We start from the raw sequence: 50,751 nt of genomic DNA, 5'->3' as shown, positions 1-50,751 counted from the left end.
AGAAAAAAATCTGCACAATTGGTCATTCTACCGCCTATCAAAATACATTGAATACAAAGCGAATTTAGAGGGAATTAAAGTTGAATATGTGAATCCTGCATATACAAGTCAAACATGTCCTAAATGCTCTGAAAAAAATAAGGCACAAGACCGCAAATATAAGTGTAAATGTGGATTCGAAAAACATCGTGATTTAGTTGGTGCTATGAATATTCGATACGCACCTGTGATTGATGGTAATAGTCAATCAGCTTAAGATGCTATATGCACTGTCTTAGGAGGGGTAATGAGATACCCTCATCTTGAAGGCTGTTCAAAACAGAAATGGACTGCGAACGTTTAGTCATTCAAGAATCCCACCCGGAAAACTGTAAGGTTTAGGGCTTGCGACTTTAGTCGTGGGAGTCTCAACGGTACCATGCTTGCTTCCAAGTGGGGGAAAAGTGAAGTTCCAAATAAACAACGCACGAGTTGAAGAACAATCAAACGATGCTGCTGTAGAAAAAAAGAAATTAGGGCTTCTCAAAGGTTCGTCAGACTTTTGAGAAGCCTTATTCCATCAAATTGATTTTTCCAATAGGTGAGGTTATCTTATCAACGTAAAATAAAAAGCGCTTATAAATATAGGCGCTAACGATTATTCGTGGCGAGAGAACTATGTGTTCACATCACATGTTTAACCTGTTCCTCGACTTACACGAATCAGCTCATCGCTATATAAGTATAACATGGTTCGGCTAAGATAACTAGATGACCATTACTTGTCTAACGATGTGTGATACATCATACGGATTAATTGCCAATTCGCCTATTGTTCCTTTTACTGATATTAAAATATCTCCATTCCTTGAAAAAACACTTGGTTTTTGCGTTGTTCTTACCGTGTTCACGGTGCCTTCTTTAAAATTGCTAGCACCTGTAATATAAGGAGTGCCTTCTTTTGAACTGTCCGAATAACTGTCTGATTTTAAGTCTCTCCAGAAATCAATTCCATTACATTTCGTAATCTGCTCCATTCCAAGCTTCCTAGAATATCTAAAAACCAGACATGGGCATGAGATATGGGAAAAATATAGCGTTCAAGTTCCCAACTTATTTGATAAATTTAACCGTTACTATCACAGAAAAGATGATCATAATGGCAAGGTAATACCTTCGAGACCCGAAATACTGGAAAGATTTTGGGATAGGTTGAAACAAGAAATGAAAACAGCAAGAAAATATTCAACTATTGCCAGGCATTATTTTAGAGGCAGAACGTAACGGGAAACCCATAGAAAAGGTTGTTGGAAATTCCCCAAAAGAATATATGAAGATGCTCTCTAGAGAAATGGACACTGATAATAAAAACTGGTTCAAATACATCTGTATAATTATATTTGGTTCATTTTCATTTAGGCTTTTCCCAGACTTAATGGACTTAAATCTTTCTTGTTCTGTTCTTGAAATTGTTGGGCATATTATATTTGGAATCGTTTTTATTCTTTTTGCCTTTGCAGGTTTTAGATATATAACAAATCAATCCGCAAGGAAACAGGCGGTTGTACTAGCTGGAATGGTATTATTGTTATCGGCTTTATCTTTCGATTTAATTTATCTAAATAAAGTTATTGCAAGTCCCATTATCCACTTTGGTACTATTGGAAGTCTGATTGTTGCTGTATTTATAATACTGTTTTTTATCGTTCTGGTCTTTTGGGCAACAAAATAAAGTTTTACAATTGGGTGCAATCTTTGTAGAAGGAATATGTTTCTACGCAGGTTTAACCATGGTATAATAAGTATATGAGCAATTGGAGGTGTAAGGATTGAAGTTGGATGTCAATAAACCTCAATTAACCATTATGGGTGTTAAGTTTAACAATCAGGAAGAATTTAGAGGTGCATTATACGCAATTAGTTCGAATATGATTGAAGGCTGGCAGCCCACGAAACAAGATGTTGAGCAAGTGAAGGATTATCTTATTTTAAAACAAAAGGAAAAATCCGATGACTAGGAAAAGATACGCATCATATAAATATGAAGACCCGGATGATTTGTATGTATATCCAGACAGCGGGGTTCTGCGAAATAAATTTAACATAAAATCTGCACAAGAATTACAGGCCAAGGAGTATCGTATTGTTACGAACAAATTACTTGATCTATTCGAAAATCCAATTCATGTTTATTCGTTGGGAGATATCCAGAAGATCCATCAATTCCTCTTTGAAGAAATTTATCATTGGGCTGGAGAATTTCGACAAGTTAATATATCAAAAGATGGGAATCCGTTTATGGCGATGCAAGCCTTTGATACCGGTACAGAATATATGAATAAACTGATAACAGATTATCATCAACAAGCAAATGATAAGTCCTCAATCATAAAATCTTTAGCAGAAATATTGGATAATTTAAATTATATGCATCCGTTTAGAGAAGGAAACGGCAGAACACAAAGGGAAGTCATTAGAGTACTTGCTTTAGCAAAAGGATATATACTAGAAGTAAATTTAAATTTAGATGATGACATATATCATTTATATATGGATGGAATAGTTAACGGGGATACCAGTTTGTTGGAGGAATTATTCACAAAAATAATGGAAACAAATGAGTAGACTATCCTCAAAAACGAGGCTAGTCTTTTTTGTGTAGAGAGTTGGCTACCGTGTTCCTTAATTGTGAATTGTTGCACTTAAAGTAACGGGTGCGATAATAAAATAAGACGATCATCAATTGGTCGTCTTTTTCTTATGTAAATACTAACTAATATTTTTGGAATATTATGTTAGTATTAAAGTGTGAAGTAATGGAGCTAAAGGGGCAGGTTAGTTTAATAATATAGAAAATCACATATTTGATAGGTTAATATGTGATTCCTATAACAGTCAGGTTTGTTTAATATTAAAGTCTCTGTCTATGATACATTCTTGCTGAGTAATCGCTTATTTTCTCCCTTTTTATTCGTTGATGAAATAATGACACCTGCAATTACTAATAAAGCCCCGATATAATCAGTGGAACCCATTACCTCATTGATAAATATATAACCAAATAGTGCAGCAAAGACGGGTTTTAAAGAGAAAATCAATTCAGTTCTAGCAGGTGTTGTGTATTTTTGATGTGGTAGTAGTATCTAAGCCAAAAGTGATTAATGTAAACACTAAAAATAATTTAAAGCCAAGTATGATGGCATAATTCATAGTGTTCATGTCTATTTTCCTTATCATATGAGGAAAAAAGCTGCAGCACATAGAAATGCTAATCCAAAACGAAGGGCAATTAAATTAAACTCTTCTATTGAATCAAGTCCCATTTTCATAAATAAGTAAGATGCACCCCAACAAATAGTAACTACTAACATTAACAAATCGGCACCGAATGTTAGTTGAACAGAATCAGGTATTTACGGACTTTTTGCCCCCATCCTTCATATATAGGCTTCTCCTCATGTTTAGAGGAGGGAGGGTTAAAGACCGTTAATACGTGATAAATGCAAGAAAATAAATAAGTAACTTTACAAATAACACACTCCATAATATACTATAAAAATCTAGTTCTTTCGTAGGATATGGATTTTTTGTTTGAATTGGAGTGAGGTGGAATACATATAAAGAAAACATTTGGTTTGCTCATTGGCGGACTGCTGGTAGGTCTATTTATTTAGTTATTTATCACTAACAGTTCCGTAAATGAGTTGAAAGATGATGTGGAAAGAAAGCAAGCCCTTGTAAACGAAATTGAAGAGGGGCTTGAAGAAGTTGCTGCAGAGCAACATGTGCAAGAGGTCAAGGATGGCGTCATATCGGCAAAATAAATTGGGGAAGAAATGATTGAAGTGGACAATATATTAACTGCTTTTTACAAATCTTGGGCTCCCCTGCCTGAAGATGAGAAAGTATTCCAAGAGTTAAAAGCAGCGAAAAAAGTACCGAACTGACAGGCGCTGATGATAACATCTTACAACATGGCAACTGAACCCAGAATGAAGATTAACATTAGAAACAGTCGTCAATTATAGCAATGTGAACGAGATACCCATCTTATTAAATGTTCAATGCTTAACATGGAAGGGAAGCGAATATTAAAAGTGAAATTTAAAAGTATACGTGCAAGAACTTTAGCAGGATTTTTTATTATAATCGCCTTTGTTATTGGAATTTCAATCATGGGCTTTATCTCCACTACGCAAAGCAATAATGTATTAAGGAACATTGCAGATGAAGATCTGCCAATGCTGATAGCGGATGAGGGGTTGACTACGAATTTTGCCAATCGTGTGGGCAGTGTCCGTGGCTATTTACTAACGGGAGATAATGAATTTAAGGAAAAGTTTGATCTTCTTACAGACGAAGCTCGTGAATTTGAGGATGATATTCTTGAAAAAAATTATTCTGAAGAAATGGAGCAACTTATTAACGATACAGTCGAATGGCGTGAAATAGTCATAAATGATGTATTTGCTATGTACGACGAAGGAAACGTAGAGGAGGCGCTGCAGTTATTCGAAGAGAATGTTGTCCCGATAGGTGAAGGGTTGCTGGACAGTTACCAGCAATTGGCAGAGGGTCGAGAGGCAATGATTCTTAACGGAGCAGATAATGCGATTACAGAGGGATTATGGACATTAGTAATATCACTTGTTATCTCGGTTCTGGCAATAATCTTAAGTATTGGAATTGCTATTCTTTTCGCCCGCATGATTTCAAGTCCAATTAAAATAGTCATGGAACGAATGGACAAAATAGCGGCTGGTGATTTAAGTCAAGAACCGCTTGAAGTAAAAGCGGAGGATGAAACAGGACAATTGACTGTATCGACGAATATGATGAATAAAAATATGCGCGATCTGTTGCAACGGATTAACACCGTGTCCGAAACGGTCACAAGTCAGAGTGAAGAGCTAACCCAATCGTCCAATGAAGTAACGGAAAGCTCGGAGCAGGTGGCAGCTACGATGGAAGAAATCGCAGCTGGTTCTGAATCTCAAGCGAATAATGCATCGGACCTTTCGAATAATATGGGGATATTCACGACGAAATTGCAAAAGACAGCTGAAGAAGGTGAAGAGATTCAACAAACGGCATCTGAAGTACTCCATTTGACGAATGAAGGTTCCGGGTTGATGGAGGCTTCGATGGAGCAAATGTCGGAAATAGACCGAGTAGTTCATGAAGCTGTATCGAAAGTGGAAGGGTTGGATACCCATGCTCAGCAAATATCAGAATTAGTAGTAGTCATTCATAATATCGCGGAACAGACAAACTTACTTGCATTAAACGCGGCGATTGAGGCGGCGAGGGCAGGCGAGCATGGTCAAGGATTTGCGGTTGTGGCAGATGAGGTAAGAAAGCTTGCCGAACAATCTTCCCAATCCGTAACGAATATAACAGATATTGCCGAGCGGATCCAAAGTGAGTCCAGCATGGTTGTTGCGTCACTTAAGGCTGGATATGCAGATGTCATCCGAGGTACCGAGCAGATTACAAAAACAGGAGAGACTTTTAGAAGGATTACAACATCCGTAACCGGTGTCGCAGGTAGTATTAAAGAAGTCTCTCTCAATCTGCGCGAGATAACGGAAAGTAATGAGCAGATGAACCGAGCAATTCAAGAAATTGCAGCCATATCAGAAGAATCTGCAGCAGGGGTAGAGGAAACCTCAGCATCGATTGAACAAACGAGCTCTGCGATGGTTGAAGTTGCCGCAAGCTCTGATGAACTGGCGAAGTTGGCAGAAGAATTGAATATGCTTGTGAATGAATTCAAGTTGTAAGCTTATCTTAATTCCTAAGTGATTTTCTCTATAACACAAAATTAATAAACCCCTATACTAAATGGTTAATTGTATTTAGACTGACTGTTTAGCGTGGGGGTCTTTTGTTGCAGGTAGAATTGAATTTTTCACTATAATATTCTTGAAAGATATATAGGATAGTAGTGAAATAAGTTTAGAAAACGCTTTTATTTATACTTGTTATTAGGCGATAGGTATTAAGTAGAAAGTCTTTTCATGAAATAAACATCAAAGGGGGACTTCAAATGAAGTTAAACAAAAAGTTTTTATTATTTATGCTTGTTCTACTTATTACAAGCGTATTGTTGGGGGCATGTAGCAATAATTCTGATTCGGAAAACGGTGAATCGGATACCAAGGAGGCAGATGTAACACAAGAAGCTTCAACTGAGGATAGGGTTGTTGCAATCCAAGCAGATACAATTAATTCACATTTAGTAGAAGATGCTGTCTGTGTAGTGAATAGTCGTTTTGAACAAGGATGGCGCATGGTATTTAGAGCAGCGGTAAATGACGCCACTACTGATGAGTTAATTGAGGATGCGGATGTTAAGGTAGTACTAGAAGATGGACAAGAATTTGAAATGGAACTAGGAAATCACGGGGAAGACACACAGCTTTATACAGTTGGATGGACAATTCCTGAAGACTATAATACTGGTACACTTGAATATGAAATAATTGCAACGGTTGATGGAGAAGAATATGCGTATGAACCTTTTGATGTGGAGCCTTCCAAAATGACGATCATTGAAGGAACAACGGAAGAATAGTATATGTCAAAAACTAAAAATCTATTATTTGTATTGCTATTATTCGTTCTCCTAATATTGACCGGTTGCGCATCAGACGACTCACAAGAAAATACAGATAATCAATCAGATGAAGCGACAAATGGTGAAAAGGCAGATAGTGAATCAGCTGAAGAAAGTGACGAACCTGAGGAAAAAGAAATACTTACCGGAAAGTTAACGCTGGATAAATCTGAAGGTAGAATTGGTGATGAGGTTCATCTGTCAGCGCAGGAACTTGAGCCAAAAGAGCCCTTAAAAGTCATGTATGTTGATATGGAAGGAAGCTTTGACATAGATAATAATTACTCTTTCAATGGGGCGCTCTATGAAGAAGTGGAGAGGGAACTAGCTGACGGTATAGCGGATGAAGATGGAAACTGGAGCGGTGTCATTACAATTCCAGAAGGTTTTGGTGATGACCATGATATTATTATTTATCAAAATGACAAGAAAGTTGCTAAAGCAAACTTTTTCGTTGAAACTATATTTAGTATTTCTCCTGAATCTGGCCCAATTGGAACAGAAATTGAAATTATTGGAGAAGGCTTAAGCTGGCAAATGTATGGTAGTGTTTGGCATCTCAATTATGATAATGCCTATACAGGAATGTTTACCGGTGTCTCCACAAACGGCAAGGCAAGAGGTGTTGTACGTGCAGCAGGGGGCATTGGTGACCATATGATCACAATTGAGAGTGGAGCTTCTGGTGCTCCTTATATAAGTCGGGATTCATCCGCGATTAATTACATTCATACACAGAATTTTACTTTTGAAGTGACAGATGATGAGCCAGAAACAGAACTAGTATACGTTGAAGAGCCACCAGAACCAGCACCTGGTGGAATAGAAATGCCCGATGCTGAAAATAAAGAGGGTGTTCAAATTTCCATAGATAAAGAGATGGGAGTAGTTGGCGAACCGGTTGAAATGACTGGTAGTGGATTACCGGAAAATGTTGAAGTTACGTTGGACTGGCATACAATGGTAGGTAACCGGGTAACAGCAGAAGGCTTCAGTTCCGAAGTATCAGAGTTAGGTACCGTGATGACAGATGAAAATGGCGAATTTACATTTCCATTCGAGATTCCGGATGACCTTGGTGGGATTCCTCATTTAATTGACGTAAAAGTCGAGGAGGAAATTCATGGTCAAACGTATCTGCGAATCCTGCCATCTGTAGAATCAATCACACCTTCCGAGGGACCACCAGGAACTGAAATTACTGTTACCATTAAAGGTGCCGGCTGGACGGAGTTTGATAACGCATTAGGCGTAACTTATGATAATGCTTATATCGGATATATTTGTGGATTTAATAGCCAAGGTACAATCACACTTCCTCTTGTGGCATCTGGAGATCCAGGTTATCATGTACTTGATATTTATCCTTCTATTTACCAAGGAAAAGTGCAAATCCCAGATATTTATCGGAAGCCGCAATTGACGTATCGTGATGACCATCCTGGAACAGGGATTCCAGCAATTCGCACATTCTTTAAGGTAACAGAAGAATAGAAAAACTGCTCGCATTGAGCTAAGCGAAGTCAACTTACTGTGATTAGAAAATGACCGTGTGAAGTCCGTGATAGTGCAACAGACTTCACACGGTTTTCAAATATTAAATTACAACTTTTAGAAATAAATATTTGTCATTTTCACATACATGTTGTATAGTTAATATATAAATTAATACGTATTATTTTGGTTCATATATATTATATATATGATTAAAAAGGAATCAGGTGAAAATCCTGAACGGTCCGGCCACTGTAAATGGTATCTTTACTCTATGAAGCCACTGGATTTACTGGGAAGGCAGAGTGAGGTTCAGCCATAAGTCAGGAGACTTGCCAAAATAAAATGCACATGAACCTTCCAGGAAAAGGAGATGCATGACATAACATCCAATAGAGTTAGTATTGGGTGTAGTCTGTGAACTCTTATTCCCACAGAAGATAAGAGTTTTTTTGTGTTTAGAAACTATAAAGTTGACTTGCTGCTATTATAACACCAACTCTCTTATTTGTGCATTGTATTAAAGTTACAATGGTGTAACTTTGGATGGTTAATAGAGCGGCGATGAGGGCGCTCTATTCATCGTATGACTGCTCAATTTGGCAGTTCATTCATCTCGTGAATCAATCGAAATGTTTCGAACCATTTGTATTTGTTGAAGGTTCGATTGTATATGAAAATATTCAATCAACTGAAATGAAAGCTTGGTTAAGGAAGTGTTATAATAACGATTGACACAATTACAAATGAAGTAGTACAATAAATTTACACAACGACGTGTAGGTTTAAAAGGCAAAGAAGCTCTATAGAAGAAATTTCTTCTATAGAGCTTCTTTGCGTCTTTTTTGAAATTTATAGTATTGTCACCTAATGTACACAACCTCATCACAATAACAATGAAAGGTGTGGAATGAAAATGGAGAAAATTCAACTGCATACAGTGATTTATTCTGGAAAAAATGCACTTGACCGGTTGAAAAGTTTTAACGATAAGCGTGTATTTATTGTTGCTGATCCATTCATCATTGAATCAAATATAATTGAGGAAATTAAGAGTCGTTTAAAGGTCGGGCAAAATGAATGGAAAGTCTTTAGTGATATTGTTCCCGATCCTCCGGTTGAAAATGTTGTTGCAGGTGTACAAGAAATTGCTGCCTTTAAACCAGATTTAGTTGTTACGATAGGCGGGGGCTCCGCGATTGATGCGGCAAAAGCGATGAAAGAGTTTGCAAGTAAGATATACAATTATGAAAAATTACCTTTAATAGCAGTTCCGACAACGAGTGGCACAGGGTCAGAGGTCACTTCCTTTTCAATTATTACGGACAGCAGTAAAGGTGTAAAATATCCACTTGTTGCAGATTCTTTATTGCCGGAAGAAGCCATTTTAGATACCGAGCTAGTTCAGTCTGTTCCTAAAACTATCACGGCAGACACGGGAATGGATGCATTAACACATGCTATCGAGGCGTATGTCGCGACCAACGCAAATGAATTTTCGGATGCCCTTGCCGAAAAGGCGATCCGTCTTATTTTCGATTATTTGCCAGAGGCCTATCATGATGGAAATAATGCCATTGCTCGGGAGAAAATGCATCAAGCCTCCACGATGGCTGGAATTGCCTTTAATGCGGCAGGCTTAGGGATCAATCATAGTATTGCACATGCGTGCGGGGCGAAATTCCATATCCCGCACGGACGGTTAAACGCAATTTTGCTGCCGGAGGTTATCCTATATAATGCTGGTCTGGAAGGATATTTAAACACCGATTTAAACCCTGCAGCAGATAAGTATGCCTACCTAGCTCAAATGCTTAGATTACCTGCTACAAACAGTGCTATTGGAACAAGAAGTCTTATCAAATCTATTGAAAAGCTAAGATCTGGTCTAGGTATGCCTGCTGATTTTAAAGGGTACGATATTGAATACACTGAAGCTGTTAAAGTGGACATTGCGCAATCAGCTTTGCAAGATAGTTGTACTAATACGAACCCAATTCAACCAAAAAATGAAGATATAGTTGCTATTTTAGCTAATTTACGATAAGTTCAGTCGTTGTACCTGAACTTTTGGATAAAGTGAAACTTCATTCAGTTGGGGTTTCCTTACCTCCTCCACTGAATGTTACAGAATCAGGGATTTACGGACTGTATATCCTCCCACCTTCACACGCTGGGCTCCCCTCCTGTATAGAGATGGGGGTATTACAGGTTAATGCGTGACAAAGTCATTCAAAACCGTGGCGTTAATTACGTAACGTTTCGCTTGCAAGTAAACGCTTTTACTTATATAATCATTAGTAAGCACAAAGACGTGCATAAATTGATAAAAAATGCGTTTATTAAAGCAAAGGAGCTTTGAAAGGGTTATGACTTTTTCAAGGCTCCTTTATGTCTTTTTTCAGAGGTTGTTCAAAAAGTTTGGTGAAAAGGACAATTCGTGATTAAGGTGGTTCTACTAAAACGGTCCACGTCTTGTGGACAACGTAGAACTCACCACATCCGATGGAAGCTCGTTGGCTCGTCTTTGCTCTCCTTATGTACCTACTAACGTACATTCTAGTGCGGGGAGCTTTCGCCGCCTCGAAATTCGACGTACAGGACGTTGCGCGCTTAGCCGACCTCGGTCTTTTTCATCCTCTTTTTTGAATACGCTCTTAAAGAAAAGAGAATTTCTGTGTAAATAGAGACGTCTTAGAAATTTATCGTTTTAGAAATGGACGATAAATAGAAAAGAAATTCTAAGGAGAATCTAAGTTATGGCTAAAAAAATTGTGATAGTCGATGATGAGCCTGTTACAAAAATGGATATAAAAGAATTATTGGAAGAGGCCGGCTACGATGTAGTAGGCCAGGCATCAAACGGATTCGAAGCAATTAATGAATGCAAGACACATAAACCAGACTTGGTGATCATGGATATAAAAATGCCGATGCTTGATGGATTAAAAGCTAGCAAAAAAATAATGCATGATCATATTGCCGGCGGGATATTATTACTAACTGCTTTTTATGACAAGGAATTTGTCGAACAAGCAAAAGAAGTTGGTGCCCTTGGTTATTTGGTGAAACCGCTTGATGAGAAATCATTTATTCCAACAGTCGAAATGTGTATATCCAGAGCGAAGGACATTCAGTCTCTGAATCAACAAGTGGAAGAAGTTTCTAAAAAACTTGAAGATCGTAAATTTATCGATAAGGCCAAGGGTCTCTTAATGAAAGAGAAAAATCTTGACGAGCAAGATGCGTATAAGCTATTACGTAAAATGAGTATGGATGGGCGGACCACAATTGGTGAAATTGCTAGGACCATCGTGATTGTCTATGAGTGATAAATCAAAAATGATTGATCTGTGCAAGATGTATACAGATCTCAATGAAGAAGAGATAGATATTATTTACAATAAGGCCCATGCATTAGATGAGCTAGCTGAGTTGTTTGATTGTGACATTTTTATTGATGTTCCTTTTAAAGGGAGCATGGCGTCTCTTGTCGTATATCACGTTTTACCTGTTTCGAATCAATCGTTATATAAAAAGTCACCTGTCGGTCAACTCGCTCTGAAAATGAATGAGCCTGGTGTATGGAGAGTCTCCAGGCATGGCGGGAGTCTCAAAGGGTATAAAGCATTTACTCAAGGAAATGAACTAGTTCGCCAAAGTATTTATGCGATTAATCATGGTGACCGTGTGCTTGGTACCTATATATTAGAAAAATCATTTAACGAGGACGAGCATCCAAAACAAGAAGATTTAAAAGACTATATGACAATGACAGCACGAGTGAATAATTATATCGAAGACGCAATCTATTTTTTCGATTCATCTGGTAAGCTGATCTTTCAAAATAGTATAGCGGACGCTTTTTCAAATAATAAATCAGAAGATCTTTATTATAATGATTTATTTGGAAAACAACTCCCCTATCGTGATTTGATCTTAAGAGAAGAGAAAAAAATTTTAAAAGAAATTCAACTTGATGGCAAATATTATCGGTTGAAACGAATATTACTAGACGATGATAAACTTGATTTCGCAATCATACTTAGGGATATTACACAACTGAAGGACAAAGAAGCAGAAATCATTTCAAAAACAGAGGCTGTACGTGAAACCCATCACCGAATTAAAAACAATTTGCAAACGATGGCTTCGCTCTTGAGAATGGAAAAGAGAAGGACCCATAATAAAGAGGTCAAACGTGTGCTGACGAATAACATTAATCAGGTTATGTCCATCGCAGCAACACATGATATTCTAGCAAGGCATCTTGGAGATGAGGTCGATTTAAGTCTTGTTTTGAAATTTATCATCAATAATTTACGTCGAAGTTATTCCGTACTGGATCACATCGAATTATCCATTGATGCGGAAAGTTCTCCTGTTGTGTTAAGTGATGTCGCAACCTCAGTATCTCTCATAGTCAATGAACTTGTGCAAAATTGTTATGATCATGCGTTTCCCAATCATAAAAAGGGCCTGATTCATGTATCATTGAAAGAAGATCGTGATGACATCGTTGTCTCCGTTATTGATAATGGAATAGGCTTCAAAATCGATAAAATTAACAATAATTGCTTGGGATTGATGATTGTTAAAAATTATGTAAAAGATAAATTAATGGGAACGATAAAATTTAATAAGAGAAATAAAGGAATGGAGATAACATTCCGATTCAAATCGAGCTAATACAATGGTGTATGAGCTTATCCGAAAGCAAAGAAGCTTAAGGTATAAAGTAGACTGCGATTTTTGTAGTCCTTTTTGTACTTTAAGCTTTTTTGCTTTCTATAAGTCAATTATGAAGGAAGTGGAGGTGAAAATTTGGTGGAAAAAATATTAAGTGTAGGAATTGATATAGGAACATCGACAACACAATTAATATTTTCCAATTTAACCATTGAAAATGTTGCATCGGCTTTTAATGTTCCGAGAATCATGATTGTTGATAAAAAAGTAATTTATAAAAGTGAAATTATCAATACACCACTTATTGAAAGTGAAAAAGTTGATCAAGATGCTATTCAAAAGTTTGTTGAAACAGAATATCAAAAAGCTGCAGTTAATAAAGAAAGTATTAATACAGGTGCAGTGATTATTACTGGTGAAACGGCAAGAAAAGATAATGCCGAAGAGGTTCTCCGAGCTTTAAGTGGATTTGCTGGAGATTTTGTTGTTGCTACAGCCGGACCTGATTTAGAAAGTATTATCGCTGCTAAAGGTGCCGGAATACACACGTATTCAAAAGAACACTCCATTAAAATAGTCAACCTGGATATCGGTGGCGGAACAAGTAATCTGGCAGTAATGCATCGAGGTGAAGTCATTGATACAGGTTGTTTGGATATTGGTGGCCGATTAATAAAAATTAATCAACGTACAAAAAAAATCGAATATATCTCTAAAAAAATCCAAGATTTAATTAACACAAGTGGCCTGGACATTAAAGTTGGGCAAATGGCAACAAAGGAACTATTACAACCCATCGTTGACAAAATGGTGCAGCTATTGGAAGAAAGTGTAGGGATTAAGCCTCCATCCAATCAACTTGAAAAAATAATTACGAATAAAAACATTAAAGCGATCGACCAGTTAACCCATATTTCATTTACGGGAGGTGTTGCCGAAGCAATCTATAACCAAACGGATGGCGATGTATTTAAATATGGTGATATTGGACAAATGCTTGGTGCAGCGATTGCTGAGTCAGAACTAGTAAAATCATTCAACCTTGTCGAACCATCTGAGCTCATTCGTGCCACTGTAGTTGGTGCTGGTTCACATACAACAGAAATAAGCGGAAGTACGATTACGTATTCAGGCGATGTTTTTCCTGTTAAAAATGTACCAGTCCTTAAGCTGCAAGACGAATTGCTACATAATCCGGATGAGTATGCAGCATCGATTCAGGAAAAGCTGGAATGGTTCGAAGTGCGGAAAAATAATCAAGAAGTAGCCCTTTCATTTTCTGGAGATGGTATCGTTAGTTTCCCTAAAATCGTCAAGGCTGCAGAAGGCATTACGGAAGGGATGAAACCATACACCCAACTGGGATTACCTTTAATCGTCATTGTTGAAAATGATATAGCCAAAGCACTTGGACAAACATTATTATCAATACTTGGCAAGGACCAATCGCTCATTTGTATTGATAGCGTATCGGTAAGTGATGGGGATTATATCGATATTGGTCATCCTATCGCTGATGGAAATGTGCTGCCAGTCGTAATCAAAACGCTTGTTTTTAATTAACGATGAAATAAAAAAATTTCCTGAAATTTGGAGGGAGGATCACTATGATTTTAAAAACAGTATTATTTGGACGAACTTACCAATTTAAAACAATCAATGATGTTATGGCAAAAGCAAATGAAGAAAAATCTGGAGATGTTATGGCTGGCATAGCAGCGGAATCAGCTGAAGAACGAGTGGCTGCTAAGGTTGTTCTAGCCAACTTAACGTTGGAGGATCTCAGAAATCATCCTGCCGTTCCATATGAAGATGACGAAGTGACACGTATTATTCAAGATGATGTAAATGAAAAAATCTACGACTCCATTAAAAATTGGACGGTACAAGAGTTGAGGGAAAAGATTTTAGCTACTGAGACAACAGGGAACGACATTAAGCGGCTATCCCGTGGCCTAACGTCTGAAATGGTTGCTGCGGTTGCAAAACTTATGTCTAATCTTGATTTGATTAAAGGTGCAAAGAAAATAAATGTCACCGCTCATTGTAATACTACCATCGGTCTTCCTGGAACACTATCATCTCGATTACAGCCAAACCATCCAACTGACGATGAAGATGGTATTGTCGCTTCCTTATTAGAGGGGCTTTCCTATGGTTCCGGTGACGCTGTATTAGGTTTAAACCCGGTTGACGATACAGTAGAAAGCGTTGTACGGATGTTCCATAAGCTTGACGAAGTGAAAAATAAATATAATATTCCAACCCAAATAAGCGTACTAGCGCACGTAACAACACAAATGGAAGCTATCCGTCGCGGTGCCCCCGCAGATTTAATTTTCCAATCTATTGCAGGTTCGGAAAAAGGAAATATAGCTTTCGGAATTACGGCTGACCTTATTAGTGAAGCTCAAGATCTTGTATTACGTGAGGGAACATCGGCAGGACCGAATGTAATGTACTTTGAAACAGGACAAGGTGCAGAATTATCTTCCAATGCGCACCATGGAGTTGACCAGCTTACTCTAGAAGCACGTTGTTATGGATTTGCAAAAAGGTATAATCCGTTTCTTGTTAATACGGTTGTAGGATTTATCGGACCTGAGTATTTATATGATTCGAAACAAGTCATTCGTGCAGGGCTGGAAGATCACTTTATGGGTAAACTCTCAGGTATATCGATGGGTGTTGACGTCTGTTATACGAACCATATGAAAGCCGATCAGGATGATATGGAAATACTTTCAACACTTCTAGCGCAAGCCGGGGTTAATTTCTTAATTACAGTTCCACACGGTGATGACGTGATGTTGAATTACCAATCACTTGGTTATCATGATATACAAACTTTACGTGAGTTACTAAATTTAAATCCGATAAAAGAGTATAATGAATGGCTGATTCAAATGGGAATACGTGATGACGCGGGTAGGCTTACGAAAAAAGCCGGCGATGCTTCGCTATTTTTAGCATAAGGAGGAAAACAAATGGTTAATGATCAAGAGCTGAAATCACTCATTAAAACTATTTTAAATGAGATGGTTGAAGGAAATAGTTCGAATGAGAACGGCCAACAGAATGCAGAAAAAAGTACCCATTCGTCAAATTCTGGAAATAACGCCGACGCAGTTTTGCCGGATATTTCCGAAGTGGAAATTAAAAAGGAATTGCTCGTTCCAGAGCCTAATAATGAAGAAGGATATTACGAGTTGAAAGCTAAATCGCCAGCAAGATTAGGAGTATGGCATACTGGCGCTCGTTATTTAACAACGACTTCATTAAGATTTAAAGCAGACCATGCTGCCGCGCAAGATGCAGTGTTTTCCTATGTCGATGAGGAATTTGTTGATAAGAATCAACTTTTTCCAACGCAAACAGTTGTTGTAGATAAAGATGAATATGTAACTCGACCAGATTTGGGTAGACAATTTTCTGATGAAGAAAAAGAAAAAATCAAACAACATTGCGGCCATCCCGAAGTGCAGATCGTTGTTGGTGACGGTCTAAGCTCTGCAGCCGTTGAAGCTAATCTGGAAGATATACTGCCAGCGATTAAACAAGGCTTGAACATGCATGGTGTTGAAGTAGGGAATGATTTATTTGTGAAACATTGCCGAGTTCCAGCTATGGATGTGATTGGTGAATTAACGGACGCAGAAGTTGTATGTCTGCTTGTAGGAGAAAGACCTGGTCTTGTTACAGCTGAATCAATGAGCGCTTATATCGCTTATAAGCCGACTGTGAATATGCCTGAAGCTAAACGGACGGTGATTTCAAACATCCATCAGGGGGGAACTCCACCAGTTGAAGCTGGAGCACATATTGCTGATTTAATCAAAAGGATGATCGATCATAAAGCTTCCGGTCTTGATTTAAATAAAGTGTGAAGTGAGTATGTTTAATAAACCAATGGGAAACGGAGGAATTGGAATGAAACATAGTCCGATCTATGCTCAAGTGTTGGGCGTAAAGTTAATTTCAAATGTCAGTCAAGATCTGGCTAAGGAATTTAAGCTTCAGTCAAACCAAAGAAGTTTAGGGATTATCACTGGTGATATTGATGATGTTGTATATACCGCCTTAGATGAAGCGACTAAAAAAGCTGCAGTTGACGTTGTTTATGCAGAGTCTATGTATGCTGGCGCAGACAACGCAACATCGAAACTCACCGGAGAAGTTATCGGTGTTTTAGCAGGTAATAATCCAGAGGAAGTAAAAAGCGGGTTGGATGCAGCGATACGTTATATTGAAAATGATGCTTTCTTTATGAGTGCAAATGATGATGACTCTATCACTTATTTTGCTCATCTCGTCTCACGGAGCGGGACATTTCTATCGAATGAAGCGAATATTCGTACTGGGGAGGCCCTTGCATATCTTATTGCACCGCCGTTAGAGGCAGTATATGCGCTGGATTTAGCACTCAAGGCAGCAGATGTAAGAGTAGCCACCTTCTATGGCCCACCTTCCGAAACCAACTTTGGGGGAGCGTTGCTGACAGGAAGTCAATCAGCTTGTCAGGCCGCCTGTGACGCTTTTGCGGATGCTGTGCAACAAGTTGCCAACGATCCCTTAGGATATTAGGTGAATCATATGGATGCATTAGGATTAATTGAAACGAAAGGGTTCGTAGGTGCCATTGTTGCAGCTGACACTGCATTGAAAGCGGCGAATGTATCACTTCTCGATGCAGAAGTCATTAAAGGCGGTTATGTTACGGTGCAACTTTCTGGAGATGTAGCGGCAGTCAAGGCGGCTGTTGATGCAGGCAGTGAAGTAGTGGAATCCGTTGGTACATTAATTTCAGCTCACGTCATACCTAGAATGCATACGGAGACAAATCGGTTAGTTAAGAGAACCGATAATGAATCCGCTGATCAAGCGACTGAAGACAAGGAAATTAACGAAAAACAGTCGGAACAGTCAAAAGACCAACCCGCCCAGGTGGCAGTTGATCCTGAAAAAAAGGAAGCGGAAATTATTAAGGTGAAGAGCCCCAAAAGCTCCGAAAAACCTGTTGTCCACGAGAAAGAAAAGTTGGAAAAGATGACTGTGAATCAGCTTCGTACGCTGGCCCGAAAGACAAATGTCATGAAGGATCAACCTGAAAAAATTAAAACATCCAAAAAGGCTGAGCTTATCCATCATTTATTAACGGCGAATGATAAACATTGAAGGCATTAGTTTTTATAAAAATAATCAGGATATAAAATATAAACGAATTCAAGGAGGAAATTAAAATGGCAAACACAAACGCATTAGGAATGGTAGAGACAAAAGGATTAGTAGGTTCAATTGAGGCGGCAGATGCTATGGTTAAAGCGGCAAACGTTACATTAATTGGTAAAGAATCAATTGGTGCAGGATTAGTCACCGTTCTTGTTACTGGTGACGTAGGTGCAGTTAAGGCGGCGACCGACGCAGGAGCAGCTGCAGCAGATCGTGTGGGTGAACTTATTTCCGTTCACGTCATCCCACGTCCACATGGTGAGATGAGTGCTATCCTACCACAGGCAGAAAAGTGAAATTAAACAGATGATGAGGGAATATGTCAGGTTTTAGATAAGATGAGGAATGGGCTTCATCCTTATCTTATTTCAGACATTGGATCTGCCCGTGATATAGTGAAACTTCATTCAGTGGGGAATTCCTTCCCCCCCCACTGAATGTTAGTTGAACAGAATCAGGTATTTACGGACTGTATATCCCCCACCTTAACATTTTGGTTTTCCCTCTTGTTTAGATATGGGGGTATTACAGACCGTTAATGCGTGATAAAAAGGAAGTGAAGCGATGGCTGTGTTAACGGAGAGTTCATTACGAAGTCAACAATACAGAGATAAGTTACAAGAATCGGTACTGAAACTTCCCAAAGGAACTATATTAACACCCTCAGCGAAAAGTTTTTTACAGGAGAAAAAAGTAACTGTCGAATTTGTTGAACTTTCGTCTGAAGAACCGAACGAAGAGGAAACATCGGTGAATGATGAAAGCAGTGTATCTGATTTGTACAATCATGATTCTTTTAAATATCGATTAATGCATGGTGGTTTTATCGATGAAAAGCCCGAATATATGACTTCTCTTCATTCAGATTTACTTGTGTTTAAAGATCATCTACGTATTGTTTTGCGTGGTAAGCTGGACTCTTTGGAGGCAAAAATGATTGAAGGGCAAATGAAACTCGTTAAATATCCGGCACTGATTGATGATTTATCAGAACTGATTGGCTTTGTACGTCAAATACTCCGCTCTGAGGTCATGGAAGAGGAACTTGGAAAGATTCACCTGCTTAATATGAATGAACATGATATCAGGGAAATGTCCCATCAGCCGGAAAAGTATTTTGGAGAGGGATATTTTACTCCCGATTATCGTATGGGTGAGGGAATAGTTGTTTTAAATAGTATACGTACCTTCGTAAGGGAAACGGAGCTTTCAGCTTATCAAGCTTTTAAAAAAGAAGATGGCAGCACAGAACGAGACGATATCATTTTAGCCCTAAATCGACTGTCTTCTGTTTGCTTGATCATGATGTTTAAATATAAAACTGGTGATTACAATAAAGTGAAAGAGGGGTGATACACTTGGATCAAATTATTGTAGACATGGTAAAAAATGCAGTTAAAAATGCGATGACGGAAGAGGCTTTTGTTGAAGTTGAGGCATCGGGTAGGCATATCCACCTGAGCCGGGAAGCCATTGATGCTTTATTTGGAAAGGACTATCAGCTTACAAAGGCGAAAGAACTGTCCCAACCAGGTCAGTTTGCATGTAAAGAAAGAATAACCATCGAAGGTCCAAAAGGCAGGATGGAAAATGTTGTTATTCTAGGTCCTGAACGAAAGGCAACACAAGTCGAAGTATCATCAACGGATGCCGTATCTCTAGGTATCAAGGCACCTGTAAGAGAAAGCGGTGATATTGATGGGACGCCAGGTATCAAGTTAATCAATAATGACCGTGAATTAACGATAGATAAAGGATTAATTGTTGCTAAAAGACATATTCATGTATCTCCTGACGATGCGGAAAGACTACATGTAGAAAATAAAGAAATCGTTCAAGTGAAAATATTTGGTGATCGATCACTCATTTTTGATGAAGTAGTGATTCGAGTTAGTCCAAAATATCGAACTTATATGCATATTGACTTTGACGAGGCGAATGCTTGTGGCTTTAAAAAAGGAACACTAGCAAAAATTATAAAAAAGTCACCAGCTGTACAGGCACCCGAAAATAAGAGCCAGATACGGTCATTTAATCCAACGAATGAAGTGAAACATGAGACTGCGGAATTTACCGAAATTAATAATAAAGTAATTACGGAAAATGAACTGCAAAGAGTATTTTTACAAAATGTTAAAAATATCCGGATTCCAGCTTCAAGCATTATAACTCCACTTGCTACCGACTATATTCGCAGACATAATCTGAATATCCAAAGACATAGGGAGAATGGATGATGATTATTGGTCATGTGATTGGTTCCGTATGGGCGACCCGGAAAGATGAGAGGTTGAATGGACTAAAATTATTAGTCGTTAAACCCAAGTATTCTGAAGGGGTGGATTCATCATTTGTAGCTGCAGATTTGGCGAGTGCTGGAGTTGGAGATGACGTGCTTGTTACGAAAGGTAGTAGTGCTCGAACCGCTTTTGGTAAAGAAAGAATTCCGATTGATTCAGTCATTGTCGGTGTTATTGACTCGATTGATATAACAGATGAATAATGTTTACTATTCCCTTAATGAGGAGGACGAGCTGTGGGAATAAATGAAATAGTTATCTATATTATGGTCATATTTATGATCATTGGTGCTCTAGATAAAATATTTAATAATAAATTCGGGTTAGGAGATAAATTTGAGGAAGGAATCATGGCTATGGGTTCCTTGGCTCTTGCGATGGTCGGGATTATTGTTATAGCTCCCATTATTTCCAAAGTACTAAACCCGATTGTTGTTCCAATCTATACAGCACTTGGCGCGGACCCAGCGATGTTTGCTGGTAGCTTGCTTGCAATTGATATGGGTGGATTACAACTTGCGCAAGAGATGGCGATTGATCAAGATGTTGCCATGTTTTCAGGCATTATATTGGCGTCCATGATGGGGGCAACGGTTGTATTCTCTATTCCAGTAGCACTAGGTATTATAAAAAAAGAAGATCATAGCTATCTTGCAACAGGAATGCTTGCTGGGTTTATTGCGATTCCAATCGGAGCTATTGTCGGTGGGCTTGTGTCCGGCTATTCTATCGTAATGATTATGAAAAACCTTATTCCAATTTTCCTATTAGCCGCTTTGATTATTATTGGATTGTGGAAAATACCTGATAAAATCATTAAAGCTTTTACAATCTTCGGCTATGGGGTCGTTGTCGTCGCAACGTTAGGTCTAGCCATAGGTATTGTCGATGTACTTACCGGATTAACGATTCTTCCTGGGATTACTCCTTTAGAAGAAGGGATTCAAATAGTTGGTAGCATCGCGATTGTTTTAGCAGGAGCCTTCGTAATGGTTGAAGTGATTACCCGGGTTTTCAAAAAACCTTTAATGAAAGTAGGAAAACTGTTAGGAATGAACGATGTATCTGCAGCTGGTTTGGTAGCGACACTAGCTAATAACATTGCTATGTTTAACTTGATGAAAGATATGGATAATCGGGGAAAAATCATTAATGTCGCCTTTTCTGTACCTGCAGCGTTTGTACTTGGTGATCATTTAGGATTCGCAGCTGGTGTTGCTCGTGAAATGATATTTCCAATGGTTGTCGGAAAACTTGTTGGTGGAATCGCCGCCGTTATTATCGCTATCATCATTGCAAACATGATTTTAGGTAAAGGCGATAAAAAAGAAGCGAAATAACCCGGCTCCAGTTGCATACATCATACTATTTCAAGTAATGGAAAAAGAAAAGATAAGAGAGTAATCAGAAAGTAAGGTGTAGAGCATGGAGGAAGAAAAAAAGCGGTTTATACAAGAATTTGTTCCAGGAAAACAGATTACACTGAGTCACTTAATTGCTAATCCTGATGAAGATATGTTTGATAAACTTGGTATCCAGCAAGCAGGGGCCTTAGGTATACTGACGCTGACTCCAAGTGAATCGGTAATTATTGCCGGAGACCGTGCGACAAAAGCCGCGAATGTTGAAATTGGCTTTTTAGATCGATTTACCGGCAGTTTGGTCCTTGTTGGCAGCGTATCTGAAGTTGAAACTGCTTTAAATGAGATCAACCAGTTTTTAAAAGAAATTTTGTCATTCACCCCAACGAAAATAACGAAATCATGATTTGGATGGAATGGGGGAATTAATTTGCGAACGAATAACCGTGTAATGATCCTTGGAGGTATCGATGCTGGAAAAACGACATTAGCAGATGCTTTGTTGAAAAGGGAACGAAAAGACAAAAAGGTTAAAACCCAATCGCTCATTTATGATGATTGGATTGTCGATACACCGGGAGAGTATATTGAGAACCCATTACATTATCGAAACATCATGGCAACATCGATGGAGATGACCCATGTTATCTTTTTACAAGATGCTACGAATGACAAAACCATATTTGCACCGGGTTTTAGTTCTGGAATCAATAAATTACCGATAGGCGTCGTGTCGAAAGCTGACCATGCTGAAGCTGACATTGAGCGATCCATTCAGATATTGAAAAAAGCGATGGTGCGGGGACCGATCGTTATCACTTCCGCTTATACAGGGGAAGGGCTTCAATTGATCTATGATTTAGTCCAGTTGAATACAATGAAGGCTATGGAAGATTACGCCAGACAGAGCAATTCCCGGAACATCATTTTTCATGGTGAAGGATAATCCATATTTTTAACAAATTAAATTTAAGAAGCTGGAGGTGGTGGTATGGACAGGGATTTTGTAGAAAAGGTAACAAAAATAGTGATCGAGGTAGTAAAAGACCTAAACGATAATAAGACATCATTGAACCACTCGGCAGTTAAAATATGGAAACATGAAAGTCCTTTGCCTGATCCAATTGTGCAATCTAGTGTGGATACTGCTCAGCCAGAAGATACGCAAAAAATGATCCAAATAACACCATATGTTAAAGAGTAACACAGACAACTGTAAGATTTAATGGAAAGGGGTAAGACACTTATGGATAAAGATTTAACATCAATTCAGGAAATGAGAAATGCAGTAAAAAAAGCAAAAGATGCCCAAAAGGAATTTATGACTTTTTCCAAAGAGCGAATAGATTCCATTGTTAAAGCAGTTGCTGACGCTGCTTATACCCATTCAAAAGAACTCGCGGAGATGGCTGTTTTTGAAACTGGAATGGGTGTAGTCGAACACAAAATAATGAAAAATGAAGTCGGATCAAGAGATGTTTATGAATCCATAAAAGATGAAAAAACAGTTGGTGTCATCAGGGAGGACACAGTTAATCGTGTGACGGAAATTGCCTATCCCTTCGGTGTGGTAGCTGCCATTATTCCGACGACTAATCCAACTTCAACCGCTATGTTTAAAACAATAATTTCCCTTAAAACGGGAAATGCTATCGTTGTAAGTCCCCATCCTCGTGCAAAAAAATGTACGGTGGAGACATTAAAAATTTGTAATGAAGCTGCGATGAAAGCTGGTGCTCCTGATGGTTTAATCGGCTGGATAACAGAGCCTACGATGGAAGCAACAGATGGGTTAATGCATCACCGGGATGTAGATTTGATTTTATCCACTGGTGGAGGTAGCTTGGTGAAAGCAGCTTATAGTTCAGGGAAACCGGCTTATGGTGTAGGTCCTGGTAACGTCCCGGTTTATATCGAACGGACAGCGAATGTAGAAAAGTCGGTAAAACAAATTGTTGACAGTAAAACGTTTGATTACGGAACGATTTGTGCAACAGAACAAGCCATTGTCGTCGATGAATCAATTAAAGAAAAGGCAATTGAAGAATTTAAGAGAAACGGTTCTTATTTCCTTAATGCTGGAGAAAAAGAAAAATTAGAGCAAATTGTTTGGCTTGGTAATCGGGTGAATCCAGCTGTTGTAGGTGTATCTGCTCTAAAAATTGCTGATATGGCAGGCATCCGTGTGCCAGCGGATACAAGATTACTTATTGCTGAAGAAACCGTAGTTGGAAAAGAGGCACCCCTTTCCGTTGAAATACTAGGTCCAATCTTCCCGTTGTATACAGCAGAAAGCCAAGAAAAGGCAAAAGAAATATCCCTCGCATTGCTCAACTTAGGTGGAAGAGGTCATAGTTTTGCGCTTCATACGAATGATGATCAAGTTGTTCAATCGTTTGGAGAAGAAATGCCTGTTTCCCGCTTTATGGTTAATACGCTATCCTCCATTGGAGCAGTTGGAGCAACGACTGGTTTAACCCCTTCCCTAACGTTAGGATGTGGAGGTTATGGTGGTAATATCAGTTCTGATAATATCACTGCCCGCCACTTAATTAATATTAAACGGGTGGCCCACGGCATTAAAGAGGTTGAAGTACCTCGCCCAGGAAAAGGAAAACATTCATCTGAGGCGAACTTTAGTAATGTGGAAAGTCGGGTAAAAGAATCAATTGGTGATGAACCAATTAACCCTGAGAAAATTGAAGAGTTAGTAAGACAAATCTTAAGGGAATATCAAAATTAATAAATAAGGAGGAATTTTAAATGGCTAGAGTTGATGGTGCATTAGGAATGGTTGAAACGAAAGGTTTGGTAGGTGCAATTGAAGCAGCGGATGCGATGGTAAAAGCTGCTAATGTTAATATTATTGGAAAAGAACAGATTGGTGCTGGATTAGTCACTGTTTTAGTATCAGGTGATGTTGGTGCAGTTAAGGCTGCAACGGATGCAGGAAGTGAAGCTGCTAACCGTGTTGGTGAATTAGTGTCTGTACATGTTATCCCGCGTCCACACAATGAATTAGATGCAATCCTTCCGAAAACGGAGTAAGCTTGAATTAGTAGGAAATAGGGACAGCGCGTGAAGTCAGTAGCTGTCCCTATTGTAATTAAAGATGGAACAAGTGAGTGGAGTCATAATATTTTACTCATATGTACAAAAATGAAGGAGGAAGAAAATGTCTATGTTTAAAAGAAGAAAGTTTGCTGTTATTGGAGCTGGTTTTACCGGAACGACGACTGCTTTTTTATTAGCACAAAATGAAATGGGAGATGTCGTTTTAGTTGATATTCCGGAACAGCAGAATCCGACAAAAGGAAAAGCGCTCGATATGCTGGAAGCGGGACCAGTGGAACCGTTTAACGGAAAGGTTACCGGTACATCCAATTATGAAGATATAAAAGATGCTGATATGGTCATTATAACAGCTGGAATTGCGAGAAAACCCGGGATGAGTCGCGACGATCTCGTTAACATCAATGCGAAGATTATGGTTGATGTATCAAAAGAAATTGTCCGTTATGCACCTGACAGTTATATTCTTGTCTTGAGTAATCCGGTCGATGCAATGACTTATACTTGCTTTAAAACAACAGGATTTCCGAAGAATCGCGTTATCGGTCAATCTGGTGTTCTTGACACAGCACGTTTTTCCACCTTCGTAGCGGAAGCACTTAATATAGCGGTTGAAGATGTTACCGGGTTTGTCCTAGGCGGCCATGGAGACAGCATGGTTCCATTAATTCGCTATTCTAATGTAGGAGGCATTCCACTCGATCATTTACTACCCCAAGAAAAAATCGATGCGATTGTGGAACGTACTCGAAAAGGTGGGGGAGAAATTGTCAACTTGCTCGGAAATGGAAGTGCTTATTATGCACCCGCTGCTTCATTAGTACAAATGGCCGAAACTATTGTGAAGGATAAAAAGCGAATATTGCCATCCATTGCTTATTTAGAAGGAGAATATGGTTATAAAGACATTTACCTCGGTGTTCCGACAATTCTTGGAGGAAACGGAATTGAGAGCGTTATTGAATTACCGTTAACAGCTGATGAACAGAAGCAGCTGAACCAGTCAGCTGAAGACGTGAAGAAAGTGATTGAAATATTACCAGTTGATTAAGTTTATTAATTAATAGCCCAATATATCTCTTGAGGTAGGAATGGAAGGTTGGTACGTTTGTCAGTATCTATTAGGGAAATTAATCACTATGTTAACACCTTTGCTAAAGTTATCAACAAAGAGAAGGTCCCGGTCTATTCTGGCAATGTTAAAGTTGGCGTAGATTTGGGGACCGCCAATATTGCAATTTCCGTTATTACCGAAGAAAATAAGCCTTTAGCCGGAGCATTATATCCAGCCTCTGTTGTTAAAGATGGAATTGTTGTTGATTTTTTGCAAGCTGTGGATATTGTAGAGAAAATGAAACGGGATATGGAAGAATTATTAGGGTTTCCTCTAACGAAAGCTTCGACGGCAATCCCGCCACGGGTAGACAAAGGGAGTCGAAAAGTGATAACGAACGTACTTGAATCAGCACTATTTGAAGTGACGGACGTCCTAGAAGAAACGAATGCGGCAGCCGCTGTTTTAAGGATAACTGATGGTGCTGTCGTTGATGTAGGTGGCGGAACAACAGGGATTAGTATATTAAAAAATAATAAAGTGATTTACTCAGCGGATGAACCGACAGGCGGAACACATATGAGTCTAGTCTTAGCTGGTGCTAAAAAAATACCATTTGAGGAAGCGGAAAAGATGAAAAAAGATAAGACTAAGGAAAAGGAGGTTTTCCCTATTATCAAGCCAGTCGTTGAAAAGATGGCTGCCATTATTAAAAGGCATTTACAAGGGTTTGATGATGTGGAAACGATTTATGTCGTTGGCGGAGCAAGTTGCTTTAGTGAATTTACAAAAGTTTTCCAGAAGTATATTGGAATTGAGATCGTAAAGCCGGAGCATCCGTTACTTATCACACCACTAGGAATCGCGCTTAAAGGTGGTTTAAATAAGGGGGATGAACGTGGAAGCTAACCATACAGTCAGCCATGTTGATAAAGAGAAGAAGACAGCTCTTATAGTATTTACGGGCGGAGCTGTAGGCTTTAAAGAATCAATCGTTCAATTAAAAAAAATGCATCAGGCTAATTGGAAGCTAAAGGTAGCATTGTCTATAAGTGCAGAATATATTTATTCAATCGATGATTTAAAAAAAGAATTAGATATAGAAGAGATCTATCTCGAAAGTGAAAATATGGGATTGAGTCCGTTATATGAAGGCGTTCCAATTATTATTATGCCCACGTTGACCGCTAATACAGTGGCAAAGATAGCGAATGGAATCACGGATAATATGACGACTAATCTCATCTCCCATGCCCTAATGTACAATATTCCTGTAGTTGCCGCGAGGGAAGCTAGTGATTTATCCTTGCAGGATCAAGCAGGAATAGCATCCACTGCCTATAAAGAGCTATCTGCAGCGCATTTAGCGACCATTGAAAGATTCGGAATTCAGCTTGTTAAAGCAACCGAATTATATCAAGCTGTCGAGGAAAATGTGGTACGAGCCCATTCAAAAGATTCAATTGCGCAAAATGTTTTTTCAAAAAACTTATTGAGCCGTGCAGATATACTGAAATATAAAGGAATGGTTGGGGAGTTGAAAGTTGCGAGAAATACTATCGTTACCCCATTAGCACAAGAAGCAGCAAAAGATTTAGGCATAAATATTGTAAGAATTGATCAGCAAACACGAAATCAATCGACTGACGAAACAAAAGACTTTGAAATGAAGATTTATACGCGGACAGGTGATAAAGGAAAGACATCATTAATTGGTGGACGTGTATTTAAGGATGATATCCGTGTCGAAGCCTATGGAACGATTGATGAATTAAATGGATTTGTAGGCAAGGCGATAACCGAACTTAGCAAAGATCAGTTCTCGGATATTATAGATGACTTAGAGAAAATTCAGCACGAACTTTTTGATTGTGGCGGTGACATCGCTAGTGTCGTTAAAGAAAGAAAGAATAAATTAACAGAGGAAACGGTTAATTATTTGGAAGAAAAGATTGACAAGTATTCAGAAGAAACCCCGGAAATAGAACGGTTTATATTACCGGGCGGCTCGAAGGCTTCCGCAACAATTCATATTGCAAGAACTGTAGCGAGACGAGCGGAACGACTGATTGTAGCATTAATGAAAGAGGAAAATGCTCCCCCACCTACAGTGTTACAATATTTAAATCGATTATCGGATTACTTTTTTGTGGCAGCAAGGCTTGTTAACTTTAGGTTGAATATTCCCGATGTGGAATATATTCGGAGTGCAAAGGTATTTCATTTGACCCCAGACTCGAATAAATAAACCAGTTGCCGGAAGTATCGCTTAAGGCAATGAAAAATCTTGCGCTATTCTTGATTGCATGAAAATGCACCTTGCAAATTGGTATTTTTGGTTGTTCAGGCACTTCCACTTTACCATATTTCGCTAAAGGTGCATCTTTATTATTTGGCAGATAAGAAAGTATAAATCCATTCTTACTGCCAAGTTTTTTAATAAAGGACTTAATGGTAGAATGAGATTACAAGTCTATATTCATATCTTTCGCTAGAGCAGCCTGCAATTTTACTCCGCAAGCACTGCTACAAACCGCAAACATACCATCTGTACCTGCCTTCTTCGCCTCCGAATCAGCTGTCGTTACAACCATTGAAACATTTCTATCAAGTGATTGTAGATAGACTGGAATGATTTCTCCTTCATGCTCTGAAAAATCCATCCCTTTTGTAAACTTAATATTAACGGCAGATAATGGTTGATCAGCAGAAATTTTCTTCATGCACCAACCGCAAGTAAACATGTTATCCCTCCAAACTGAATGAAGTATTTAATTTATTACATCACAACTTCAATTTTGCCCGTACTTAGAAATTTCTTTGTAAGTTGGGGCTGTGTTAGAAAACTCTTTATCATATATTAAAGGGGATTACAGCATGCAGCAACAATAAGGATAGGGTGAATACAAATGTCTCTATTGGAAGCTTATAAAAAATATAGAAATAATAGAAGTGCAGTTTCTGAATATATGGAACAATTTGAAGCAGAAAATAATATTGAGAAAGAGCTATTATCTGCAATGGTAAAATCCGATACAGCACTTTATCATGTGATGGAGCGCAATCCGGAAAAGGGGACCGTTCTTTTAAAGGACGTTACAAGGAATCCTATGATATTATTACATTAGTGGATATAGAGTTCAGTAAGTCTATACCGCTAAATGTTCTTATATTCACGCGGCTCATAGAGTTAAATGGATTTTGTATGTCTTCGGGTCTCGTCTTTGTTTTTAAAGAAGAGCATCTACAATTTTTACTGAAAAGAAGTAAAAAATGATGAAGAAGGTAAATAGCGGGGATGAATCGATCGACCGGTTTATTGCTTATTTTTACCTTAATCGTTCAGATGGCCAAGACATTTATTTTAAACATATCGATTAATATTTTACGTTTAGTATTAGTTAACTACTTTCTGGAAACGAACTCCACTTTTAAATTTCTTAAAGAAAGGTTTCTTAATCGATAGGATATTATATCATTTAGTTATGCCCTGTTCTAGTTAATTTCAAACCGTCAAATACCAATTAATGGAGTATGATCGGTTTTTTTGACTTAAACTATGAGCTTTCTTCTCGGAAATAAGTCGTGGGATAGCAGGGAAAAATCAATTATAATCATTCTTACCCTTGTAACCGAACCTGGAAAATGAGTAAATAAAGGTGTCGGACCGACAGACTCTTTCGGGAAGGAGGCTGATAATATTGATTACAGTTAGTGAGGTGGTTTCCGCTTAGCGGGAATCACCAGCATGGGACCGCCTGAGCGCGGTCCTTAATTATTTAAAGTGAATTTTGGGAAAATTAACACCTTTCCATCGTCTAGAAAATCAATTATAATCAAAGGTAAGTAATTAAAAGAAACAGGTCATAAATTTAAAAAGAAAGGAGTAGGATGAAAATGGACTATTTAACAAAGAGCGGTTATTTAGATTTCTACGTTTTCAAGGAGGAAGTTAAACATGCAGTACAAAAATGCAAAAGAGGTGCTTCCCCCTAGTCTGCTTAAAGAAATGCAGAAGTATATCCAGGGGGATTTAATTTATATCCCGAAAGCAAAAAAAGAGCGGGCAGCTTGGGGAGAAGTAAGCGGATCAAGAGAATTGATCGCGAAACGAAATGAAGAGATATTCCAGTTATACAATGAGGGAAAATCATTTGAAGAATTAGAGAAGAAATTTCATTTATCCTTTGATACGATTCGAAAAATCATTTATAAAATGCGAAACAATTATAAATAAATAATGACGGCGCGAAGTTCTATTCAGGAACTTCGCGCTTTCTTTTATTGGAAGAGCCCTGGGGAAGTTTGATTATAACCATTCTGTCGCTTGTTCCCCCGAACGTTTTCGTGCATTAATAAGAGTATAGCAATTGATAATTCTGAAAGGAGGTAGTGAGAATGTTTATAAAAATAATTGAGGTGGCTCTATTCTAGTCATTACCAAATTTCAGGTACATGCCGAAAAACAAGCAGCCTTCCTCATATTCAGGTAAATGATAAAGTGAAACTCATTCAGTGGGGTTTCCGTACCTCCCCACTGAATGTTAGTTGAACAGAATCAGGTATTTACGGACTGTATAACCCCCACCTTAACATATGGTTTTCCCTCTTGTTTAGGCGGGGTATTACAGACCGTTAATGCGTGATTAAGGGAGGAACAATCGTGCATATTGATATTGCTGTATATAAATGTATGGTCGATGAACGACTGGAAAAAGTAAAAGACGAAACGTATGGAAAGAAATGTTATGATGAGCAAACAAGAAATACGCAATTTAAATTGAAATTAATCATGATGTTGAACGTATTATTATAGAGAGAAAAAAAGAGCCACTATCTGCTACGGATAGTGGCTTTAAAAATATAGAAAGGGTTGTGGAAAAAGAATTATAAACATGGACACTGTTTGGGCAGCGTTCAGGAAGGATCGCCCCTTCCTTACTATATAACATGCATTTGCAATATTTTTGCTAGAGACAATGGTGCAGTTCTGCTTAAATGTATGATTGTACATGAGCAAGTTACCCTTCCTGTAAACATATAGACAACAGCATAGTCAGCTAACCGATTGATCTCATAGTCTAATATAGACATGTGAACAGGAGGGTGAGTTATATGAGTGAATCATCAAAACAGCCGCCATTAAATGAAAAGCTGGTGGAAGTGATGGTCCAGACCATATTGAGGAAAAATGGTGTGAAGCCTGACGAAGTGAAGAATAATATACCAGAAGAGCAGAAAAAGATGATTAGAGAAATGGTGGAAGACCTAAAGAAACAGGTTGCAGATTTCCAACAAAATCAAGCAAAAGATAAAAGTGATTAAATAGTGAAAGCACCTGCTGTGGGTGCTTTCGCTATTTTTATGAGACGTAGTGAATCTGTACAATCTTCTAGAGGAAAAAACCATAACAATATTATATAGCCAATAAGAAAGGAGTGTCAAAATGACGATTTATAGACATTCGGAATATGATTACGATGTAAGCAGGGGAAAAGGAGATAGATATTCCTACTTTATGGAAGAACCTTTAAAAAGCTGTAGCTGTGGCCATAGCTGTAGTGGCAAATGTTCTAACGAATCTAGCAAAAGCCCATCCCATAAATCAACAGAATCCGATTTCACAAGTGATAACAATGCGTTTGTACTGCAAGAGGGTACCGAATTATCTTTTATGGATCAGGAATCAGCAGAGCTAATTTGGGTGAAAGAATCGTGTAATATCACCGTAAGTTCAACAGATACGCAAATTGGGGTATCCCTGCAAGCTGCTTTACAGCTCGCCATTGCACTTGTTTTAAATATCTCGATTGCTGATGGCACACAACGTGATGCAGTGTCTCAAGAGTTGACTCAACATTTTAATATGGCGCAGAGAAATAAGCAAAAAATCTTTATCTATAATACGAAAGATGCGGTTGTAACGACTAGAGATACAGACCTAGCGCTTAATCTCCAGTTAATGCTTCAAGTACTTGTTGCCTTAGTGCTATTAGTTGAAATTCTATAAAATGAAAAGAGGTGGATTTGATGTCGAAAGTGAAAGAATGGAGAGCATTAGACCATTGCGATGATAAAAGAAATAGGTCACAGGCTATCGTAGAGCAAGATGCGAATCAAAAAAATATTACGAAGCAACAATCAGAAGAATGGATTATTATTAAAGACTCAGAATATGTCGAGGTAGAGACAACGGACACACAAGCCGCAGCATCTTTACAAATTGGGATTGAGGCGGCACTTGCGGTTGTACTCCGTTTAGCCATTGCGGATGGTGGCAAAGTGGAAGATATTTTGCAAGACTTTAACCAAATTACCAGAACGAGACAAAGCAACCGTCAGAAGACAATCGTGGAAAAATCGAAAGATGTCAATATCACGACAATTGATACGGATATTGCAATTAACCTGCAATTACTCATTCAACTGCTTATTGCTGTTATCGTTTCGCTGGAAATCCTTTAATGCTAAATCTTGAAAGAAAGGAGTGAATCATCTTGCCGTCACTAACGAATAGACAAAGAAATTTGTTGAACTTAATTAATCAACTATCACAAAACACAAGCACCGTCATTGAGAGTAAAACCGGTCTTGGAATAGATTTTCCGTCGGTGGACTTCAATATTGATTTTGGAGGAGTGTCTACGTCACCTTCTACTGGAAAACCACCGGCAGGAAATGTTCCAACAACAATGAGAGAATTATTAATGACTCTAGTGAACGAACAAGTGGAGGTTACAACTCCATTTGGAACGGTTTCGGGATTATTGCTTGCTGTTAAAGACGACTATATTGTGCTTGTTGAAAGTGGGTCACAAGTTTTGGTCCGAATAGAAGCAATTGAACTGGTCAGTGAATGATAAAGGAGGGTTTGACATGTTTGAAGCAACTTTTGCTGCTGAAATGGCTAAACGAATCGGATCAACTGTTGAGGTTGTGACTGACAATAATTTAATTGAAGGAATTTTATCCACTGTTACTGTCGATTTGGTACTAGTTATCGAAGTTGATAATGGTTACGATAATCTCAAGCAGTATGTATCCGTTGATGCAATCAATTACACACGCTTTCCCGCTGCAGCTTAATTAACTAGTCTAGTCTGTTCTGTTCCAATTCAAAACAGCCCTGCCTTAATTAGACAGGGCTGTTTCATTTAGATTCAAAACTCAACTTGCGCACATTTGAATAAAAACGATATGTTCCAGAATGCGAAAGCTGAGTACAAAATAAATAAAAGGTAAGAATTGAACATATAGATAATTGGTGTTGTAGAATTTAAGCTGGATGAATCGATTCGCTGATTTTAATTGTAAGCTCCATGATTCGTTTCCCTTGTTTTCCTGAAACAGCAGGTGGTTTATCAAATTTTATGCAATGAAGGAATTCTATTAATTGGATGTCTAATGGCTGAACACTATTATCGATTGTAATCGTTTTTGTTAAAGGAACTGCAATTTTCTTTGAGAAAGGTGTGGATGTTCTTGTTACGCGTATCGTTCTGTTCAGCAAATCAGCTTCAATCAAGGCCTCTTTTGTAAACACTTGAATTGTCCGAACTTTTCTTTTTGATTTAAAACTGGCAATCAGCTCTACAGTTACTCCTTGCGTCGATTTAAGAATTACAGCCGCGTGTTTCGTTGAATGATCGATAATATTTCCTAAAGCATGGAATTCCACTATTTTTTGCTTCAGAAGTTCATCTAGAATATAAAGATCATGAATCATCAGGTCTTTTACGACGTCAATATCTTTTAGTCTTGCATTGTACGGATTCAATCTGAAAAATGAGATACCGATAATCTCTTCATTTTCCAGTTCCTGTTTCAGGATTGGAATGAGTGGATTGAATAGTTCAATATGTCCCACTTGCAGCTTCACTCCAGCCTTTTTCGCTTTTTGTATTAAATCATCAGCTTCTGCTACAGTGCTTGTAATCGGCTTTTCAATCAACAGATGCGTCTTATTTCTGATGCATGCTAGACCGATTTCATAATGATAATCCGTTGGGACAGCAATACTTACCGCGTCTACACTTTGGAGAAGTTCATCCACGGATAGAAATTGTTTCACTTTATATTTTTCAGCAATTTCTCTGCTTCTATCTTCATCGTTATCAAATATACCGACTAGCTGACAATGATCTTGTAATGCTAGATATGTTTTCACATGATATTCTCCCATTTTACCAGTTCCAATCACACCGACTTTCATAGATAAATCTCCTCACTATTTAATTTCAATGATTACTGTCATTCTATGCAAGAGACTCGAAACGAGATAGACTGCCATAATGAAAATCTAAATTTGGCTCTTGTCTACGAGATAATAGAAAGGGGTTTATAGATCGATGCGGCATGTCTTATTTATTGGGGAAGATACTTCCCGGTTTATCAATAGAAACTTTTATTATTTGGAACAAGAACTGGCAAGGATTGTCCGCCTTACCGTTTGGAGGAAGTCCGGCAATATTGATTATATTTTAAATAGGCTGGAGACAAAGCCGGATTTTATTTTAATACTGAATGATATGGGACACCAATTGTTCCCAATGATTAAAGGACTAAGGAATTGCAGTATACCGACAGGATTATTTGTGACAGATGTCCATCGCCTTGTTAAAATACGAGAAAATTATATCAATAAAAATAAAATTGACTACCTCTTTACAATCGGATGGGAGAAATCCGTCCAAACATATCCACAGTTTAAACATAAACTAGAATGGTTCCCTCACTTTGTTCATCCTGGAATATATAAAGACTATTTTTTAGAAAAAGACATAGATTTCCTAATGATAGGTGCCGTTAATAAGACTTATCCACTACGTGAGAAAATAGTAAATGCTTATTCCAAAGATCCACGGTTCATCTGCTATCATCATCCAGGATATCGTGACTTCACTAGGGAAGAGGAGAAAGATAAACGGGTTGGTGTACATTATGCCAAGGAATTGAACCGCACGAAGATCTTCTTCACATGTCCTTCGATCTATAATTACCCTGTGATGAAATATTATGAAGCCTTAGCATGTAAAACGCTCCTACTAGCACCAACGTTCAATGAACTGGAAAGCTTAGGATTTATCCCAGGTAAACATTTCGTCGCAATTGATGAAAGTAATTTTAAAGAAAAAGCAGACTATTATTTGGCGAATGAGAAGGAAAGACAGCGGATTACCGAACAGGGTCATCAATTCATTCAGGAGAACCATACGGTGAGGATTCGGGCCAAGCAACTTATGGAGAAAATTGAATGTATTCTAGAAAGCGAGTAGCTGAAAGGAGGATTCTAGTTGTCAAGTATACCTAAAAGTACCCATTTAGGTCATCACGTCGTAATCGAAGACGGAGTTTCTATCGGTGAGAATGTTGTGATTGGCCATCATACCGTTATTTTGCAAGGAACACAAATTGGGGATCATGTCACGATTGGTAGTAATTGTGTCGTTGGAATTCAACCGGCGGCAAATGAGAAAATGCGAAAAGAATCACCTATAGAGCGTAATTTGATTATTGGAGCAGGTACGAAAATCGGGCATCTTGTTTCAATTTATGCCGGCAGTACAATCGGGAGAAATGTCTTTATTGGGGATCACGCAAGCATTAGAGAAAATGTCCACATTGAAGAAGGCTCGGTCATAGGTAGAGCCGCGATTATTGAATTGAACACGACGATTGGGAAGAACTGCACGATTCAAACCCAAGCCTATGTGACAGGTGATACAACTCTTGAGGATAATGTTTTCATCGGTCCTTGTGTTTCCATGTCCAATGATAAATACATGGGAGCACAAGCATACACTTTGAAGGGACCGTGTATTAAACAAGGAGCAAAGATTGGCAATAATGCCTCTTTGTTGCCAGGTATAACGATTGGCTCGAATACAATTGTTGGAGCAGGTGCTGTCGTTACGAAAGACGTTGATACAAATATAATTGTTGCAGGGGTACCAGCTAAAGAAATCGATGCCTGAATCTACTAGCCTCTTCTTAAAGGAAAGGATGAATCGAGATGTCCAAAAAGGTTTGTATGGTTGTTGCCTATCATCCGTTTTTAGATGCAAGGATATTTAAAAAGGAAGCCAAAAGTCTACAAAAGATGGGGTACGACGTCTCGATGATTGTACCTAGGAAAAATGGTAATTTATTTGATATTGATGGCACACCTTTTAAAAAAAGCTTTAGAAGTAACGTGTTCATCCATGAAGGGATAAAAATAGTCACTTATCACGCTGAAAAAACGAGAAAATCATTGAATAAAGTGTTAAGTAGTGAAGATGTTTGGGAAACGGAAGGCTTCAATAATCCGCTAACAAATTTGGCGATGGCAGAAGATGCGGATATTTATCATACCCATGAATATTTATCGCTCTTTGCCGGAATTGGTATTAAACGGCGGATGCAGAAGGAGAAGGGAAAGAAGGTAAAATTAATTTACGACAGTCATGAGCTGACACCTGATCCGCTTCATCCGAGAACGTCTGAAGAAAAAAGGAAAAACTTAGAAGATAAGCTGTTCATCATGTTGAAAGAAGTCGATTACTTGATTACCGTTTCCGATTCAATCAAGGATTGGTATATAGCACGAATGCCGGATTTACCGATTGAGGTGATTTATAATTCACCTCCACTTATCAAAGACGTTGAGCTAAAAGCTTATGAAGGAAGTCAGTTAACAGTTGGTTATGAAGGAAATATCACACATCATAAAGGCAATCAGGAAAAGATTTTCGGAATTTCAGAAATATGTTCTCAGAAACTAGACTTTCAATTTAAGATTATTGGTGGCAGCCAGTTTGGAACTCCACTTAAAATCCCGAAGCATCTTACAACGATCATCAAGCAAACGGGCTGGGTGGATTACCATTCGATTCCGAAGCATATGCAAGCTATTGATATCGGTTGGATTGATTTGGAAGAGGTGCATTATTCGCTTAATAGTGATTATGCGCTACCGAATAAATTTTTCAGTTATCTGAATAACGGGGTTCCGGTAGTCGTAAATAAATGTCAGGAGATGGAAAATTTCATCCGAAAGCATAAATGCGGTTATGTGATCCAAAAGCAGCAAGCGGACGCAAAAGATTTTGCGAACGCATTTCTTTATCTCAAGCGAAATCCGGAAAAATTAGAGAAGATGAGTAAGAATGGAAGGAAAGTAATGGAGGAAATTTATTCATGGGAGGAAATGGAGAAACGGTTGGCCGGTGTTTATGCAAAACTTTTACCAACTCCGTAACGGTAGAATCGAGGTGAGATAGATGCGCGTGTTGCATATTCCGGAGGGCGGCTTACCAATGATCAATCTATGTCGCTCATTGCGTCTGCAAGGCATTGACGCGACGGCATGCCATTTTTATGCGAATCGTTACCAGTTTGAATCGGATGTTTGCTTAAATCTACAGGATATTCCAAAACACAAACGGTTGGAAAAGATTCAAAAGTTTTTTAAGAAAGCTATCGAGGATTATGATGTTTTTCATTTTCATTTTGGCGGCACATTCTTTCCTGATAAGCGTGATTTAGAGACGCTTCATAAAGCGGGAAAGAAGATGGTCGTCCACCACAGGGGATCGGATGCCCGTATCCTTTCTGTTGCAAAGGAGAAAAATCCGTATGTGCGTGTGAAAAATGAATGGACAGAAGAAAGAATTAGAGAGAATCTGACGAAGCTTTCATCGTATGTTGATCATGCGATCGCGCTTGATTATGAAATAGAAACCTATGTAAAAGATTATTATAAGCATACACATGTTATTCCCCACATTATTGATATCTATAAGCTAAAGCCGAATTACCCTACTATTAAACAAAACCCTCTTGTCGTCCATGCCCCGACCAAACGGAATTTAAAGGGAACAGAGTTTGTACTGGATGCTGTTCAGAAGTTGAAGAATGAAGGTATGTCTTTTGAATTTAAGCTAATTGAAGGCCTGAATCATGCGGAAACGATGAAGCTTTTATCTGAAGCGGATCTTGTGATAGATCAATTACGAATTGGAGCAGCGGGATACCTTTCCACAGAAGCGATGGCATTAGGAAAACCGGTTATTTGCTATATAAGGGAAGATCTTGTAAGTAAATATCCGGAAGAATTTCCAGTTGTGAATGCTAATCCAGCTAATATTGCTGATGTACTGAAAGATTTGCTTCATACTCCGGCACAATGGAAAGCATTAGGTGTCCAAGGCAGGGCTTACGTGAAAAAATATCACAGTGCGACCAATGTCATTCATCAATATATCGATGTTTACAAGAAATTATAACTCAAAAGAGGTGAACTTGCTGGTCACCTCTTCCATTATTCTTTAAAATTCTTTGAGAAGTATATTAGCGATTTTGTGGGCAGCTCCGGTACGATAAAGAGATTGATTTGCTGTTGGTCGCTGTATATTTTGAATAGTATCGATTATTGTTTGGGAGTCGGCACCAGCTAGTTTGTTCCAGCCGGATTCCACTGTTTCCAGCCATTCCGTTTCCTCACGAAGGGTGACGCACGGTACTTGAAGCATGCAAGCTTCTTTCTGCAAGCCTCCTGAGTCCGTGAGAATAATATCTGCCTTTGCAGCCAATGCGAGCATACCAAAATAATCCAAAGGATCAACGAGTTTAATATTGGGAGAGCGGACGAGATCATCCAATTGATATTCCATAATTTTACTTTTTGTTCGTGGGTGCAAGGGGAGGACGACAACTTTATCCAACTGCTGAAAGGCCCGGAATATTGCTTTTAAACGGGTAGGGTCATCTGTGTTCTCTGCTCGGTGGACTGTTGCTAAATAATAGTCCTTTTCCTTAAGTTTTAAATTATCCAATAAGAAAGAGTGCTTTGTTGCAAAAGGTTTAAAATGTGTAATCGTATCATACATGATATCTCCCGTTCGATAGACACCTTGCTTAATTCCTTCTTTATTTAAATTTTCCACAGCATAATCCGTTGGACAAAATAAATAATCAGATAAATGATCGGTAATGATTCGATTCATTTCTTCGGGCATTTTTTTATTAAAACTGCGAAGACCGGCTTCGATATGAGCAATGGGAATATGGAGTTTCGCTGCAGCGAGACTTCCGGCTACAGTAGAGTTTGTATCCCCATACACAATTACTACGTCCGGTTTTACAGACATCATTAACTTTTCTAATTTCAGCAACATGTTGGCAGTTTGTTCACCATGGGTCCCAGAGCCGACAGCTAAATTATAATCCGCTTCAGCAATATCTAACTGCTTAAAGAAAACATCAGACATATTATAGTCATAATGTTGTCCCGTGTGAACGATAATCTCTTTGATGTGAGGATAGCTTTTAAAAGCTTTAGACAACATACATGCTTTAATAAACTGGGGCCTTGCACCTACAATCGTCAATGCTTTCATCATCTACTTTCCTTTCTCAAGCAATTTCTATATTTTATTCTTTAAGTTTTTAGTTGTTCAGGAGTTCGTGCAGTTAGGAGTGAGAATTATCGTGAAACATGTATGTATATTAGTATCGGAGCATCCTTTTTTAGATGCGAGAATCTTTAAGAAGGAAGCTAAAAGTCTCGTAAAAGCGGGATTTCAAGTGACGATGATTGTACCTCGTAGGAATGGTTATTTATTCGATGTGGACGGTACACTGTTTAAGGAGCATTTCAGGGAAGAACAATTCACTCATGAAGGCATCAAAATCCTAACATATGAGGAAATCCACCATGAAAAACAGTTAAAAAAACTTTATACTACGATTAAAAAAAATAAAGACATTCTCTATACAGACCGATTCATTCAATTGGCGCTTGCTCAGCAGGCTGATATTTATCATGCACATGAATTTTACTCTCTGTATACTGGTGTTCAAGTAAAACGGGCACTCTCATCTCGGGGAAAGCAAAGCAAATTAATATATGATAGCCATGAAGTCGATCCAGACCCGCTCTTGAAACAAGCAAGTCGGACAGAACAAATTAAGCGCGACATGTTAAAGCTGATGTTAAATGAAACAGACACGATAATAACTGTTTCCGAATCGATTAAACGGGATTTCCATTCACTGGACGCAGCCTTATCAGTAGAAGTTATTTACAACACACCTCCACTTAGTAATGGTTATCATCCAGGACAAGGGAAGAATGAGCAGCTCGTTCTCGTGTATGAAGGCGTCATGAATGGAAAAAGAGGCAGCTTCCATAAGTTAATGAAGATAACAGAATTATGTAATGAACAGTTCCCGCTCAAAGTCATTCTGATTGGTGGAAATAAAAAATCAGAGAACCCTCTTTTAATCCCATCTCACCTAGAGGATAAGATTATCCAAACTGGCTGGGTCGATTATGAGGAGATACCAGAAAAGATGAAAGGAGCAGATTTGGGTTGGGTGGATTTGGATGCGAAAGGGTCTTTGAACAATCGATATGCAATGCCGAATAAATTCTTCAGCTATTTAAATAATGGCCTGCCGGTAGTTGTGAATCAATGTGACGATATGAAAGAATTTATTCGGAAATATAATTGCGGTTATATCGTTAAAGGGCGTGAAGCAACCGCGGAAGATTATGCTAAAGGTTTGCTCGATCTTAACTTCAACCGAAAGCAAATTCATGCAATGAGTCTTCAAGCGAGAAAGGTGATGGAAGAGAGATTCAGTTGGGCAAAAATGGAAAAGCGGCTTTTATCTATTTATGATGAGCTTAACGAAGGTGGATGAATGATGAGGATAAACCAGATTCTATTTTTCTAATCATACGTACAATCAATGAAACAATATAAGACATAAAGTATCACATACTAATGAAGAAATGAGGGAATGGTATGGCAGACTATTCTAGTTTACCTACCGATTCAGTAGCTGTAATCGGGCTTGGTAAAATCGGACTGACATTAGCAGCAGTGTTTGCGAATAATGGGTTTAATGTGCATGGTGCTGATATTAATGAAGATGTTGTATCATCGATCAATCAAGGGATTTCCCATATTAAAAATGAGCCAGGTTTAGAAAAATTAGTTTCCGAAGCTCATAATAGTAAAACGTTGTCTGCAACGAAGCGGACCGCAGAGGCCGTTCAACAATCGAATATCATAATTGTCATTGTCCCTGTTCTCATTGATGATGATAATCATATAGACTATCGGTTCATTGATCAAGCGGTGCTGGACATAGCGAAAGGATTAAAGAAAGGCTCTCTTATCATATTTGAAACAACACTTGCACCGGGCGATACGCGCAATAGATTTGGTACGAAAATAGAAGAAGTTTCAGGTTTGAAAATGGGGGAAGATTTTCATCTTGCCTACAGTCCGGAAAGAGTTTACTCGAATCGGATCATCCGCGATCTACAGAGCTATCCTAAAATCGTTGGCGGATTGGATGAAAGAAGTCTCACATTAGCAAAACAATTTTATACGAAGTCTCTAGGTTGTGAGCTGATAGATGTAAGTACACTCGAAACAGCCGAATTTTCCAAAGTAGCAGAATGCGTTTACCGGGACGTCAACATTGCCCTCGCGAATGAATTGGCTATGTTTGCGGATGAGAAAAATGTTGATATCAATGAAGTGATTACAGTAAGTAATAGTCAGCCTTATTCGCATATTCATCACCCTGGAATTGGCGTTGGCGGTCATTGTATTCCAATCTATCCTTACTTTTTCATCAATAAAGGCTTAACTAGTGGGCTAACCCCCTTAGCGAGAACGATTAATGATCAAATGGCTGACTATTCCTTAGCGAAGATGGAAGAAGAGTTAGGGACTTTCCAGGATAAAAATATCCTTATCCTCGGGCTTTCTTACCGGGAAAATGTGAAAGAGCCTACAAAGTCTACGGCGCTCATGCTCATTGATAAGCTTAAGCGAGCAAAGGCAAATATCTTTGTCCATGATCCTCAGTTTACAACAAGTGAAATAGAACGTTATGCTGTCCTCCCTCTACAGTTGAGTGATTCGGTGATTGAAGAAATAGATGCCATCATTATTCAAGCTTTCCATAAGGAATATGAGAATCTTGATTTTGCAGCGTTCACCAATTGCAAGCTCGTTTTGGACGGTCGGAATAAAGTAAAGGAAGAGGAAATAAATAAATTAAATATGACGTATATCGGAATCGGAAATGGACGGGGGGATTCTAATGAAGGAAGAAATAACGCAGCGGATTCCAATGGTTGATTTACAGGCAGAATTGAATTTATTACGTACCCCTATACTTGAAATAATGACAGAAGTGTTGGATAGTGGGAATTATGTACTTGGGGAAAAAGGGGAGATGTTCGAGAAATTAGCCGCGGGCTACGTAGGAGCAAACTATGCCCTCGGGGTAGCGAATGGAACGGATGCATTAGTCTTGGCGTTGAAAGCATTAAATATTGGCCCAAAAGATGAAGTAATTACAACTCCATTTACTTTTTTCGCCACAGCTGAGGCAATTGCTGAAGTTGGGGCATCTCCTGTGTTTGTTGATATTGAAGCAGATACCTACAATTTGGATCCCGCCCAAATTGAAGCAGCTATTACCCCAAAAACAAAAGCAATCATAGTTGTCCATTTATACGGTAGGGCTGCAAATATGAAGGAGATCATGTTCCTAGCTGAAAAATATAATTTACGTGTGATTGAAGATGCTTGCCAGGCAATTGGCACGGAGTTTGAGGGAAAACGAGTTGGTGCCATTGGAGACATCGGCTGCTTTTCATTTTTCCCGTCTAAAAACCTAGGAGCTCTCGGGGATGCGGGCCTTGTCACGACGAATAAAAAAACACTCTACGAAACAATGCTCAAACTCCGCAATCATGGGAGCGATAAAAAATATCATCATTCTTTAATTGGTATGAACAGCAGATTGGATGAGATGCAAGCAGCTATTTTAATCGTCAAATTATATTATTTAGATATTTTCTTGGATAAGAGGAAGGAAGTCGCGAGAAGATATACTAAAAACTTACCCGGCTTTTTATTGAAGCCAAACGTTCCGAGTGGTCGCGAGCATACCTTCCATCAATATTGTATCGAACTGGATAACCGGGATAAATTGGCGGCTGAATTGGCAAGAAACCATATTGCTTCAGCGGTTTACTATCCAGTCCCCTTACATTTACAAGAAGCTTTCCGTTATTTGAATTATAAAAAAGGAGCATTCCCGGTTGCGGAACAAGCAGCAAATCGCATATTGGCCCTACCAATTTATCCGATGATGACCTCCCAGCAGCAGGGATTAATTATTTCAACGATCAACCGGTTTTTTGAAGAGAAAGGCAATGAAGAAAAATGATTTTTAACATAACATTTATAAGTAATTTAAAAATTCATACCACTGCTTCTTGTGTTTTCGTGTAATACTTTCCTTATGTTCCCTAATATTATAAACGGTGAAATTTTCATATTGGAAACGGTACGTTGTGATTAAACGGTTTAGCACACTTACATCTTCAAACAACCTGCCATTTTTAAAAGGAACAATGGGAAACCCGCCGATTGCTTTTAATGAAGCCGTCCGGTAGATTCGTGGACCAAGCGGGAAGTGATAAGACAGTAAATCCTTTCTTTCATGAACCGGTCTTCCTGTCGTTATACTTTTGAACAGAATATTCCCTTCTCGCTGCTTCCAACGTCTGAAATTACCATATAAGACAGCAACATCTTCAGGTAGATGAGGGAGATGACTTTTGATTACAGAAACAGCATCCGCGTCAAGCCAGTCGTCTGCATCGAGCTCTAAAATAAAATCAGAAGTAACATAAGGCAGTAAATCATTGAGTGCCTTTGCTTTTCCCGCATTCTCCTTGGTGAATAATTGGATTACGGGCTCATGTCGCCAGTTTTGCATGTGTTTATAGGAGTCATCCGTTGAACCATCATCGATGATGCAAATTTGTTCTGGCCTTTCGGTTTGGAACAGGCATGATGTTATTGCGGCTTCCACATAGTTTTCCATATTATAGTTTGCCATGAGAATGGTGAGGCTCGGGTGTTCCGTAGAGGTTTTCTTGTAGTGATATTTTTCAAGCAGTTGGAGCTTTTCGATCCGGTCGCGCGTTGTACTTTCTGTTGCCCGCTTTATTAGGTCTTTTTTAACTACTATCACTGCATCATCCATGGTGGAAAGCCATGCAGAAAAGAGTGCTTCTTTGAAAGGGAGCTGATGATCTAGTAGAAAAGGATGATTCTGTAAATATGCTGTCCGGACGAGGAGGGGGAAGGGCAGCGAAATATGCTTAAGGGAGTAGTTATGCTGCATGACCGCCTGGGAGGAGTTCAACTGGAGTGCTTCATTTGTGATTTTAGGAGAAAGATACTCGGACTGTTTTAGAAAAAGGATGTATTCACTTTTTTGTTGTGCTATTACTTCATTTAGAAGCTTTCCAAATCCATTTGGTTGGTAGGTGTGAACAACTGGATTTGGGAGCATGCTTTGCTTCTTAGGCATGGGAAGGTGAATATCTTTTTCTTGCAGGATTGTGACGGAATGTAGCTGGGAATTAATGTTATAGAGTGAGGTTAATGCTCGGTGAAGATGCGCAGAACTCGGATAGTCCATTAGAATAGCACTAATTGCTTTCATATGGATTCCTCCATTCTTGTTATCCATTATATATATGAAGATGGTCAAATTTTTATAACTGGAAAAAGGCAGAGCTGTATTTGATCATAACCCCAAAAACAACTCTGCCTAAATTTAGGTTCGTACTAGAAAACTTACTGAATGTCGCGAATGTAAGCAGTGGATGTGTCACCTTCATTGTAGTATATCATGACCTTTCCAGTCGCTTCGTCAAGAAATGGCCCGGCTGCCGCATCACTTCCAAGATGATAGTGTTCTAGTACTTCTCCAGTTGCTGCGTCAAGTACACTGAATAGGTTTTTTGAATCCGTGCTTGCGCTACCTAATGCCTCGGTGTATATGTAGATATAATCATCCGAATAAGCGCTGTACATATAATAACTGAAATCATCATCCGTATCTTGATCGTCAATTGTTCCGTAAGCATCAGTCCAAAGATGGTCATATGAGCTCGCGTCATAGGCTAAAATACCGTTCTCTACTTTAACAAAGAAACGATTATTGATTAAATCAAGTGTAACATTATTTTCATCATAGACGTGGTCAATAGAGGCGGTCTCTGTCAGTTCTTCCTGCCTTCCATCTTCTTCATGGAAAGAAATGATTTGAATTTCCCCATCACCGTAGTCTGAAACATTCATTAGACCATAAAACATATCGCCATCCGTTGCGACATCATAGAAGAAACCTTCATCTTCATAAATGAGTTCTCCTGTTTCTTGGGAGTACACTTCAAGGATTTCCCAACTGGAAAAGACGATATTATTATCTGTCAGAGAAAACTGTGGAAACCAACTACTGCTAATTCCATCGTCATTTTCCCAAAGAATTTCGTTCGTCTCAAGGTCAATTGCATAAATACGCTCATCCGTTCCGACAAAAAGAGTGTCCTCATTTTTTGCAATGGTGTTGAATCCTTCTTCAGGCAGGATTTCTCTAATTTCCCTTGACTCCATATCTAATTCTAATAAGGCGTTTTCCCTGTCAAATTCGTTATCACCAATTGGGAGAGAACTTATAAAATAATATTTTTCATCAAGTATTTCGGTATAGCTGTTGTTTGAATGGGTAATTCTACCTTTTTCCGCATCACTTTCCAACGACTCAATCGAAGTTGTTAAGCCTCCCCATGTCCCTTCTAAATAATCCATATAGAGACTAGTATCATTATCTTCCATGATAAGGAGACCGTTACTGGCGATGGAATGATAGTAGTTATTTGGAGACGGGCCCTCCTCAATCATTACGGCTTCAAAATCCCCATCTATAATAGCTGTTGCTTCCAGATCTTCTAACGCAGTGAAAGCAGCTTCCCCGGTAGTAACGCTCTCATTACTTTCATCGTTTCCTGTACCTTCTTCTACGTCGGCCGTGTCTGGATCATCCGGTTCAGATTTCTATGCTTCATTCGTATCATCATCCCCGCATGCGCTTAGTAAAAGGAGAATAAATAAAAGCATAAGTGGATAAGTAAGTATTTTTATTATCTTTAGCATGCAAGCACCCTTTCTCTGGATAAACTCGTTTTAATAATACGACAATTTAGGCGAATCTGAAAGGTGCTTAGTGCTTAAATATATGGAAGGGATAGGTAGTTAACTAGGGAAAAAGAGGTGTCAGCGGAGAGTATGTATGATGAACCAATTCAGGTAAAATTCGTGCTCAATCAAGCATTTATTTTCGGACGGTACGAATGTCGACTTCCTTACCGTATTTTCGGCGGACCGCTCTTCTTGCTTCGATTTGTGTTCTGGCGTAAACGGGGATACTTTTTGTTTCATTATCTTTCTCAATTGTTACGCGAAAACATTTTTCACCGCATCGCATGGTAGAATCCTCCTTCTTTTATATTGCTTATTACTTCTATTGTACCGATAAGGGGTCGGGGTGTGAAGGGAATGGTTTTCAAGTAAAACAGAAAACGTGACAGTTCGTAGTGTTTTCGAATGTCACGTTTATACACTAGCAAGTGAGTTAATATTTTTATTTTACTTTTGAATACTGATTATTTGATTTTTTCATCTCTCGCTTCGAAAATGATCCGCGTCATCAAGTTATCAAGTTCTTCAATAGTAAATCCTTGTTTTCCAGCTAATTCATCCTTATCAACGGCATTCAGGTTGTCACGTGGATACAACATTTGCTTTCGACGTTTGTACCATTCTTTGTCTATAAAGCAATCCCTCCTCGCTATATATATTGGTAAACAAGGGCTTATTTCTGAGTTTCCCAGCAACCCATCAGCAACTGAATCGCTTCCTCTAATTCTGTCTCGGGTATGCTCGCAAATCCGAGCAAAATAATCGGTTCCGCGCTGAACTGCTCTTCCATCACATAAAAGGAAAGCGGGTATATTTTTAAATCTGCTTGATAAGCTTTTTCAACGAGTGTTGCTTCCGACATTCCGTTTTTTATTTTCAAAACAACATGAAAGCCGGATAAGTCCCCGATTACCTCAACAAAATCTTGATACGATGCAAGTGTTTCTAAGGTCAATTCCATTTTCCGCCGGTACACATTTCGCATCCGGTTAAGATGTCTTTCAAAATCGCCTTCTTTCATAAATTGTGCGAGAATATGCTGGTCAATACGAGAGACCGAGCATTGGAAATAAGATAACTTTTTCCTGTGAAATTTCATTAAGTGCTTCGGGAGCACCATATAGCTGATTCGAATGGACGGAATCAGGGATTTGGAAAAGGTGCCAAGATAGACGACCTTTTCATTCTGATCAAGACTTTGCAGGGATGGAATCGATTTACCGGTATAGCGGAATTCACTGTCATAATCATCTTCAATAATATAGCGGTCATCCTTCTCCGTTGCCCAGTTCAGCAATTTAATCCTGCGGTTGGCTGAAAGTACGGAACCAAAAGGGAATTGCCGGGACGGGGTGACGTACATAATATCAATTGGTGTTCGCTCGAGTTCACCTATTTTTACCCCATCGTTATCGACTTGCAAAGGATACACTTTATTCGGATAGTGCTTGAGCATTCGAGACATGACGTGATAACCGGGGTCTTCCACGCCATAAGTAGTCGTATTTCCCATAAGCAGAATAAATTGTTGCAGTAGTGTCTCAATCCCAGCACCGAGAATGATGTCGTCGGGAGAGCATTGTACCCCGCGGGCTTGATAAATATAAGTTGCGATTTCCTCTCTTAAGTGAAGCTCTCCCTGCGGATCTCCTAAAAGAAGTAATTCTTGATTGTCCTTCGTTATAATATCTTTCGCGTACTTCCGCCATTTGGCAAAGGGAAAATGCTCGGTATCGATCCAGCTCGGATGGAAGTCATAACGGATTTGTTTCTTTTCGATTTGGTATTCCTGAATGGTTCGTGCTGGCTGTACATATTCGAGGTCTTCCGAGGCGAGTACGAAATAGCCCTTTCTTGGTTTTGCCTCAATATAACCTTCTGCGACTAATTGATCGTAAGCTTGTTCAATCGTGTTCTGACTTATCTTTAAAAAATCTGCGAGCTTCCGTTTGGATGGAAGCTTCGAGCCATACGTAATTCTTCCTTCCATAATTTCTTTTTTTATAAAATTATATAATTGTTCATAGAGCGGGATCTCACTTTCTCGCTCTAAATGACAAGTTAACATATTCATTTAGGGACCTCCTTGTAAACTGACCCTGTCAAAAGTTAATAATCTGGTTCTTTTAATGGTGTCACTATACTCTTATAATAAACTAAAATTCTAATAAATCAAAGGAGTGGTCCAGTTGGCAATTCAAGGACTGACAAAACATGCAGAAGTATTGGAGAAAATTAAAACGGGCGGGGTCATCATGGACGTCGTTAATGCGGAGCAGGCAAAAATCGCGGAAGAAAGCGGTGCGATTGCGGTCATGGCATTAGAGCGTGTTCCTTCAGACATACGAAAGGCAGGCGGAGTAGCCCGGATGGCAGACCCGCGCATTGTCGAAGAAGTAATCCAGGCTGTAAATATTCCGGTAATGGCAAAAGCACGAATCGGTCATATTGTAGAAGCTCGTGTGTTAGAAGGACTTGGAGCAGATTTCATCGATGAAAGTGAAGTGCTCACACCTGCAGATGAAGAATTCCATTTGCTGAAAAGTGATTTTACCGTACCATTTGTTTGTGGTGCAAGAGATTTAGGTGAAGCTGCTCGCCGAATCGGGGAAGGTGCCTTAATGATTCGTACGAAAGGTGAACCTGGAACTGGAAACATTGTAGAAGCTGTCCGTCATATGCGCCAAGTTCAAGCACAGGTGCGAAAAGTTTCTGTGATGAGCGATGATGAATTAATGACCGAGGCAAAACTTCTTGGTGCCCCTTATGAAATTTTAAAACAAATTAAAGAAGCGGGTAGATTACCGGTATCCAACTATGCAGCAGGAGGAGTTGCAACTCCGTCAGACGCCGCATTAATGATGGAGCTTGGTGCAGATGGTGTATTTGTCGGTTCAGGAATTTTCAAATCGGAAAACCCAGAGAAATTCGCCAAAGCAATCGTCCAAGCAACAGCAAATTACGAGGATTATGAATTAATCGGCCAACTGTCCAAAGAATTAGGTACCGCCATGAAAGGAATCGACATCTCCACACTAGGCGAACACGAAAGAATGCAAGAACGCGGCAAGTAACCGAAGTGGGACACGGGGGTCAGAGCATTTGTCCCACTTGCGGTCCAAATAGCTTATGTATTGGGCACTGATCCGGTTGATCAGTGTCTGTTTTTTTGTTTGAGAATGATTGTTGGGTAATGATGAGAGTTGTTAGTGCCAGCCACTACTTTTTACGGCTTTGTTAAAGCACAGAAATGACCTGTCAATGCCCGCCTCGGCAAAATACTAGCGCTCTAGGTTACTGACAACTCTTATCAAAATCCATTTTCATGTGAAGTCAGGTGACTGGACTCTATTGCTCCCGCCCTAGCGTAATCTTAACGTTCCAGGTCACAGACCAAGCGTATCAATATCCCGTGGCTGACCCGGAAGCCCTTTTCAAGTACAATGGTAATAGAGGAGGGAAACGATTGAAGCGGATTTATAGTGATGTGGTGCAGTTTCGTGGTTCGCATTATGATTATGGCTTCATGCTCGGTGAACAAATCAAAGATTCCTTGATCATGAAAAACCGGGAGCGGATCTGGAGAGTGCGCCAGCCAAGGTTTACAGCAAAGGAACAAGAAACGAAAGAGATGCTTACAAAATATGCACCTGGAATTTGGGAAGAACTTGAAGGGTTGAAAGATGCATTGCAACTCCCGATGTCTATCATTTTGCGAGATTTTTCCGGATACCGCTTGCCCATTGAGAAAAGCGGCTGTTCCATCGTGACCGGGAAAGACTTTATGGTGCGAAATTATGATTTCCATCCAAAAACGTATGAGGGCAGATATCATATTTACGAGCCGACTGATACTGGATACGCAACAATCGGACCTGCCCAGAGAATAACCGGTCGGATGGATGGCATGAATGAGAAAGGTCTTGTAATGGGATATAATGCAATTAATCGGAAAAAGCCCGGCGCAGGATTTGTTTGCTGGATGATCGGCCGGATGCTTCTTGAGACTTGTGCTACAGTTGAAGAAACGATTGATTTTCTAAAAGAAATCCCGCACCGACATAGTTTCAGCTATATCGTACTAGACCCAAATGAAGAAACATTCATCATTGAAACAAGTCCCCGAGGTGTCGCAGTTCGGAGCGCGCAGAGCTGTACGAACCATTTTGAAATCCTAAAAGAAGAGAACCGTCGGCATTTAGCTGATTCTGAAGCCCGGTTGGATAAAATTTCAGAAAAAGAAGTTCTTGGTAGTGTAGCGGAAGCCTTCCGTTTTATGAATGATCCGGAGCAAGGTGTATTTTCTAAACAATATAAAAGCTGGGCCGGAACAATTCATACATCTGCGTATTTACCAAAAGAAAAACAAGCGTGGCTTGCGCTTGGAGAAAATCGGGAACCAACTATATTTGATTTCTCTCGCTGGCTTCAGGGAGAAAATATAGCAACATCGAAAGTTTACGGAGCGGTTGATACAGACATCGGATTTGCCCATATGGATGATGGACTTAGATAAAGTGAAACTTCATTCAGTGGGCTATCCTCCCCCCACTGAATGTTAGAGTTTTATGGACTGTATATCCCCATCTGGTAGTAGATTTAGGGAAAGTAGTTTTAATGGTGGAGCAGGGTATAGTGTTTATCTCCGTACGATGCTTCTTACAATGGAAAAGGTGGTAACAGATGGAGCGGCTTAATGTGGAAAAAATCAAAAGGCGTCAACGGGTAATAACTATTAGTCTTCTAGTTATCTATCTGCTTGCATTAACTTGGATTATCTTGTTTAAAATGGCTTTATCTTCTTATGAATTGCCTTACATGAGAAATATTAATACTCAACTTTCGCAGCCCAAACTAGGCAGGTATACCTTGATATAGT

General features: G+C 39.0%; 55 protein-coding genes, 2 pseudogenes and 1 riboswitch. Of the genes and pseudogenes, 47 read left to right on the top strand and 10 right to left on the bottom strand.

Annotated features, from left to right (window positions below):
- Nucleotides 1-256 (top strand): transposase (locus WKU33_RS13895; RefSeq protein WP_340455183.1); only part of this gene is annotated, 256 nt, incomplete at its 5' end.
- Between the two features lie 490 nt (nt 257-746).
- On the opposite strand, the gene WKU33_RS13890 is transcribed toward WKU33_RS13895, so the two are convergent.
- Nucleotides 747-1,016 (bottom strand): hypothetical protein, encoded by a 270-nt coding sequence (locus WKU33_RS13890; RefSeq protein ID WP_336252053.1) that lies wholly within the window; start codon nt 1,014-1,016, stop codon nt 747-749.
- Between the two features lie 215 nt (nt 1,017-1,231).
- On the opposite strand from WKU33_RS13890, the gene WKU33_RS13885 reads away from it, so the two are divergent.
- The 3 genes from WKU33_RS13885 to WKU33_RS13875 all read left to right on the top strand — a co-directional run bounded on the left by WKU33_RS13885 (nt 1,232) and on the right by WKU33_RS13875 (nt 2,604).
- Nucleotides 1,232-1,711: an HAAS domain-containing protein gene (locus tag WKU33_RS13885; RefSeq protein WP_336252052.1), complete on the top strand. Its 480-nt coding sequence runs from the start codon at nt 1,232-1,234 to the stop codon at nt 1,709-1,711.
- Nucleotides 1,712-1,808: 97 nt separating this feature from the next.
- A complete protein-coding gene (locus WKU33_RS13880; RefSeq protein ID WP_336252051.1) occupies nt 1,809-1,997 on the top strand; it encodes a hypothetical protein in 189 nt (62 codons plus the stop codon).
- Nucleotides 1,990-2,604 carry a Fic/DOC family protein gene (locus tag WKU33_RS13875; protein WP_336252050.1) on the top strand — a complete coding sequence of 205 codons (615 nt, stop codon included), beginning with the start codon at nt 1,990-1,992 and terminating at the stop codon, nt 2,602-2,604. The genes WKU33_RS13880 and WKU33_RS13875 overlap by 8 nt, the downstream gene beginning before the upstream one ends.
- Before the next feature lie 299 nt (nt 2,605-2,903).
- Here WKU33_RS13875 and WKU33_RS19110 read toward each other — a convergent pair whose 3' ends face one another.
- Nucleotides 2,904-3,077 (bottom strand): EamA family transporter, encoded by a 174-nt coding sequence (locus tag WKU33_RS19110; RefSeq protein WP_442946178.1) that lies wholly within the window; start codon nt 3,075-3,077, stop codon nt 2,904-2,906.
- 999 nt (nt 3,078-4,076) lie between these two features.
- Between WKU33_RS19110 and WKU33_RS13865 the strand changes: the two genes are divergently transcribed.
- From WKU33_RS13865 to WKU33_RS13740, 26 genes and pseudogenes are all read left to right on the top strand, one after another.
- The gene (locus WKU33_RS13865; RefSeq protein WP_340455181.1) at nt 4,077-5,762 is read left to right on the top strand and encodes a methyl-accepting chemotaxis protein; all 1,686 of its coding nucleotides are present in this window, start codon (nt 4,077-4,079) and stop codon (nt 5,760-5,762) included.
- Between the two features lie 266 nt (nt 5,763-6,028).
- Nucleotides 6,029-6,556 (top strand): hypothetical protein, encoded by a 528-nt coding sequence (locus WKU33_RS13860; protein WP_156856950.1) that lies wholly within the window; start codon nt 6,029-6,031, stop codon nt 6,554-6,556.
- A gap of 3 nt (nt 6,557-6,559) precedes the next feature.
- Entirely contained in the window at nt 6,560-8,092 is a 1,533-nt protein-coding gene (locus tag WKU33_RS13855) for an IPT/TIG domain-containing protein (protein WP_336252048.1), read from the top strand.
- A gap of 170 nt (nt 8,093-8,262) precedes the next feature.
- Nucleotides 8,263-8,446: riboswitch (cobalamin riboswitch) on the top strand.
- Nucleotides 8,447-8,638: 192 nt separating this feature from the next.
- Nucleotides 8,639-8,827 carry a hypothetical protein gene (locus WKU33_RS13850; RefSeq protein WP_188856884.1) on the top strand — a complete coding sequence of 63 codons (189 nt, stop codon included), beginning with the start codon at nt 8,639-8,641 and terminating at the stop codon, nt 8,825-8,827.
- 181 nt (nt 8,828-9,008) lie between these two features.
- Nucleotides 9,009-10,139 carry a 1-propanol dehydrogenase PduQ gene (locus WKU33_RS13845; protein WP_340455179.1) on the top strand — a complete coding sequence of 377 codons (1,131 nt, stop codon included), beginning with the start codon at nt 9,009-9,011 and terminating at the stop codon, nt 10,137-10,139.
- Between the two features lie 712 nt (nt 10,140-10,851).
- Complete coding sequence (locus WKU33_RS13840; protein ID WP_188856882.1) at nt 10,852-11,424, top strand: ANTAR domain-containing response regulator; 573 nt, start codon at nt 10,852-10,854, stop codon at nt 11,422-11,424.
- Nucleotides 11,425-11,452: 28 nt separating this feature from the next.
- On the top strand, nt 11,453-12,781 hold the full coding sequence (locus tag WKU33_RS13835; protein WP_340455177.1) for a histidine kinase N-terminal domain-containing protein: 1,329 nt from the start codon (nt 11,453-11,455) through the stop codon (nt 12,779-12,781).
- A gap of 135 nt (nt 12,782-12,916) precedes the next feature.
- Nucleotides 12,917-14,344 (top strand): ethanolamine ammonia-lyase reactivating factor EutA, encoded by a 1,428-nt coding sequence (gene eutA, locus WKU33_RS13830; protein ID WP_188856880.1) that lies wholly within the window; start codon nt 12,917-12,919, stop codon nt 14,342-14,344.
- 44 nt (nt 14,345-14,388) lie between these two features.
- On the top strand, nt 14,389-15,756 hold the full coding sequence (locus WKU33_RS13825; RefSeq protein ID WP_188856879.1) for an ethanolamine ammonia-lyase subunit EutB: 1,368 nt from the start codon (nt 14,389-14,391) through the stop codon (nt 15,754-15,756).
- A 12-nt stretch (nt 15,757-15,768) separates the two neighbouring features.
- The gene (eutC, locus tag WKU33_RS13820) at nt 15,769-16,668 is read left to right on the top strand and encodes an ethanolamine ammonia-lyase subunit EutC (RefSeq protein WP_340455175.1); all 900 of its coding nucleotides are present in this window, start codon (nt 15,769-15,771) and stop codon (nt 16,666-16,668) included.
- A gap of 43 nt (nt 16,669-16,711) precedes the next feature.
- Nucleotides 16,712-17,365 (top strand): ethanolamine utilization microcompartment protein EutL, encoded by a 654-nt coding sequence (eutL, locus tag WKU33_RS13815; protein WP_336252068.1) that lies wholly within the window; start codon nt 16,712-16,714, stop codon nt 17,363-17,365.
- 9 nt (nt 17,366-17,374) lie between these two features.
- On the top strand, nt 17,375-17,956 hold the full coding sequence (locus WKU33_RS13810; RefSeq protein ID WP_336252045.1) for a BMC domain-containing protein: 582 nt from the start codon (nt 17,375-17,377) through the stop codon (nt 17,954-17,956).
- A 65-nt stretch (nt 17,957-18,021) separates the two neighbouring features.
- Nucleotides 18,022-18,306, top strand: a complete 285-nt coding sequence (locus WKU33_RS13805; RefSeq protein ID WP_188856875.1) for a BMC domain-containing protein — start codon at nt 18,022-18,024, stop codon at nt 18,304-18,306.
- Between the two features lie 268 nt (nt 18,307-18,574).
- On the top strand, nt 18,575-19,363 hold the full coding sequence (locus WKU33_RS13800; RefSeq protein WP_188856874.1) for a cobalamin adenosyltransferase: 789 nt from the start codon (nt 18,575-18,577) through the stop codon (nt 19,361-19,363).
- A 26-nt stretch (nt 19,364-19,389) separates the two neighbouring features.
- Nucleotides 19,390-20,004: pseudogene (eutD, locus tag WKU33_RS13795) on the top strand (ethanolamine utilization phosphate acetyltransferase EutD); the annotation flags it as partial.
- A 242-nt stretch (nt 20,005-20,246) separates the two neighbouring features.
- Complete coding sequence (locus WKU33_RS13790; RefSeq protein ID WP_336252044.1) at nt 20,247-20,513, top strand: EutN/CcmL family microcompartment protein; 267 nt, start codon at nt 20,247-20,249, stop codon at nt 20,511-20,513.
- Between the two features lie 33 nt (nt 20,514-20,546).
- Nucleotides 20,547-21,650: an ethanolamine utilization protein EutH gene (gene eutH, locus WKU33_RS13785; RefSeq protein WP_336252043.1), complete on the top strand. Its 1,104-nt coding sequence runs from the start codon at nt 20,547-20,549 to the stop codon at nt 21,648-21,650.
- An 85-nt stretch (nt 21,651-21,735) separates the two neighbouring features.
- The gene (locus WKU33_RS13780; RefSeq protein WP_336252042.1) at nt 21,736-22,077 is read left to right on the top strand and encodes a BMC domain-containing protein; all 342 of its coding nucleotides are present in this window, start codon (nt 21,736-21,738) and stop codon (nt 22,075-22,077) included.
- Between the two features lie 45 nt (nt 22,078-22,122).
- Nucleotides 22,123-22,617: a EutP/PduV family microcompartment system protein gene (locus tag WKU33_RS13775; RefSeq protein ID WP_445321705.1), complete on the top strand. Its 495-nt coding sequence runs from the start codon at nt 22,123-22,125 to the stop codon at nt 22,615-22,617.
- 45 nt (nt 22,618-22,662) lie between these two features.
- The gene (locus WKU33_RS13770; protein WP_336252040.1) at nt 22,663-22,875 is read left to right on the top strand and encodes a hypothetical protein; all 213 of its coding nucleotides are present in this window, start codon (nt 22,663-22,665) and stop codon (nt 22,873-22,875) included.
- Between the two features lie 42 nt (nt 22,876-22,917).
- Nucleotides 22,918-24,414, top strand: a complete 1,497-nt coding sequence (locus WKU33_RS13765) for an aldehyde dehydrogenase family protein (protein WP_336252039.1) — start codon at nt 22,918-22,920, stop codon at nt 24,412-24,414.
- A 20-nt stretch (nt 24,415-24,434) separates the two neighbouring features.
- Nucleotides 24,435-24,719 carry a BMC domain-containing protein gene (locus tag WKU33_RS13760; RefSeq protein ID WP_336252038.1) on the top strand — a complete coding sequence of 95 codons (285 nt, stop codon included), beginning with the start codon at nt 24,435-24,437 and terminating at the stop codon, nt 24,717-24,719.
- A 127-nt stretch (nt 24,720-24,846) separates the two neighbouring features.
- Nucleotides 24,847-25,794, top strand: a complete 948-nt coding sequence (mdh, locus tag WKU33_RS13755; protein ID WP_445321704.1) for a malate dehydrogenase — start codon at nt 24,847-24,849, stop codon at nt 25,792-25,794.
- A gap of 57 nt (nt 25,795-25,851) precedes the next feature.
- Entirely contained in the window at nt 25,852-26,706 is an 855-nt protein-coding gene (eutJ, locus tag WKU33_RS13750; RefSeq protein ID WP_340455168.1) for an ethanolamine utilization protein EutJ, read from the top strand.
- Nucleotides 26,690-27,091 (top strand): annotated as a pseudogene (locus tag WKU33_RS13745) (flavoprotein); the annotation flags it as partial. The gene eutJ and the pseudogene WKU33_RS13745, both read left to right, overlap by 17 nt.
- Nucleotides 27,092-27,463: 372 nt before the next feature.
- On the top strand, nt 27,464-28,045 hold the full coding sequence (locus tag WKU33_RS13740; protein WP_229782647.1) for a cob(I)yrinic acid a,c-diamide adenosyltransferase: 582 nt from the start codon (nt 27,464-27,466) through the stop codon (nt 28,043-28,045).
- A gap of 217 nt (nt 28,046-28,262) precedes the next feature.
- On the opposite strand, the gene WKU33_RS13735 is transcribed toward WKU33_RS13740, so the two are convergent.
- Entirely contained in the window at nt 28,263-28,520 is a 258-nt protein-coding gene (locus WKU33_RS13735; protein WP_340455166.1) for a hypothetical protein, read from the bottom strand.
- A 186-nt stretch (nt 28,521-28,706) separates the two neighbouring features.
- Here WKU33_RS13735 and WKU33_RS13730 point away from each other — a divergent pair, with 186 nt between their 5' ends.
- The 8 genes from WKU33_RS13730 to WKU33_RS13695 all read left to right on the top strand — a co-directional run bounded on the left by WKU33_RS13730 (nt 28,707) and on the right by WKU33_RS13695 (nt 32,883).
- Nucleotides 28,707-28,925, top strand: coding sequence for a hypothetical protein (locus tag WKU33_RS13730; protein ID WP_188856864.1), 219 nt, complete (start codon nt 28,707-28,709; stop codon nt 28,923-28,925).
- Nucleotides 28,926-29,755: 830 nt separating this feature from the next.
- Nucleotides 29,756-30,034: a CD3324 family protein gene (locus WKU33_RS13725; RefSeq protein ID WP_156856958.1), complete on the top strand. Its 279-nt coding sequence runs from the start codon at nt 29,756-29,758 to the stop codon at nt 30,032-30,034.
- Between the two features lie 426 nt (nt 30,035-30,460).
- On the top strand, nt 30,461-30,613 hold the full coding sequence (locus WKU33_RS13720) for a hypothetical protein (protein ID WP_156856959.1): 153 nt from the start codon (nt 30,461-30,463) through the stop codon (nt 30,611-30,613).
- A gap of 299 nt (nt 30,614-30,912) precedes the next feature.
- Entirely contained in the window at nt 30,913-31,122 is a 210-nt protein-coding gene (locus WKU33_RS13715; RefSeq protein WP_188856863.1) for a spore coat protein, read from the top strand.
- Nucleotides 31,123-31,243: 121 nt separating this feature from the next.
- On the top strand, nt 31,244-31,807 hold the full coding sequence (locus WKU33_RS13710) for a spore coat protein (protein WP_229782636.1): 564 nt from the start codon (nt 31,244-31,246) through the stop codon (nt 31,805-31,807).
- 20 nt (nt 31,808-31,827) lie between these two features.
- The gene (locus WKU33_RS13705) at nt 31,828-32,262 is read left to right on the top strand and encodes a spore coat protein (RefSeq protein WP_188856862.1); all 435 of its coding nucleotides are present in this window, start codon (nt 31,828-31,830) and stop codon (nt 32,260-32,262) included.
- A 32-nt stretch (nt 32,263-32,294) separates the two neighbouring features.
- Nucleotides 32,295-32,657, top strand: coding sequence for a DUF2642 domain-containing protein (locus WKU33_RS13700; RefSeq protein ID WP_156856963.1), 363 nt, complete (start codon nt 32,295-32,297; stop codon nt 32,655-32,657).
- A gap of 16 nt (nt 32,658-32,673) precedes the next feature.
- Complete coding sequence (locus WKU33_RS13695) at nt 32,674-32,883, top strand: hypothetical protein (protein ID WP_336252036.1); 210 nt, start codon at nt 32,674-32,676, stop codon at nt 32,881-32,883.
- Between the two features lie 190 nt (nt 32,884-33,073).
- On the opposite strand, the gene WKU33_RS13690 is transcribed toward WKU33_RS13695, so the two are convergent.
- The gene (locus WKU33_RS13690; RefSeq protein WP_188856860.1) at nt 33,074-34,009 is read right to left on the bottom strand and encodes a Gfo/Idh/MocA family protein; all 936 of its coding nucleotides are present in this window, start codon (nt 34,007-34,009) and stop codon (nt 33,074-33,076) included.
- 136 nt (nt 34,010-34,145) lie between these two features.
- Here WKU33_RS13690 and WKU33_RS13685 point away from each other — a divergent pair, with 136 nt between their 5' ends.
- The 4 genes from WKU33_RS13685 to WKU33_RS13670 are packed head-to-tail and all read left to right on the top strand — an operon-like array spanning nt 34,146 to nt 38,063.
- Nucleotides 34,146-35,072 carry a glycosyltransferase family protein gene (locus WKU33_RS13685; RefSeq protein ID WP_156856966.1) on the top strand — a complete coding sequence of 309 codons (927 nt, stop codon included), beginning with the start codon at nt 34,146-34,148 and terminating at the stop codon, nt 35,070-35,072.
- Nucleotides 35,073-35,090: 18 nt separating this feature from the next.
- Entirely contained in the window at nt 35,091-35,771 is a 681-nt protein-coding gene (locus WKU33_RS13680) for an acyltransferase (protein WP_156856967.1), read from the top strand.
- Between the two features lie 38 nt (nt 35,772-35,809).
- Nucleotides 35,810-37,036, top strand: a complete 1,227-nt coding sequence (locus tag WKU33_RS13675) for a glycosyltransferase (RefSeq protein WP_156856968.1) — start codon at nt 35,810-35,812, stop codon at nt 37,034-37,036.
- Nucleotides 37,037-37,058: 22 nt separating this feature from the next.
- Nucleotides 37,059-38,063 carry a glycosyltransferase family protein gene (locus WKU33_RS13670; protein ID WP_336252034.1) on the top strand — a complete coding sequence of 335 codons (1,005 nt, stop codon included), beginning with the start codon at nt 37,059-37,061 and terminating at the stop codon, nt 38,061-38,063.
- Nucleotides 38,064-38,105: 42 nt separating this feature from the next.
- On the opposite strand, the gene wecB is transcribed toward WKU33_RS13670, so the two are convergent.
- Nucleotides 38,106-39,176, bottom strand: coding sequence for a non-hydrolyzing UDP-N-acetylglucosamine 2-epimerase (wecB, locus tag WKU33_RS13665; protein ID WP_442946181.1), 1,071 nt, complete (start codon nt 39,174-39,176; stop codon nt 38,106-38,108).
- Nucleotides 39,177-39,267: 91 nt separating this feature from the next.
- Between wecB and WKU33_RS13660 the strand changes: the two genes are divergently transcribed.
- The 3 genes from WKU33_RS13660 (at nt 39,268) to WKU33_RS13650 (ending at nt 43,041) form a co-directional block, all read left to right on the top strand.
- Complete coding sequence (locus tag WKU33_RS13660) at nt 39,268-40,485, top strand: glycosyltransferase (RefSeq protein ID WP_340455160.1); 1,218 nt, start codon at nt 39,268-39,270, stop codon at nt 40,483-40,485.
- A 104-nt stretch (nt 40,486-40,589) separates the two neighbouring features.
- The gene (locus WKU33_RS13655; protein WP_336252031.1) at nt 40,590-41,942 is read left to right on the top strand and encodes a nucleotide sugar dehydrogenase; all 1,353 of its coding nucleotides are present in this window, start codon (nt 40,590-40,592) and stop codon (nt 41,940-41,942) included.
- On the top strand, nt 41,905-43,041 hold the full coding sequence (locus tag WKU33_RS13650; protein WP_340455158.1) for a DegT/DnrJ/EryC1/StrS family aminotransferase: 1,137 nt from the start codon (nt 41,905-41,907) through the stop codon (nt 43,039-43,041). Before WKU33_RS13655 ends, WKU33_RS13650 begins: the two co-directional genes overlap by 38 nt.
- Nucleotides 43,042-43,056: 15 nt before the next feature.
- On the opposite strand, the gene WKU33_RS13645 is transcribed toward WKU33_RS13650, so the two are convergent.
- The 5 genes from WKU33_RS13645 to pdxR all read right to left on the bottom strand — a co-directional run bounded on the left by WKU33_RS13645 (nt 43,057) and on the right by pdxR (nt 47,946).
- Nucleotides 43,057-44,331 (bottom strand): glycosyltransferase family 2 protein, encoded by a 1,275-nt coding sequence (locus WKU33_RS13645; RefSeq protein WP_340455156.1) that lies wholly within the window; start codon nt 44,329-44,331, stop codon nt 43,057-43,059.
- A 134-nt stretch (nt 44,332-44,465) separates the two neighbouring features.
- Nucleotides 44,466-45,575 (bottom strand): hypothetical protein, encoded by a 1,110-nt coding sequence (locus WKU33_RS13640; RefSeq protein WP_340455154.1) that lies wholly within the window; start codon nt 45,573-45,575, stop codon nt 44,466-44,468.
- Nucleotides 45,576-46,005: 430 nt separating this feature from the next.
- Complete coding sequence (locus WKU33_RS13635) at nt 46,006-46,158, bottom strand: hypothetical protein (RefSeq protein ID WP_336252027.1); 153 nt, start codon at nt 46,156-46,158, stop codon at nt 46,006-46,008.
- A 178-nt stretch (nt 46,159-46,336) separates the two neighbouring features.
- Entirely contained in the window at nt 46,337-46,471 is a 135-nt protein-coding gene (locus tag WKU33_RS13630) for a hypothetical protein (protein ID WP_340455152.1), read from the bottom strand.
- Nucleotides 46,472-46,545: 74 nt separating this feature from the next.
- Entirely contained in the window at nt 46,546-47,946 is a 1,401-nt protein-coding gene (pdxR, locus tag WKU33_RS13625; RefSeq protein ID WP_340455150.1) for a MocR-like pyridoxine biosynthesis transcription factor PdxR, read from the bottom strand.
- Nucleotides 47,947-48,061: 115 nt separating this feature from the next.
- Here pdxR and pdxS point away from each other — a divergent pair, with 115 nt between their 5' ends.
- Both pdxS and WKU33_RS13615 read left to right on the top strand, forming a co-directional pair.
- Entirely contained in the window at nt 48,062-48,946 is an 885-nt protein-coding gene (gene pdxS / locus WKU33_RS13620; protein WP_255454389.1) for a pyridoxal 5'-phosphate synthase lyase subunit PdxS, read from the top strand.
- A 392-nt stretch (nt 48,947-49,338) separates the two neighbouring features.
- Nucleotides 49,339-50,388: a C45 family peptidase gene (locus tag WKU33_RS13615; RefSeq protein WP_340455148.1), complete on the top strand. Its 1,050-nt coding sequence runs from the start codon at nt 49,339-49,341 to the stop codon at nt 50,386-50,388.
- Nucleotides 50,389-50,751 lie beyond the last annotated feature (363 nt).

Source organism: Oceanobacillus sp. HCA-5259, from assembly GCF_037892815.1.
Taxonomy (GTDB): Bacteria; Bacillota; Bacilli; order Bacillales; family Amphibacillaceae; genus Oceanobacillus; species Oceanobacillus indicireducens.
The sequence above is the reverse complement of the archived record's forward strand: the minus strand, read 5'-3'. Positions and strand labels throughout refer to the sequence as shown.

Excerpts from the sequence above, each read along its gene's own strand:
- WKU33_RS13765 (WP_336252039.1), top strand. The coding sequence starts at position 22,918 with ATGGATAAAGATTTAACATCAATTCAGGAAATGAGAAATGCAGTAAAA.
- WKU33_RS13675 (WP_156856968.1), top strand. The coding sequence starts at position 35,810 with ATGTCCAAAAAGGTTTGTATGGTTGTTGCCTATCATCCGTTTTTAGAT.
- WKU33_RS13685 (WP_156856966.1), top strand. The coding sequence starts at position 34,146 with ATGCGGCATGTCTTATTTATTGGGGAAGATACTTCCCGGTTTATCAAT.
- eutC (WP_340455175.1), top strand. The coding sequence starts at position 15,769 with ATGGTTAATGATCAAGAGCTGAAATCACTCATTAAAACTATTTTAAAT.
- WKU33_RS13710 (WP_229782636.1), top strand. The coding sequence starts at position 31,244 with ATGACGATTTATAGACATTCGGAATATGATTACGATGTAAGCAGGGGA.
- WKU33_RS13810 (WP_336252045.1), top strand. The coding sequence starts at position 17,375 with ATGGATGCATTAGGATTAATTGAAACGAAAGGGTTCGTAGGTGCCATT.
- WKU33_RS13825 (WP_188856879.1), top strand. The coding sequence starts at position 14,389 with ATGATTTTAAAAACAGTATTATTTGGACGAACTTACCAATTTAAAACA.
- WKU33_RS13705 (WP_188856862.1), top strand. The coding sequence starts at position 31,828 with ATGTCGAAAGTGAAAGAATGGAGAGCATTAGACCATTGCGATGATAAA.
- WKU33_RS13645 (WP_340455156.1), bottom strand. The coding sequence starts at position 44,331 with ATGAAAGCAATTAGTGCTATTCTAATGGACTATCCGAGTTCTGCGCAT.
- WKU33_RS13840 (WP_188856882.1), top strand. The coding sequence starts at position 10,852 with ATGGCTAAAAAAATTGTGATAGTCGATGATGAGCCTGTTACAAAAATG.
- wecB (WP_442946181.1), bottom strand. The coding sequence starts at position 39,176 with ATGAAAGCATTGACGATTGTAGGTGCAAGGCCCCAGTTTATTAAAGCA.
- WKU33_RS13730 (WP_188856864.1), top strand. The coding sequence starts at position 28,707 with ATGTCTCTATTGGAAGCTTATAAAAAATATAGAAATAATAGAAGTGCA.
- pdxR (WP_340455150.1), bottom strand. The coding sequence starts at position 47,946 with ATGAATATGTTAACTTGTCATTTAGAGCGAGAAAGTGAGATCCCGCTC.
- WKU33_RS13875 (WP_336252050.1), top strand. The coding sequence starts at position 1,990 with ATGACTAGGAAAAGATACGCATCATATAAATATGAAGACCCGGATGAT.
- WKU33_RS13805 (WP_188856875.1), top strand. The coding sequence starts at position 18,022 with ATGGCAAACACAAACGCATTAGGAATGGTAGAGACAAAAGGATTAGTA.
- WKU33_RS13780 (WP_336252042.1), top strand. The coding sequence starts at position 21,736 with ATGGAGGAAGAAAAAAAGCGGTTTATACAAGAATTTGTTCCAGGAAAA.
- WKU33_RS13725 (WP_156856958.1), top strand. The coding sequence starts at position 29,756 with ATGCAGTACAAAAATGCAAAAGAGGTGCTTCCCCCTAGTCTGCTTAAA.
- WKU33_RS13635 (WP_336252027.1), bottom strand. The coding sequence starts at position 46,158 with ATGCGATGCGGTGAAAAATGTTTTCGCGTAACAATTGAGAAAGATAAT.
- WKU33_RS13850 (WP_188856884.1), top strand. The coding sequence starts at position 8,639 with ATGGTTAATAGAGCGGCGATGAGGGCGCTCTATTCATCGTATGACTGC.
- WKU33_RS13835 (WP_340455177.1), top strand. The coding sequence starts at position 11,453 with ATGTATACAGATCTCAATGAAGAAGAGATAGATATTATTTACAATAAG.
- WKU33_RS13760 (WP_336252038.1), top strand. The coding sequence starts at position 24,435 with ATGGCTAGAGTTGATGGTGCATTAGGAATGGTTGAAACGAAAGGTTTG.
- mdh (WP_445321704.1), top strand. The coding sequence starts at position 24,847 with ATGTCTATGTTTAAAAGAAGAAAGTTTGCTGTTATTGGAGCTGGTTTT.
- WKU33_RS13845 (WP_340455179.1), top strand. The coding sequence starts at position 9,009 with ATGGAGAAAATTCAACTGCATACAGTGATTTATTCTGGAAAAAATGCA.
- WKU33_RS13800 (WP_188856874.1), top strand. The coding sequence starts at position 18,575 with ATGGCTGTGTTAACGGAGAGTTCATTACGAAGTCAACAATACAGAGAT.
- WKU33_RS13670 (WP_336252034.1), top strand. The coding sequence starts at position 37,059 with ATGCGCGTGTTGCATATTCCGGAGGGCGGCTTACCAATGATCAATCTA.
- WKU33_RS13860 (WP_156856950.1), top strand. The coding sequence starts at position 6,029 with ATGAAGTTAAACAAAAAGTTTTTATTATTTATGCTTGTTCTACTTATT.
- WKU33_RS13630 (WP_340455152.1), bottom strand. The coding sequence starts at position 46,471 with ATGTTGTATCCACGTGACAACCTGAATGCCGTTGATAAGGATGAATTA.
- WKU33_RS13695 (WP_336252036.1), top strand. The coding sequence starts at position 32,674 with ATGTTTGAAGCAACTTTTGCTGCTGAAATGGCTAAACGAATCGGATCA.
- WKU33_RS13650 (WP_340455158.1), top strand. The coding sequence starts at position 41,905 with ATGAAGGAAGAAATAACGCAGCGGATTCCAATGGTTGATTTACAGGCA.
- WKU33_RS13715 (WP_188856863.1), top strand. The coding sequence starts at position 30,913 with ATGAGTGAATCATCAAAACAGCCGCCATTAAATGAAAAGCTGGTGGAA.
- WKU33_RS13855 (WP_336252048.1), top strand. The coding sequence starts at position 6,560 with ATGTCAAAAACTAAAAATCTATTATTTGTATTGCTATTATTCGTTCTC.
- WKU33_RS13740 (WP_229782647.1), top strand. The coding sequence starts at position 27,464 with ATGAAGATTTATACGCGGACAGGTGATAAAGGAAAGACATCATTAATT.
- WKU33_RS13735 (WP_340455166.1), bottom strand. The coding sequence starts at position 28,520 with ATGAAGAAAATTTCTGCTGATCAACCATTATCTGCCGTTAATATTAAG.
- WKU33_RS13770 (WP_336252040.1), top strand. The coding sequence starts at position 22,663 with ATGGACAGGGATTTTGTAGAAAAGGTAACAAAAATAGTGATCGAGGTA.
- WKU33_RS13890 (WP_336252053.1), bottom strand. The coding sequence starts at position 1,016 with ATGGAGCAGATTACGAAATGTAATGGAATTGATTTCTGGAGAGACTTA.
- WKU33_RS13690 (WP_188856860.1), bottom strand. The coding sequence starts at position 34,009 with ATGAAAGTCGGTGTGATTGGAACTGGTAAAATGGGAGAATATCATGTG.
- WKU33_RS13640 (WP_340455154.1), bottom strand. The coding sequence starts at position 45,575 with ATGATTGAGGAGGGCCCGTCTCCAAATAACTACTATCATTCCATCGCC.
- WKU33_RS13790 (WP_336252044.1), top strand. The coding sequence starts at position 20,247 with ATGATTATTGGTCATGTGATTGGTTCCGTATGGGCGACCCGGAAAGAT.
- WKU33_RS13655 (WP_336252031.1), top strand. The coding sequence starts at position 40,590 with ATGGCAGACTATTCTAGTTTACCTACCGATTCAGTAGCTGTAATCGGG.
- eutL (WP_336252068.1), top strand. The coding sequence starts at position 16,712 with ATGAAACATAGTCCGATCTATGCTCAAGTGTTGGGCGTAAAGTTAATT.
- WKU33_RS13775 (WP_445321705.1), top strand. The coding sequence starts at position 22,123 with ATGATCCTTGGAGGTATCGATGCTGGAAAAACGACATTAGCAGATGCT.